The 56097-nt window shown below is 72.8% G+C and carries 52 protein-coding genes, 1 pseudogene and 1 riboswitch (1 of these 54 running past the window's edge); of the genes and pseudogenes, 20 read left to right on the top strand and 33 right to left on the bottom strand.

The genetic code is table 11. The features are described 5' to 3' along the window. The 3 genes from P3T34_RS28840 to P3T34_RS28830 all read right to left on the bottom strand — a co-directional run. Positions 1-239, bottom strand: the 5' end (the start) of a protein-coding gene (locus P3T34_RS28840; protein ID WP_280668947.1) for a histidine phosphatase family protein. 289 nt of this gene lie to the left of the window's left edge; only the first 239 of its 528 coding nucleotides appear in the window; its start codon is at positions 237-239; the stop codon falls past the left edge of the window. 121 nt (positions 240-360) lie between these two features. Then, positions 361-483: an SGM_5486 family transporter-associated protein gene (locus tag P3T34_RS28835; RefSeq protein WP_280668946.1), complete on the bottom strand. Its 123-nt coding sequence runs from the start codon at positions 481-483 to the stop codon at positions 361-363. 72 nt (positions 484-555) lie between these two features. Then, positions 556-1845 carry an MFS transporter gene (locus P3T34_RS28830; RefSeq protein ID WP_280668945.1) on the bottom strand — a complete coding sequence of 430 codons (1290 nt, stop codon included), beginning with the start codon at positions 1843-1845 and terminating at the stop codon, positions 556-558. Between the two features lie 125 nt (positions 1846-1970). On the opposite strand from P3T34_RS28830, the gene P3T34_RS28825 reads away from it, so the two are divergent. Continuing rightward, a complete protein-coding gene (locus P3T34_RS28825; RefSeq protein ID WP_280668944.1) occupies positions 1971-2690 on the top strand; it encodes an FCD domain-containing protein in 720 nt (239 codons plus the stop codon). Positions 2691-2747: 57 nt separating this feature from the next. Here P3T34_RS28825 and fabI read toward each other — a convergent pair whose 3' ends face one another. Both fabI and fabG read right to left on the bottom strand, forming a co-directional pair. Further along, the gene (fabI, locus tag P3T34_RS28820) at positions 2748-3515 is read right to left on the bottom strand and encodes an enoyl-ACP reductase FabI (protein WP_280668943.1); all 768 of its coding nucleotides are present in this window, start codon (positions 3513-3515) and stop codon (positions 2748-2750) included. Position 3516: 1 nt separating this feature from the next. Further along, positions 3517-4236, bottom strand: coding sequence for a 3-oxoacyl-[acyl-carrier-protein] reductase (fabG, locus tag P3T34_RS28815; protein WP_280668942.1), 720 nt, complete (start codon positions 4234-4236; stop codon positions 3517-3519). A 276-nt stretch (positions 4237-4512) separates the two neighbouring features. Between fabG and P3T34_RS28810 the strand changes: the two genes are divergently transcribed. From P3T34_RS28810 to P3T34_RS28785, 6 genes are all read left to right on the top strand, one after another. Next, complete coding sequence (locus P3T34_RS28810; protein WP_280668941.1) at positions 4513-5664, top strand: MBL fold metallo-hydrolase; 1152 nt, start codon at positions 4513-4515, stop codon at positions 5662-5664. Between the two features lie 128 nt (positions 5665-5792). Then, complete coding sequence (locus P3T34_RS28805) at positions 5793-7346, top strand: TldD/PmbA family protein (RefSeq protein WP_280668940.1); 1554 nt, start codon at positions 5793-5795, stop codon at positions 7344-7346. After that, positions 7346-8743, top strand: a complete 1398-nt coding sequence (locus tag P3T34_RS28800; protein WP_280668939.1) for a metallopeptidase TldD-related protein — start codon at positions 7346-7348, stop codon at positions 8741-8743. Before P3T34_RS28805 ends, P3T34_RS28800 begins: the two co-directional genes overlap by 1 nt. Before the next feature lie 2 nt (positions 8744-8745). Beyond that, complete coding sequence (locus tag P3T34_RS28795; RefSeq protein WP_280672472.1) at positions 8746-9297, top strand: RNA 2'-phosphotransferase; 552 nt, start codon at positions 8746-8748, stop codon at positions 9295-9297. 150 nt (positions 9298-9447) lie between these two features. Further along, a complete protein-coding gene (locus tag P3T34_RS28790; RefSeq protein ID WP_280668938.1) occupies positions 9448-9834 on the top strand; it encodes a DUF3099 domain-containing protein in 387 nt (128 codons plus the stop codon). Between the two features lie 277 nt (positions 9835-10111). Continuing rightward, the gene (locus P3T34_RS28785; protein WP_280672470.1) at positions 10112-10345 is read left to right on the top strand and encodes a hypothetical protein; all 234 of its coding nucleotides are present in this window, start codon (positions 10112-10114) and stop codon (positions 10343-10345) included. A gap of 19 nt (positions 10346-10364) precedes the next feature. On the opposite strand, the gene trxA is transcribed toward P3T34_RS28785, so the two are convergent. The 5 genes from trxA to P3T34_RS28760 all read right to left on the bottom strand — a co-directional run bounded on the left by trxA (position 10365) and on the right by P3T34_RS28760 (position 15341). Then, positions 10365-10691, bottom strand: coding sequence for a thioredoxin (trxA, locus tag P3T34_RS28780; protein ID WP_280668937.1), 327 nt, complete (start codon positions 10689-10691; stop codon positions 10365-10367). Between the two features lie 126 nt (positions 10692-10817). Beyond that, complete coding sequence (moaA, locus tag P3T34_RS28775) at positions 10818-11807, bottom strand: GTP 3',8-cyclase MoaA (RefSeq protein WP_280668936.1); 990 nt, start codon at positions 11805-11807, stop codon at positions 10818-10820. Positions 11808-11889: 82 nt separating this feature from the next. Beyond that, complete coding sequence (locus P3T34_RS28770) at positions 11890-13455, bottom strand: cation acetate symporter (RefSeq protein WP_280672468.1); 1566 nt, start codon at positions 13453-13455, stop codon at positions 11890-11892. A gap of 89 nt (positions 13456-13544) precedes the next feature. After that, positions 13545-13934 (bottom strand): DUF485 domain-containing protein, encoded by a 390-nt coding sequence (locus P3T34_RS28765; protein WP_280668935.1) that lies wholly within the window; start codon positions 13932-13934, stop codon positions 13545-13547. Positions 13935-14297: 363 nt separating this feature from the next. Continuing rightward, on the bottom strand, positions 14298-15341 hold the full coding sequence (locus P3T34_RS28760) for a zinc-dependent alcohol dehydrogenase family protein (RefSeq protein ID WP_280668934.1): 1044 nt from the start codon (positions 15339-15341) through the stop codon (positions 14298-14300). A 145-nt stretch (positions 15342-15486) separates the two neighbouring features. Between P3T34_RS28760 and P3T34_RS28755 the strand changes: the two genes are divergently transcribed. Both P3T34_RS28755 and P3T34_RS28750 read left to right on the top strand, forming a co-directional pair. Then, complete coding sequence (locus tag P3T34_RS28755) at positions 15487-16479, top strand: DEDDh family exonuclease (RefSeq protein ID WP_280668933.1); 993 nt, start codon at positions 15487-15489, stop codon at positions 16477-16479. A gap of 33 nt (positions 16480-16512) precedes the next feature. Then, positions 16513-17274 (top strand): SDR family oxidoreductase, encoded by a 762-nt coding sequence (locus tag P3T34_RS28750; protein WP_280668932.1) that lies wholly within the window; start codon positions 16513-16515, stop codon positions 17272-17274. A 16-nt stretch (positions 17275-17290) separates the two neighbouring features. Here P3T34_RS28750 and P3T34_RS28745 read toward each other — a convergent pair whose 3' ends face one another. From P3T34_RS28745 to P3T34_RS28705, 9 genes and pseudogenes are all read right to left on the bottom strand, one after another. Next, on the bottom strand, positions 17291-17938 hold the full coding sequence (locus P3T34_RS28745; RefSeq protein WP_280668931.1) for an alkaline shock response membrane anchor protein AmaP: 648 nt from the start codon (positions 17936-17938) through the stop codon (positions 17291-17293). 40 nt (positions 17939-17978) lie between these two features. Continuing rightward, positions 17979-18581, bottom strand: a complete 603-nt coding sequence (locus P3T34_RS28740) for a DUF6286 domain-containing protein (RefSeq protein WP_280668930.1) — start codon at positions 18579-18581, stop codon at positions 17979-17981. Next, complete coding sequence (locus P3T34_RS28735; RefSeq protein WP_280668929.1) at positions 18578-18976, bottom strand: hypothetical protein; 399 nt, start codon at positions 18974-18976, stop codon at positions 18578-18580. The genes P3T34_RS28740 and P3T34_RS28735 overlap by 4 nt, the downstream gene beginning before the upstream one ends. Beyond that, positions 18973-19167, bottom strand: a complete 195-nt coding sequence (locus tag P3T34_RS28730) for a hypothetical protein (RefSeq protein WP_280668928.1) — start codon at positions 19165-19167, stop codon at positions 18973-18975. Before P3T34_RS28730 ends, P3T34_RS28735 begins: the two co-directional genes overlap by 4 nt. A 32-nt stretch (positions 19168-19199) precedes the next feature. Continuing rightward, positions 19200-19676, bottom strand: a complete 477-nt coding sequence (locus P3T34_RS28725; RefSeq protein ID WP_280668927.1) for an Asp23/Gls24 family envelope stress response protein — start codon at positions 19674-19676, stop codon at positions 19200-19202. A 360-nt stretch (positions 19677-20036) separates the two neighbouring features. Next, positions 20037-20856, bottom strand: a pseudogene (locus P3T34_RS28720) (enoyl-CoA hydratase/isomerase family protein). A gap of 282 nt (positions 20857-21138) precedes the next feature. After that, entirely contained in the window at positions 21139-21372 is a 234-nt protein-coding gene (locus tag P3T34_RS28715; protein WP_035794854.1) for a helix-turn-helix domain-containing protein, read from the bottom strand. A 379-nt stretch (positions 21373-21751) separates the two neighbouring features. Further along, on the bottom strand, positions 21752-23350 hold the full coding sequence (abc-f, locus tag P3T34_RS28710; protein WP_280668926.1) for a ribosomal protection-like ABC-F family protein: 1599 nt from the start codon (positions 23348-23350) through the stop codon (positions 21752-21754). 251 nt (positions 23351-23601) lie between these two features. Next, positions 23602-24531, bottom strand: a complete 930-nt coding sequence (locus P3T34_RS28705) for a hypothetical protein (RefSeq protein WP_280668925.1) — start codon at positions 24529-24531, stop codon at positions 23602-23604. 281 nt (positions 24532-24812) lie between these two features. On the opposite strand from P3T34_RS28705, the gene P3T34_RS28700 reads away from it, so the two are divergent. Continuing rightward, complete coding sequence (locus P3T34_RS28700) at positions 24813-26096, top strand: glycosyl hydrolase (protein ID WP_280668924.1); 1284 nt, start codon at positions 24813-24815, stop codon at positions 26094-26096. On the opposite strand, the gene P3T34_RS28695 is transcribed toward P3T34_RS28700, so the two are convergent. From P3T34_RS28695 to P3T34_RS28655, 9 genes are all read right to left on the bottom strand, one after another. Beyond that, complete coding sequence (locus P3T34_RS28695; RefSeq protein ID WP_280668923.1) at positions 26077-27243, bottom strand: GNAT family N-acetyltransferase; 1167 nt, start codon at positions 27241-27243, stop codon at positions 26077-26079. The genes P3T34_RS28700 and P3T34_RS28695 overlap by 20 nt on opposite strands. Continuing rightward, on the bottom strand, positions 27240-27953 hold the full coding sequence (locus tag P3T34_RS28690) for a lipopolysaccharide biosynthesis protein (RefSeq protein ID WP_280668922.1): 714 nt from the start codon (positions 27951-27953) through the stop codon (positions 27240-27242). The genes P3T34_RS28695 and P3T34_RS28690 overlap by 4 nt, the downstream gene beginning before the upstream one ends. A 2-nt stretch (positions 27954-27955) precedes the next feature. Beyond that, positions 27956-29101 carry a glycosyltransferase gene (locus tag P3T34_RS28685; protein ID WP_280668921.1) on the bottom strand — a complete coding sequence of 382 codons (1146 nt, stop codon included), beginning with the start codon at positions 29099-29101 and terminating at the stop codon, positions 27956-27958. Beyond that, the gene (locus P3T34_RS28680; protein WP_280668920.1) at positions 29098-29892 is read right to left on the bottom strand and encodes a polysaccharide deacetylase family protein; all 795 of its coding nucleotides are present in this window, start codon (positions 29890-29892) and stop codon (positions 29098-29100) included. Before P3T34_RS28680 ends, P3T34_RS28685 begins: the two co-directional genes overlap by 4 nt. Continuing rightward, complete coding sequence (locus P3T34_RS28675) at positions 29882-31630, bottom strand: lipid II flippase MurJ (protein ID WP_280668919.1); 1749 nt, start codon at positions 31628-31630, stop codon at positions 29882-29884. Before P3T34_RS28675 ends, P3T34_RS28680 begins: the two co-directional genes overlap by 11 nt. Continuing rightward, the gene (locus P3T34_RS28670) at positions 31627-32949 is read right to left on the bottom strand and encodes an O-antigen ligase family protein (protein ID WP_280668918.1); all 1323 of its coding nucleotides are present in this window, start codon (positions 32947-32949) and stop codon (positions 31627-31629) included. Before P3T34_RS28670 ends, P3T34_RS28675 begins: the two co-directional genes overlap by 4 nt. Positions 32950-32955: 6 nt before the next feature. After that, the gene (locus P3T34_RS28665; RefSeq protein WP_280668917.1) at positions 32956-34464 is read right to left on the bottom strand and encodes a sugar transferase; all 1509 of its coding nucleotides are present in this window, start codon (positions 34462-34464) and stop codon (positions 32956-32958) included. 430 nt (positions 34465-34894) lie between these two features. Beyond that, positions 34895-36049 (bottom strand): glycosyltransferase family 4 protein, encoded by a 1155-nt coding sequence (locus P3T34_RS28660; RefSeq protein WP_280672466.1) that lies wholly within the window; start codon positions 36047-36049, stop codon positions 34895-34897. Positions 36050-36179: 130 nt separating this feature from the next. Next, complete coding sequence (locus tag P3T34_RS28655) at positions 36180-36620, bottom strand: SRPBCC family protein (RefSeq protein ID WP_280668916.1); 441 nt, start codon at positions 36618-36620, stop codon at positions 36180-36182. Positions 36621-36727: 107 nt separating this feature from the next. Here P3T34_RS28655 and P3T34_RS28650 point away from each other — a divergent pair, with 107 nt between their 5' ends. After that, a complete protein-coding gene (locus P3T34_RS28650) occupies positions 36728-37588 on the top strand; it encodes a HipA family kinase (RefSeq protein WP_280668915.1) in 861 nt (286 codons plus the stop codon). 17 nt (positions 37589-37605) lie between these two features. On the opposite strand, the gene P3T34_RS28645 is transcribed toward P3T34_RS28650, so the two are convergent. Both P3T34_RS28645 and P3T34_RS28640 read right to left on the bottom strand, forming a co-directional pair. Further along, entirely contained in the window at positions 37606-38727 is a 1122-nt protein-coding gene (locus P3T34_RS28645; RefSeq protein ID WP_280668914.1) for an amidohydrolase family protein, read from the bottom strand. A gap of 4 nt (positions 38728-38731) precedes the next feature. Further along, positions 38732-40105, bottom strand: coding sequence for a glutamine synthetase family protein (locus P3T34_RS28640; protein WP_280672464.1), 1374 nt, complete (start codon positions 40103-40105; stop codon positions 38732-38734). Positions 40106-40611: 506 nt separating this feature from the next. Here P3T34_RS28640 and P3T34_RS28635 point away from each other — a divergent pair. The 9 genes from P3T34_RS28635 (at position 40612) to P3T34_RS28595 (ending at position 51855) form a co-directional block, all read left to right on the top strand. Then, on the top strand, positions 40612-42387 hold the full coding sequence (locus P3T34_RS28635) for a 3-hydroxybutyryl-CoA dehydrogenase (RefSeq protein WP_280668913.1): 1776 nt from the start codon (positions 40612-40614) through the stop codon (positions 42385-42387). Between the two features lie 179 nt (positions 42388-42566). After that, the gene (locus P3T34_RS28630) at positions 42567-43448 is read left to right on the top strand and encodes a TetR family transcriptional regulator (protein WP_280668912.1); all 882 of its coding nucleotides are present in this window, start codon (positions 42567-42569) and stop codon (positions 43446-43448) included. 324 nt (positions 43449-43772) lie between these two features. Next, positions 43773-45143, top strand: coding sequence for a crotonyl-CoA carboxylase/reductase (ccrA, locus tag P3T34_RS28625; protein WP_280668911.1), 1371 nt, complete (start codon positions 43773-43775; stop codon positions 45141-45143). Then, complete coding sequence (locus tag P3T34_RS28620) at positions 45140-47161, top strand: protein meaA (RefSeq protein ID WP_280672463.1); 2022 nt, start codon at positions 45140-45142, stop codon at positions 47159-47161. Before ccrA ends, P3T34_RS28620 begins: the two co-directional genes overlap by 4 nt. Continuing rightward, positions 47158-48117, top strand: a complete 960-nt coding sequence (locus P3T34_RS28615) for a CoA ester lyase (RefSeq protein WP_280668910.1) — start codon at positions 47158-47160, stop codon at positions 48115-48117. The genes P3T34_RS28620 and P3T34_RS28615 overlap by 4 nt, the downstream gene beginning before the upstream one ends. A gap of 13 nt (positions 48118-48130) precedes the next feature. Beyond that, positions 48131-48634 (top strand): MaoC family dehydratase, encoded by a 504-nt coding sequence (locus tag P3T34_RS28610; RefSeq protein ID WP_280668909.1) that lies wholly within the window; start codon positions 48131-48133, stop codon positions 48632-48634. A 111-nt stretch (positions 48635-48745) separates the two neighbouring features. Further along, positions 48746-49948: an acyl-CoA dehydrogenase family protein gene (locus P3T34_RS28605; RefSeq protein WP_280668908.1), complete on the top strand. Its 1203-nt coding sequence runs from the start codon at positions 48746-48748 to the stop codon at positions 49946-49948. Positions 49949-50294: 346 nt separating this feature from the next. Then, positions 50295-50987 carry a phosphatidylserine decarboxylase gene (locus P3T34_RS28600; RefSeq protein WP_280668907.1) on the top strand — a complete coding sequence of 231 codons (693 nt, stop codon included), beginning with the start codon at positions 50295-50297 and terminating at the stop codon, positions 50985-50987. Further along, positions 50974-51855, top strand: coding sequence for a CDP-alcohol phosphatidyltransferase family protein (locus P3T34_RS28595; RefSeq protein WP_280668906.1), 882 nt, complete (start codon positions 50974-50976; stop codon positions 51853-51855). The genes P3T34_RS28600 and P3T34_RS28595 overlap by 14 nt, the downstream gene beginning before the upstream one ends. Before the next feature lie 144 nt (positions 51856-51999). On the opposite strand, the gene P3T34_RS28590 is transcribed toward P3T34_RS28595, so the two are convergent. The 3 genes from P3T34_RS28590 to P3T34_RS28580 all read right to left on the bottom strand — a co-directional run bounded on the left by P3T34_RS28590 (position 52000) and on the right by P3T34_RS28580 (position 55667). Continuing rightward, a complete protein-coding gene (locus P3T34_RS28590) occupies positions 52000-53505 on the bottom strand; it encodes a hypothetical protein (protein ID WP_280668905.1) in 1506 nt (501 codons plus the stop codon). 234 nt (positions 53506-53739) lie between these two features. Next, positions 53740-54870 (bottom strand): hypothetical protein, encoded by a 1131-nt coding sequence (locus P3T34_RS28585; RefSeq protein ID WP_280668904.1) that lies wholly within the window; start codon positions 54868-54870, stop codon positions 53740-53742. Between the two features lie 104 nt (positions 54871-54974). Beyond that, the gene (locus P3T34_RS28580; RefSeq protein ID WP_280668903.1) at positions 54975-55667 is read right to left on the bottom strand and encodes a helix-turn-helix transcriptional regulator; all 693 of its coding nucleotides are present in this window, start codon (positions 55665-55667) and stop codon (positions 54975-54977) included. A gap of 181 nt (positions 55668-55848) precedes the next feature. Then, positions 55849-56084, top strand: a riboswitch (cobalamin riboswitch). The last annotated feature ends 13 nt before the right edge of the window (positions 56085-56097 follow it).

Genomic DNA, 56097 nt, shown 5'->3' with positions numbered 1-56097 from the left:
ATCTTGTGCGGGCGCTCCGGCAGCTCGTGCGCGACCAGCTTCCAGGTCTCCCGGGTGCGCAGCGAGGTGGAGCAGAGCACGTAGTCGGGGGCGATCCCCGAGTCGGCCAGCCAGCGGCCGGCGGCCGGCGCCTGATGCCGACCGCGGTCGGCGAGCGGGCGCTCGTGGTCGGCCACCTGGGGCCAGTCGGCCTTCGCGTGCCGGAGCACAATGATCCTGCGGGACGTGTCGACGCTCATTGCGTCAGCTTCGCAGAAAACGCGGACGGTGGCGCGGCGCTCCGGTCGGCCGCCACTCTCAGGAGTGGCGCCCTGACCGGACGTCAGCCGCGTGGCCGTCCACGCGGGCCCGGCTGCGGGCTCAGCCCATCGACTGGGCGATGGTGGCGATGATCGAGACGACGACGACGATACCGAGGATCAGGCCCATCAGCTGGAGCAGCTTCTTCTGGCCGTTCGGGGGATTGGGTTCGAGAACAGGCATAACGGGAGTTTCGCACCTCCACACACTCCCCCGGCTCCCGGGGTCGCCCCTTTGGCCTCTCCTTGACCGGTCCTACGCGACCTCGTCCTCGATGTGCCGGGCGCGGGCCGCGCGCAGGCCGATCAGCAGCTGCGGGACCAGCAGGACGGCCAGGAAGCCGAGCGGCAGGTACCAGCCGCCGGTGCCCTGGTAGAGCATGCCGATCAGGATCGGGCCGGGGATGGAGATCAGGTAGCCGAGACCCTGGGCGAAGGCGGAGAGCTGGGCCACCCCGCCGCTGGTCCGGGCGCGCAGGCCGATCATCGTCAGGGTGAGCGGGAAGGCGCAGTTGGACAGGCCCACCAGGACCGCCCACAGCCAGGCACCCCCGGCGGGCGCGATGGCCAGGCCGAGGTACCCGGCGATGCCGAAGCCGGCCAGCGCCACCACGAACGCCCGCTGGTCGGTGCGCCGGGCCGCCCACTGCGGCAGCACGAAGGAGACCGGCACGCCGATCGCCATGGTGACCGCCAGCAGCAGGCCCGAGGTCGCGGCCGAGAGCCCGGCGTCCTGGTACATCTGCGGCATCCAGCCCATCGTGGCGTAGGCGCTGGTGGCCTGCAGACCGAAGAAGCAGGCCAGCGCCCAGGCGGTCCGGCTGCGCAGGATCGGCAGCTTGGCCGCGGCCGGGGCAGCGGCGCCGGCGGTCCGCCGGCCGTCGCGGCGCAGCACCAGGGTGACCAGCCAGAGCAGCACGGCCAGCGCGCCGGCCACCGCCCAGACGCCCAGGCCGACCCGCCAGCTGCCGCCCAGCGCCTTGGTCAGCGGCACGGTGACGGCAGCCGCCAGCGCGGTACCGGCCGACAGGGACATCGAGTAGAGGCCGATCATCGGGCCGACCCGGTCGGGGAAGTAGCGCTTGATCACCACCGGGATGAGCACGTTGGAGACCGCCACCCCGGCCAGCGCGAGCGCGGTCAGCAGCAGGAAGACCGCGGTACCGCCGGCGAAGGAGCGGGCCAGCAGGCCGGCGGTGATCGCGCCCATGCCGGCCGTGACCACCACCGTGGGGCCGAAGCGGCGGGAGAGCGCGGGGGCGGCGAAGCCGAAGAGCGCGAAGCAGACCGAGGGCACGGCGGTGAGCAGCCCGGCGACGGCGGCGCTCATCCCGAGGTCGGCGCGGACCCGTTCCAGCAGCGGCCCGAGGCTGGTGACCACCGGGCGCAGATTGAAGGCGGCCAGCGCGATGGCGGCCGCCAGCAGCCAGCCCAGCGCTCGGGCGTGCCGTTCGGGGCGGGCCTCGGGGGTGGTTGCGGGTGCGGGAGCGGACGCGGGTGCGGAGGTGGTCACCGGCTCGGTGGGGGTGGTTGCTGCTGTCGCCATGAGCATCATCATAGAATGATGGGATGAATTAGTGAACCAGGGATCACCAGGGATCCCGACCGAACGCCCGCGCAGGGGGAGGAAGATAGTGCCTGGCACCTCCACCCTCACGACCAAGGAGCACCATGACCCTGTCCTCGCCCCGGCGCGCCCCGCTGGCCGATCAGGTGATCGCCCAGCTGCGGGCCCAGATCATCTCGGGCGAGTGGCCGGTCGGCTCACGCATCCCGACCGAGGTGGCGCTGGTCGAGCAGCTGGGGGTGGCCCGCAACACGGTCCGCGAGGCCGTCCGGGCACTGGCGCACAACGGGCTGCTGGACATCCGCCAGGGCTCGGGGACGTATGTGCTGGCCACCAGCGAGCTGGCCGGCGTGATGCACCGCCGCTTCCCGGACGCCGAGCAGTCGCAGGTCGCCGAACTGCGCTCGGCGCTGGAGGCCTCCGCGGCGGCGCTGGCCGCCGCCCGGCGCACCGACCGGGACCTCGAGCTCATGGAGGCGGCGCTCGCGCGGCGCGAGGAGGCCTGGTTCGGCGGGGACCCGGAGGTCTTCGTCCAGGCCGACGCGGCCTTCCACCAGACCGTGGTGGCCGCCGCCCACAACGACGTGCTGGCCGTGCTCTACGCGGACCTCGGCGAGGTGCTGCGCGCGCACCTGCGCCAGGACGTCGGCCCGGTGCTCTCCCCCGACCGCTATATCGGGCACGACCAGATCCTCGCGGCGATCCGGGCCGGCGACGCGGCGACGGCCTCGATGGAGTCGGCGGACGTGATCGGCGCCTGCGGCCGGGCCGACGCGGCCGTACGGTCCGCGCCCGCGCCCGCAGCCACGCCCGCGGAGGACTGACGGCACGCCGCAGCCCCGGCCACCCGTAGGCGGCCGGGGCTGCGAGGAGCGGGCGGGTCAGGCGCCGATCGCGTGCAGACCGCCGTCGACGTGGACGATCTCGCCGGTGGTCTTCGGGAACCAGTCCGAGAGCAGCGCGACGACGCCGCGGCCGGCCGGCTCCGGGTTGGAGATGTCCCACTTCAGCGGGGAGCGCTGGTCCCAGGTGGCGGCCAGGTCCTCGAAGCCCGGGATGGACTTGGCGGCCATCGAGCCGATCGGGCCGGCCGAGACCAGGTTGACGCGGATGTCGCGCTCGCCCAGGTCGCGGGCCAGGTAGCGGGAGGTGGCCTCCAGCGCGGCCTTGGCCGGGCCCATCCAGTCGTACTTCGGCCAGGCGAACTGCGCGTCGAAGGTCAATCCGACCACTGCGCCGCCGTCCTGCATCAGCGGCAGGCAGGCCATCGTCAGTGCCTTCAGCGAGTACGCCGAGACCTGCATGGCCGTGGCCACCGACTCCCACGGCGTGTTCAGGAAGTTGCCGCCGAGGGCGTCCTGCGGCGCGAAGCCGATCGAGTGCACGACACCGTCCAGCGTCGGCAGCACCTCGCGGACCCGGTCCGCCAGCGAGTCGAGGTGCTCGCTGTTGGAGACGTCCAGCTCCAGCACCTGGACCGGCTTCGGCAGGCGCTTGGCGATCCGCTCGACCAGCGAGAGCCGGCCGAAGCCGGTCAGGATGATCTCCGCGCCCTGCTCCTGGGCCAGCTTGGCGGTGTGGAAGGCGATCGAGGACTCCAGCAGGACGCCCGTGATCAGGATCCGCTTGCCCTCAAGAATTCCGCTCATGTCAGTGACCCATGCCCAATCCGCCGTCTACGGGAATGACGGCTCCGGTGATGTACGCCGCCTCGTCCGAGGCGAGGAAGCGCGTGGTGGAGGCGATCTCGGCAGGCGTGGCGTACCGGCCGAGCGGCACTCCCGCGACGATCTCCTTGCGGCGCTCCTCGCTGAGCACCGCGGTCATGTCGGTGTCCACGAAGCCGGGCGCGACCACGTTGACGGTGATGTTGCGCGAGCCGAGCTCGCGGGCCAGCGAACGGGCGAAGCCCACCAGGCCGGCCTTGGAGGCCGCGTAGTTGGCCTGCCCCGGCGAGCCCAGCAGGCCGACCACCGAGGAGATCAGCACGATCCGGCCCTTGCGCGCCCGCAGCATCTTCGACGAGGCGCGCTTGACCACCCGGAAGGTACCGGTGAGGTTGGTGTCGAGCACCGAGGTGAAGTCGTCCTCGGACATCCGCAGCAGCAGGGTGTCCTTGGTGATGCCGGCGTTGGCGATCAGCACCTCGACCGCGCCGTGCTTCTCCTCGATCTCGGTGAACGCCGCGTCCACCTGAGCGGTGTCGTTGACGTCGCAGCGGACCGCGAGCACGTCGTACTTGGCGAGTTCGGCGGGCACCTCGCCGGAACGGCTGGTGATGGCGACCTTGTCACCCGCCTCGGCGAAGGCTTGGGCGATGGCGAGGCCGATGCCCCGGTTTCCTCCGGTGACGAGAACCGAGCGGCTCAACGATCCACCTCTCCCTTAGTCGTGGTCCCAGTAGTGGGAACGTACGCACTGTGACGCTATCGGTCGGGTCCGGACCACGACGAATCCAGCTTCCACAGGTGATCCGGTGCGGTTCTGTGGCCTTCCGACAATTGCGGTCGACCGGCTCCGCCTGCCTAACGGATCGGGGGTACCCTCCGCCGGGGAACAACCGGGCAGACCGTACCCGTTGCCTTCTCGGTGCGCAGACCCCGCGCCCCACCCCACCACGCGACCACTAGCAAGGGCGGATCCCCGATGAGCGAGGCAAACCCCCGGGCCACCAGGAGTCGGAGCCGGCTGCTCACCCTGACCGCGCTGGCCGCCGGAGCAGGCGCGGCGACCTGGGCGCTGCGGGACGTCCCGGCGGCCTTCGGCCGACGGCCCGACGCCGAGCGCGACGCCCGGATCCGGACCTCCCCGCAGTACGCCGACGGCACCTTCCACAACGCCCCCTCCCAGCTGGCCCGCGCCTCGGTCGGCATGCCGAGCGTGGACCGCTCCACCGTGCGCCGGATGCTCTTCGAGCGCGAGGGCCGCACCCCCGTGCGCCCGGTGCCGACCGTGCGCTCCGGCGACGACCCGCGCCGGCCGGCCCCGCAGGGCGTGGAGATCACCTGGTACGGCCACGCCTCGGCGCTGGTGGAGATCGAGGGCGCCCGGGTGCTGCTCGACCCGATGTGGAGCGACCGCTGCTCGCCCTCCGCGCACCTGGGCCCCAAGCGGCTGCACCCGGTGCCGGTGGAGCTGGAGGAGCTGCCGCCGGTGGACGTGGTGCTGATCTCGCACGACCACTACGACCACCTGGACATGGACACCGTCCGGCGCCTGGTGCGCAGCCAGTCCGCGCCGTTCGCCGTGCCACTGGGCATCGGCGGCCACCTGCGCCGCTGGGGCGTGCCGGAGCACCGGATCATCGAGCTGGACTGGAGCGAGACCTGCACGCTGGGCGACCTGACCGTCACGCTCACCTCCGCGCACCACTTCTCCGGCCGCGCGCTGACCCGCAACACCACGCTCTGGGGCTCCTGGGTGATCGCCGGGCCGACCCGCAAGGTCTTCTACACCGGCGACTCCGGCTACTTCGAGGGCTATGCGGCGATCGGCGCCGAGCACGGCCCCTTCGACGCCTCGCTCGTCCAGATCGGCGCCTACGACGAGGCCTGGGCCGACATCCACATGACGCCCGAGGACGCGGTGCTGGCACACCGGGACCTGGGCGGCGGGCTGCTCGTCCCGGTGCACTGGTGCACCTTCAACCTGGGCCTGCACCCGTGGGCCGAGCCCGTCGAGCGGCTGCTCGCGGAGGCCAAGGCGCAGGGCGTGGCGGTGGCCGTGCCACGCCCGGGCGAGCGGGTCGACGTCGCCAACCCGCCCGAGCTGGAAGGCTGGTGGGAGGGGCTGGCCTGACGGGCCGCCACGCGGGGCCGCAATCGGCTGGCCGAAACGGGAACGGCAGGACATGATGCGGTGCGGGCCACCCTCCCCGCAGTGGCCCGAGTGGCCCGTACCGCCGATCCTCACCTCCAGGGAGCCCGATGCCGCCGACATCCCGCAGCGCCTCGCCGGCCCAGCACGCCGTCGACCCGCTCTTCCTCGCGCTGCCGCTGCGGCAGCTGGCCGACGCGGCGCTGAGCCGGGCCAGAGAGCTGGGCGTCACCCATGCCGACTTCCGCTGCGAGCGGGTCCGCAGCGCCGCCTGGCAGCTGCGCGACGCCCGGCCGAGCGGCAGCTCCGACACGGTCCAACTGGGCTTCGCGGTACGGGTCCTGGTGAACGGCGCGTGGGGCTTCGCGGCCGGCGTGGACCTCAATCCGCAGGCCGCCGCGCTGGTGGCCGAGCAGGCCGTCGCGGTCGCCCGGCTCTCCGCCGAGGTGAGCCGGGCGGCCGGAGGAGGAGACCTCGTCGAACTGGCGGACGAGCCGGTGTACGCCGACGTCAGCTGGGTCTCCTCCTACGAGATCAACCCCTTCGACGTCCCCGACGCCGAGAAGACCGCGCTGCTGGCCGACTGGAGCAGCCGGCTGCTGGCCGCCGAGGGTGTCTCCCATGTGGACGCCTCGCTGCTGACGGTGCAGGAGAACAAGTTCTACGCCGACACCGCCGGCACCATCACCACACAGCAACGGGTGCGGCTGCACCCGGAGTTCGACGCCACCTCGGTCGACGAGCGGACCGGCGCCTTCGAGTCGATGCGCACCGTGGCACCGCCGGTCGGCCGCGGCTGGGAGTACCTGCACGGCACCGGCTGGGACTGGCAGGGCGAGTTGGATCGGCTGCCCGAGTACCTGGCCGAGAAGGTCAAGGCGCCCAGCGTCGAGGCCGGCCGCTACGACCTGGTGATCGACCCCACCAACCTCTGGCTCACGATCCACGAATCGATCGGCCACGCCACCGAGTTGGACCGCGCGCTGGGCTACGAGGCCGCCTACGCGGGCACCTCGTTCGCCACCTTCGACCAACTCGGCACCCTCAAGTACGGCTCCGAGCTGATGCATGTCACCGGTGACCGCACCGCCGAGCACGGCCTGTCCACCATCGGCTACGACGACGAGGGGGTGGCCACCCAGTCCTGGGACCTGGTCACCGGCGGCATCCTGACCGGCTACCAACTGGACCGCCGGATGGCGAAGTTGAAGGGCCTGGGCCGCTCCAACGGCTGCGCCTTCGCCGACTCCCCCGAGCACGTCCCGGTGCAGCGGATGGCCAACGTCTCGCTGCAGCCCGCCGCCGACGGCCCGGACACCGAGGGCCTGTTCGCGGGCGTCGAGCGGGGGCTCTACATCGTCGGGGACCGCTCCTGGTCGATCGACATGCAGCGCTACAACTTCCAGTTCACCGGCCAGCGCGCGTACTTGATCCGGGGCGGACGCCTCGCCGGACAGGTGAAGGACTTCGCCTACCAGGCGACCACCACCGACTTCTGGGGCTCGATGACCGCGGTGGGCGGCCCGCAGACCTATCTGCTGGGCGGTGCTTTCAACTGCGGCAAGGCCCAGCCGGGCCAGGTCGCGGCAGCCGGACACGGCTGCCCGTCGGCGCTCTTCCAGGGCGTCTCGGTGCTCAACACGCAGCAGGAGGCGGGTCGCTGATGTCCGGTACGAACTCTCCCCACACCCTGGTGGAGCGCGCGCTGGAGCTCTCCCGGGCAGACGGCTGCGTCGTCCTGGTCGACGAGAGCACCACCGCCAACCTGCGCTGGGCCGACAACGCGCTGACCACCAACGGCGTCACCCGCGGGCGCCGGCTGACCGTGATCGCCACCGTGGACGGCTCCGAGGGCACCGCCTCCGGCGTGGTCGCCCGCGAGGCGGTCACCCTCGACGACGTCGAGGAGCTGGTCCGCGCCGCCGAGGCCGCCGCCCGCGCCGCGGGACCGGCCGAGGACGCCCGGCCGCTGGTGCTGCCTGCCGGGCCGGCCTCCGCGGAGTTCACCGGCGAGGCGGCCGAGACCTCCATCGACGTCTTCCGCTCCTTCGCCCCCGCGCTCGGCTCGGCCTTCGCCCGGGCCCGCTCGGCCGGCCAGGCGCTCTACGGTTTCGCGCAGCACGAGCTGACCTCGACCTACCTGGGCAGCTCCAGCGGCCTGCGACTGCGCCACGACCAGCCCACCGGCACGGTCGAGTTGAACGCGAAGGCCGCAGGATCGTCGGCCTGGGCCGGTACCTCCACCCGGGACTTCCGCGACGTCGACGTCGAGGCGCTGCACGCCGGGCTCGGCGAGCGGCTCAGCTGGGGCAAGCGCCGGATCGACCTGCCGGCCGGACGCTACGAGACGCTGCTGCCGCCCACCGCCGTCGCGGACCTGATGATCAGCCTGCACTGGGCGATGGGCGCCCGGGACGCGGTCGACGGCCGGACGGTCTTCAGCCGGCCCGGCGGTGCCAGCAAGCTCGGCGAGCGCCTGGCCCGACTCCCGCTGACGCTGCGCTCGGACCCGGCCGAACCCGGTCTGGAGAGCGCGCCGTTCCTGCTGGCGCACTCCTCGGACGCCGACACCTCGGTCTTCGACAACGGCCTGCCACTGGGCCCGACCGACTGGATCCGGGACGGCGAACTGGCCAACCTGATGACCAGCCGGTACACCGGCGCGCTGACCGGGCTGCCGGTGCGGCCGGGCGCCGACAACCTGGTGCTGGAGGGCGCCGACCAGGCCGGCGCCCCGACGCTGGCCGAGATGGTGGCCGGCACCGAGCGCGGGCTGCTGCTCACCTGCCTCTGGTACATCCGCGAGGTCGACCCGGCCACGCTGCTGCTCACCGGCCTCACCCGGGACGGCGTCTACCTGGTCGAGGACGGCCAGGTGGTCGGTGAGGTCAACAACTTCCGCTTCAACGAGTCCCCGGTGGACCTGCTGAGCCGGATCACCGAGGTGGGCCGCACCGAGCGCTGCCTGCCGCGCGAGTGGGCGGACTGGTTCACCAGGGCGGCGATGCCGCCGGTCCGGGTGCCCGACTTCAACATGAGCTCGGTGAGCCAGGCCTCGTGACGATGGACGAGAAGCGGACCGTCAAGGCCTCCAAGCGGCTCTCCCGGATACTCCGGCACGACCCGGGCTCGGTGGGCGTCACGCTGGACGAGGCCGGCTGGGTCCGGGTGGACACCCTGCTCGCCGCGCTCTCCAAGCACGGCGGCGGGCTGAGCCGGGAGCAGCTGGACCACGTGGTGGCGACCAACAACAAGCGGCGCTTCAGCTACTCCGAGGACGGGCACAGCATCCGGGCCAGCCAGGGGCACTCGGTGGAGGTGGACCTCGGTCTCACCGCCACCGAGCCCCCGGCGGTGCTCTACCACGGCACCGCGGAGCGCACGCTGGGGGCGATCTGGAGCGAGGGGCTGCGGCCGATGCGCCGTCAGGACGTCCACCTGTCGGCGGAGTCCGCGACGGCCCTCAACGTCGGCGCCCGGCACGGCCGACCGGTGGTGCTGCAGGTCGACGCGGCGGCGATGAGCGCGGCCGGGCACCTCTTCCGGGTCAGCGCCAACGGCGTCTGGCTAACGGACGAGGTACCGCCGCAGTACCTGTCCCAGCTGGGGGCCTAGCGCGCTGACCATGCGGAGCTCGGCGCCCCGGCCCACCCGGCGCCGGGAAACGTCGTGCCCCACTCTCGTTCGCCGGACAACTGCGGCGTACCGTGAGAGAACCGGGCGAAATCGGTGTCGCACGGGTGGGCACGAAGGCGGCGGAGACGGATGAGCAGGAACGGCGACGGCAGGCAGGTCTTCCGGATCACCGGGGCACGGACCAGCCTCACGGAGGACGTCAGAGGGCGGCAGCGCCGCTATGTGATCTCAATGCTGATCCGCACCGTGTGCCTGCTGCTCGCGGTCGCGCTGTGGAGCGTCCAGCGGTACGTCGCCTGGGGCGCGTTGGTGGCGGCGGTCCTGCTGCCGTACTTCGCGGTGATCATCGCCAACGCCGGCCGCGAGCGGACCCCCGGCCTGCCGAGCACCTTCGACGTGCCGGCCACCACGCCGCTGATGCTGGGCCCCGGCGGCACGGGCGGCGGCGGGGTGAGCAACCGGACGAGCGAGGACGACCGCGACCGCGACCGCTCCGAGGGGGCCACCGGAAGCTGACTCTCCGTACACAAGCCGCTCAGATCGAGATCTGATCGTCATCTAAGCCTTGTCCGAGATGCCCCAATTCATCAGCTTATGACGGATGAAAACCTCAGGAGAACCTCAAATAAATCATGAAAGACCTAGCCACACCCCGCCGTTCCCGTGACATACTGCGTACGCGCTCCGCATCCCCCGTCGGAGTGACGGACCGACGCCGGGCGGCTCCCCCCGTGGCTGCCCGGCGTCGCCATGTCCGCAGCTGACAACGGGTGAGAGACTGTCGATCATGAGCATCGACTTCTTCGGCACCGCGGCGGACGGCCCGGCCGGACCCCCCAAGTGCTCGGCCAAGGCCTGCCGGACCGACGCCGAGTGGGTACTCGTCTGGAACAACCCCAAGCTGCACACCCCCGAGCGCCGCAAGACCTGGCTGGCCTGCGACGAACACCGCGAGCAGCTCTCGCAGTTCCTGAGCGTGCGGGGTTTCCTCAAAGAGGTCGTGGCGCTGGCCGACTTCACCGAGTAGTGCCCCCGGCCCTCCCCGGCTATGCCTGGATGAAGGCGGCCAGATCCCGCTCGATGGCCGCCTTCGGCTTGGCCCCCACGATGGTCTTGACGACCTCGCCGCCCTGGTAGACGTTCAGCGTCGGGATGGACATCACGCCGTACTTGGCGGCGGTCACCGGGTTCTGGTCGATGTTGAGCTTGACGATCTCGATCTGGTCGCCGTACTCGGCCGCGATCGCCTCCAGGCTCGGAGCGATCTGCCGGCACGGGCCGCACCACTCCGCCCAGAAGTCCACCAGGACGGGCTTGTCGCTCTTCAGCACGTCCTGGTCGAAACTCGTGTCGGTAACGCTCTTGAGCGCCATGTGTGCCTCCAGTGGTGACGGGTCCTGTTGCGCCACCCTGCCAGAACCGCACCCCGATCCGCCCCCCGCCAAGTGGGTGTGTCGGACGAATTACGCATCCTCGCCATCCACCACCTGACGCGGGCGCTAGCCGCCGATGGCGGACATCGGGCGGTCGGGCTGGTGGAACTCCGGGTCGTCGATGCCCGCGCCGGCCTTCTTGCCCCACATCGCCACGCGCCACAACTCCGCCAGCTCGGCGTCCGAGGCGCCGCTCCGCAGGGCGGTTCGCAGGTCCGTCTCGCCTGTCGCGAACAGGCAGTTGCGGATCTGGCCGTCAGCGGTGAGGCGGGTGCGGTCGCACGCACGGCAGAACGGACGGGTGACCGAGGCGATCACGCCGACGCTGCCGGGGCCGCCGTCCACCAGCCAGCGTTCGGCGGGGGCCGCACCGCGCTGGGCGGACGGCTCGGGAGTGAGGGTGAAGCGGGCGGAGAGCCGCTCCAGGATCTCCCCGGCGGTGATCATCTGCGAGCGGTCCCAGCCGTGTTGGGCGTCCAGCGGCATCTGCTCGATGAATCTCAACTCGTAGCCGCGCTCCAGGCACCAGCCGAGCAGGTCGGCGGCCTCGTGGTCGTTGATGCCGCGCATCAGCACGGAGTTGAGCTTGACCGGCAGCAGCCCGGCCGACTCGGCGGCGGCCAGCCCGTCCAGCACGTCCTGGTGGCGGTGGCGGCGGGTGAGGGTGTGGAAGGTGTCCGGATCGAGGGTGTCCAGCGAGACGTTGATCCGGTCGAGCCCGGCCTGCCGCAGCGCGTTCGCGGTCCGGGCCAGCCCGATGCCGTTGGTGGTCAGGGACAGCTCGGGGCGCGGTTCGAGCTCCGCGCAGGCCGCGACTATGGACACCAGCCCGGGGCGCAGCATCGGCTCGCCACCGGTGAACCGCACCTCACGCACACCCAGGTCGCGGACGGCGAGTGCGACCAGCCGGACGATCTCCTCGTCGGTCAGCAGGTCGGGCTTGGCCAGCCACTGCAGGCCTTCCTCCGGCATGCAGTAAGTGCAGCGCAGGTTGCACCTGTCGGTCAGCGAGACGCGCAGGTCCACGGCCTGGCGACCGAAGGTGTCTATGAGCACGGTGCGCGCCTTCCCGGGTTGGGGCTGGCCCGGTCCGCACAGCGACGGGCCGGGCCAGCTTAGACCAACCGAAACCCGCGACTCAGTGCGCGCCTAGACCGGTCAGCGATCGAACTTCCAGTTCAGCGTACTTCGCTGGATCAGTGCTCTGCTTCGAGAGCAGTGATCCGGCCCAGCCGAACAGGAACCCGACCGGGATGGAGACCAGGCCCGGATTCTCCAGCGGGAACCAGTGGAAGTCGGCGTGCGGGAAGAGCGAGGCGGACGTCCCGGAGACCACCGGCGAGAAGATCACCAGGGTCACCGAGCTGATCAGCCCGGCATAGACGGAGCTCACCGCGCCGGCGGTGGTGAAGCGCTTCCAGAACAGCGAGTACAGCAGCGTCGGCAGGTTCGCCGAGGCCGCCACCGCGAAGGCCAGCGCGACCACCGCCGCCGTGTTCAGCCGGTCCGCGAAGATGCTCAGCACGATCGCCACCGCGCCGATCGCCACCGCCGCGAGCTTCGCCGAGCCGATCTCCTCCCGCTCACTCGCCCGCCCGCGCCGGATCACGCTGGCGTAGAGGTCATGGGCGAAGGAGGCCGAGGAGGCCAGCGTCAGCCCGGCGACCACGGCCAGGATGGTCGCGAAGGCCACCGCCGAGATCACCCCGAGCAGCACCGCCCCGCCCATCGAGCCCGCGCCGCCGCCCAGTTGCTGGGCCAGCAGCGGGGCCGCGGTGTTGCCGGCCGCGTTGGAGGCCTTGATCGTCTTCGGCCCGACCAGCGCGGCCGCGCCGAAGCCGAGCGCCAGCGTCATCAGGTAGAAGACCCCGATGATGCCGATCGCCCAGAACACCGACTTCCGCGCCACCCGAGCGGTCGGCACGGTGTAGAAGCGGACCAGGATGTGCGGCAGCCCGGCGGTCCCCAGCACCAGGGCCAGACCCAGGCTGATGAAGTCCAACTTGCTGGTCCCGGTGGCGCCGTACTTGAGCCCCGGCGCCAGGAACGCGTTGCCCTTGCCGCTGGCGTGCGCGGCGGCGCCCAGCAGGCTGGAGGGGTCGAAGTCGTACTTGGCCAGCACCAGGACGGTCATCAGCGCGGCGCCCGCGATCAGCAGCACCGCCTTGACGATCTGCACCCAGGTGGTGCCCTTCATCCCGCCGATCACCACGTACAGCACCATCAGTGCGCCGACTCCGACGATCGTCCAGCGCTTGGCGGCGTCCCCCTCGATGCCCAGCAGCAGGGCCACCAGCGAGCCCGCGCCGATCATCTGGGCCAGCAGGTAGAAGACCGACACCACGATGGTGGAGATGCCGGCGGCGGTCCGTACCGGACGTTGTCGCATCCGGAAGGCCAGCACGTCGGCCATGGTGTAGCGGCCGGAGTTGCGCAGCGGTTCGGCGATCAGCAGCAGCGCGACCAGCCAGGCCACCAGGAAGCCGATCGAGTAGAGGAAGCCGTCGTAGCCGAAGAGCGCGATGGCGCCGGCGATGCCCAGGAACGAGGCGGCGGACATGTAGTCGCCGGAGATCGCCAGGCCGTTCTGCAGGCCGCTGAAGCCGCGCCCGCCGGCGTAGAAGTCGGCGGCGTCCTTGGTCTGCCGGCCGGCCCAGACGGTGATGCCGAGAGTGGCGAGCACGAAGGCGCCGAACAGCGCCATGGTCAGCGTGCGGTGGTCACCGGCGGCGGTGGCCAGCGTGAGGGTCGAGCCGATGCCGGGGCTCGCTGCTGCGTTGGGGGTCGAACCGGTCATTCGCCTGCCTCCCGGGGGGTCACGACGGTCGGGTAGCCGTAGCGTTCGCGCAGCCGTGCGGCCGGCGGGTCGAGCCGCTGGTCCGCGAAGCGCGCGTACCAGGCGGCGATGGCGAAGGTGCTGGCGAACTGCAGCAGTCCGAGCACCAGCGCGACGTTGATGTGCCCGAACAGCGTGGCGGCCATGAAGCCGTGCGCGTAGCAGGACAGCAGCACGTACAGCAGGTACCAGAGCAGGAAGCCGGCGGTCACCGGGAAGGCGAAGCTCCGGAACGAGGACCGCAGGGCGCGGAACTCCGCGCTGTCCTCCGGCTGTTCGACTTCCGAGGGGTCGGTCGTGGTGATGGTGCCGTCCGGGGAGGATCCGGGCTGCGGGGGATGGTCCACTCCATCTCTCCTGACGTCTTCGTGTGACATGCCGCGCGGGCAGGGGACGTTGGGACGGTCCGCGCGGTGTTGCACGGGCGGAACACCGCGATGTGATGGGTGTCACAGTCGCCATGCGTGTCGCTGCATGCTAAAAGCGAGCAGGCAGTTGCGAGCAGTAACCGCCTGCATTCAGCTCACTGTCACTCCGACGCGTTGCGAAACTGGCCGGAACACGCCGGTCACCGGCGTTCTTTGGACATGCCAAAGGGGGCGCCACCCGGATCTGGTAGCGCCCCCTTCGGGGACTTGACCACGCTCAAGCCGCAGTCAACGCGGGCCTCACGCCCGGTGCGACGGCCTCGGGCGGGATCTCCGGCGGGATCAGAACGCGATGCGAACCTTCAGCGCGGAGCGGTTGTCCATGGCGCGGTAGCCGTCCGGGACGCCGTCCAGGTCGACCGTCCGGTCGAAGACCAGACCGGGCTCGATCTTCCCGGCGAGCACGTCGGCCAGCAGCTCGGGGATGTACGCCCGGGCCGGGGCGACGCCGCCGCCGAGGGACACATTCCGGCCGAACATCTGACCGATGTCGACGCCCGCGCTGCCGCCGTGCGGCACACCCACATAGCCGACCGCGCCGCCGTCGCGGGCGATCGAGATCGCGGTGCGCATCGACTCCTCGGTGCCCACCGCCTCCAGGACGGAGTGCGCGCCCAGGCCGCCGGTCAGCTCGCGGACCGCCTCGACGGCCGCCTCGCCGCGCTCGGCCACCACGTCGGTGGCGCCGAACTTGCGGGCCAGGTCGGTCCGGGCCTCGTGGCGGCCCAGGGCGATGATCCGCCCGGCACCCAGCCGGTGGGCCGCCAGCACGCCGCACAGTCCGACCGCGCCGTCGCCGACCACGGCGACCGTCGAGCCCGGCCGCACCTTGGCGGCGACGGCGGCATGGTGGCCGGTGGCCATCACGTCGGAGAGCGCCAGCAGGTGGGGCAGCAGCGCCTGGTCGGTGGCCGCGTCCTTGGGCAGCTGCACCAGCGTGCCGTCCGCGAACGGCACCCGCACGGCCTCGCCCTGGCCGCCGTCGGAGCCGACGCTGCCCCAGAAGCCGCCGTGCGGGCAGGAGGTCTGCAGGCCCTCGCGGCAGAACTCGCAGACGCCGTCGGACCAGACGAACGGCGCCACCACGAAGTCGCCCGGCTTGCAGCCGGCGACCGCCGAGCCGACCGACTCCACGATGCCGAGGAACTCGTGGCCGATCCGCTGCCCGGCCTCGCGGGCCGCGACGCCGCGGTAGGCCCACAGGTCGCTGCCGCAGATACAGGCGTTCACCACCCGCACCACCGCGTCGGTCGGCTGCTGGATCTCCGGGTCCGGCACGTCCTCGATCCGGATGTCGTTGGGGCCGTGGATGACGGTGGCGCGCATGGGGATGTCCTTCGTGGGGAGCGTGGAACGGATTCGTCCGCTTGTACGACCAATCCGCTTCTCACTCTATTCCGGGGCGTTCCGGGCGGCCCTACGAACCCGAACGGCCCATCCCCGGGGGAAACGCCCCTTAAGCTGGTGCACCATGCACGCGTTCCAGCCTCCGGCTCAACCGATCCCCCCGCAGCGCACCAGTGCGCCCGAGGGGCTCGAAGGCCCCGACGGGTACGCGGTGGTCGACGTCGAGACCACCGGCCTGGGCCGCACCGACCGGGTGATCTCCGCCGGCATCTACCGGCTGGACGCGCACGGCGAGGTGCTCGACCACTGGTACACCCTGGTCAACCCGCAGCGCGACCCCGGACCGGTCTGGATCCACGGCCTGACCAGCGCGATGCTGGCCGACGCACCGACCTTCCCGGAGATCGCCGACGAGCTCGGCGCGCGGCTGAGCGGCCGGGTGATGGTGGCGCACAACGCGCTCTTCGACTGGAACATGATCTCCCGCGAGTACTCCCGGGCCGGCCTGCGCGCCCCGGTGGAGCAGCGGCTCTGCACCATGGTGCTCTCGCGCGACCTCGGCCTGCCGCTGCCCAACGGCAAGCTCTCCTCGCTGGCCGAGTACTTCGGCGTCCAGCAGCGCAACGCGCACAACGCGCTGGACGACGCCCGGGTGCTGGCCGAGGCGTTCCGGCCCAGCCTGCAGCTGGCCCGCAGCGGCGGCGTGCCGCTGCCGCTGACCACCTGCGTCGCGGTCACCGACCTCGGCGAGGAGTCCGTCACGAGCGCCGCCGGGCGGGGCGGTTGGAGCTCCTCCTACCGCCCCGCGCGCAAGCGGCCCGCCTGCCCGTACCCCAACCCGGGCCGCTGGCAGGAGGGCAAGCTGCTGGTGCAGGGCATGCGGGTGGCGATCACCGGCGACACCGCCACCGACCGCGAGGTGCTGGAGGACCGGGCGATCGCGGCCGGGCTGCACATCGCCTCCTCGGTGAGCCGGCTCACCAGCCTGCTGGTCACCAACGAGCCCGGCAGCTGGAGCGGCAAGGCCCGCAAGGCGCGCGAGCTCGGCACCCCGGTGATCGGCGAGGACGCCTTCCTGCAGCTGCTGTCGGACGTCGCCCCGCACCCCGGCGCCTGACACCCCTCGTCCCTGATACGGCAGGATGAGCCCATGGATCTTGGACTGCAGGACAGGGTGTACGTGATCACCGGCGCGACCCGCGGCCTCGGGCTGGCCGCCGCGCGCGAGCTGGCGGCGGACGGCGCCCGACTGGTCGTCACCGGGCGCGGGCAGGACAGCGTGGACGCGGCGGTCGAGGCCCTGGGCGGGCCGGCAACCGTCGCGGGCGTGGTCGCCGACAACGCCGCCCCGGACACCGCCGAGCGCGTGGTCGCCACCGCCGTCGAGCGCTTCGGGCGGCTGGACGGCGTGCTGATCAGCGTCGGCGGCCCGCCCGCCGGGCCGGTCCTCACCGCGACCGACGAGGACTGGCGCAGCGCGTTCGACGGCGTCTTCCTCGGCGCGCTGCGGATCGCCCGGACCGCGGCGGCCGCGCTCGGCGAGGGCGGCGTGATCGGCTTCGTGCTGTCCGCCTCGGTGCGCGAGCCGATCGGCGGCCTCGGGATCTCCAACGGCCTGCGCCCGGGCCTGGCGATGGCCGCCAAGTCACTCGCCAACGAGCTGGGCCCGCGCGGCATCCGGGTGTTCGGGCTGCTGCCCGCCCGGATCGACACCGACCGGGTGCGCGAACTGGACGGCCTCGCCGAGGACCCCGCCGCCGCCCGCGCCCGCGCCAGCGCCGCCATCCCGCTCGGCCGCTACGGGACGCCCGAGGAGTTCGGCAGGGTCGCCGCGTTCACGCTCTCCCCCGCCGCCTCCTACCTGACCGGCCTGATGATCCCGGTCGACGGCGGCGCCCTGCGCGGGCTGTAGTCCCGGCTCCCGCCGCTCAGATCACCCGGGGCCGGTGCGGGTGGCGGGGTTGGCGGACCCGGCCGCTCGCCGGGGACGCCACGCGCAGCCGCAGCTCCAACGGGAGCGGGAGCGGGGCCTGCCCGCCGGTCACCGCACGGGCCTGCGCGACCGGACCCGCCTGCAGCTCGCGGACGGTCGCGGCCACGTCGGCCCCCGGTTCGAGCAGCAGCTGCGCCTGCAACTGGGTGCGGCTCCCCCGACCCGCCAGCCGTACCCGGGCGCGCCGCACCTCGGGCAGCGCCTCCGCCCCCGTGGCGATCACCGCGGCCAGCGCCGAGCAGCGCACCCGCAGGGTCAGCCCGGGCGTGCCCGGGGTGGGCAGCGCCAGCTCGGTGGGCGAGGTGCGCCGCAGCTGCGCGAGCAGCCAGCCGAAGGAGACCGCCGCGACCAGGGTCAGCACGGCGATCACCACCGGCCACCACCACTCCCGGTGCCGCCAGCGGGTGCGCGCGGCGTGACTCAGCACCGGCTGCCCTGGCCTGGTCAGCGGCCACCAGCTTGGCTGCCCCAGGTGCCAGACCCGGTAGAGGTTCAGCCCACCGGCCAGCACCAGCAGTGCCACCACCAGCAACACCAGCCCGACCAGGCCGAGCAGCACCCGGTTGACGGTGACGCGACTCATCGAAGACGGCTCCTCAGCTCTCAGTGCATGTCACTGCATGTCAGTGCATGTGCGGGCGGTGCTTGGCGGGCCGCAGGCGCACCCGCAGCCGCAGCGGGCGGACCAGCCCGATCCGCTCCAGCTCGCCGGCCAGTTCGGCGTCCGCCTGAGCGGCATCGGCGCTGCCGAAGAGCGTCACCGTGGCCTGCCGGTGGCTCACCCGGACCTTCGCGGCCGCCACCATGGTCAGTTCCAGCGCCCGGGCCTCCAGCACCGCGGCCACCCCCGCCCGCTCGATCAGCGCCCCGGGCGCCTGACGCAGGGCCAGCCACCGGCCGTTGCCGGGGGTGACGGCCAGCCAGAGCAGCCAGCAGCCGAGCACGGCCGCCACCGCGGCGGCGGCGAACACCCAGGCCGAGTCCAGGTGCCGGGTGGCCAGCTCGTCGGCGATCCTGACCCGCCAGGCGCCGGCCCGGTGACCGGTGCGGACGGCGGCCACGTCGTAGAGCAGCGCCCCCGAGGCGACCAGGACGACCAGCGCCACCACGGCCGCCGCGGGCCCGCGCGCCGACCTCGGCACCCGGTACTGCTCGGCGGGGTCAACGGCCGGGTCCTCTCCCGGCTCCTCGGGCCGGGCCGGTGGCCCGGTCACCGACCCGCTCACGGCTGCTCCACCTGCGCGCCGGCGGCCGGCGGCAGCAGCCGCTCGACCACCACGACCACCTCGCGCGTGGGCACCCCCGTCAGCTCGCCCACCCGCTCGGCGACCGCCTCCTGTACCGCCGCCGCGAGCACCGTCAGGTCGGACGGGAACGGCAGGTCGACCCCCACCCGCACCCGGGCCGAGCCCCCGGAGACCGACACCGAGACCCGCGGCGCCTCCCCGGGGGCGACCGCCGCCCCGGCCGCCGCCGCGAGGGCCTCGCGCGCCGCCACCCAGGCGATCCGGGTGAGCACCCGGTCGGCGATCCGCAGTCGCCCGCGCTGACCCGGCGGGACGGTCCGCCCGGTGTCCGGGCCCCAACCGCGGTCGGCGCCGTGCATCGCCGGCGCGGTCACCGACGGCGCCGGTCGCGGCTGCGCAGCAGCTCGGTGAGGTCGCTGAGATCCAGGTCACCCTCCAGCACCCGGCCGACCACGAAGCCGACACCGCCGAGCACGGCGACCAGCAGGAAGGCGGCGAACCCGCCGAAGTAGCCGGCGAAGCCCAGGGCCATGCCGGCCACCATGCCGATGAGCGCGAGATTCACTGTTTCTCCGAGCGGTGGATGGGGGGCGGCTGCTACTGGACCCGGGAACGCCTGTCAGAGGAGGACGGGAGCTCCTCCTCGTCCTCGTCCGGCTCATCCGGCAGATGGACGTCGTTGACCGCGATGTTGACCTCGACCACTTCGAGACCGGTCATCCGCTCCACCGCGCCGATGATGTTGCGGCGGACGGCGGCGGCAAGGTCGGGGATCACCACGCCGTACTCGACGATCAGCGCGATGTCGATCGCGGTCTGCTTCTCGCCCACCTCGGCCTTGATCCCGCGCGAGACACTGGAGCGGCCACCGGCCGCCCGGTCGCGCATCGCGCCGAAGGTGCGGGAGAGCCCGGAGCCCAGCGCGTAGATGCCGGGCACTTCGCGAGCGGCCATCCCGGCGATCTTCTCGACCACACCGTCGGCCAGCACCGTGCGCCCACGGTCCTCGGCCGGGTGGGCGCCGTGCGGGGCACCGGCCTTACTGAGATCGGACGGCTTCGGGGTGTCGGGCATGGGGGTGCCTCCTGGGTCGCGTCTCCAGCTATACCGCAATTTGCCCCAACTCTGACATTTCGCCACGAACCGCGCCTCCGGGCGCCGACCGGGGACGCGAAAGGGCCCGGCTCCCCTGGGAAGCCGGGCCCCTCTCGGGTCAGCTTTAGACCGACCGGCAAATGGAGGGTGGGAGAAGAAGGGGGTCCCCCCGGCCGGAGGCTGGGGGAGGGTCGAGGGCCGAGTCCAGGCGGTGCCGACGAAGGAGCCATGGCGGAGCCCTGGCGACTGAGGAGAAGCCGTCAGGGGGGCACCTCCCGGCCGAAGGCTGGGGGAGAGAGCCATCGGCCCGCGACGCCGCCCTCCATTTGCCGGTCGGTCTTAGTCGCCGAGACCGGCCAGATCGCGCAGCCGGCGGGCCTGCGCCGCCCGTTCGGCCGAGCGCTGCTCGTCGTAGGAGCGCTGACCGGCGCCCTGCAGCAGCGCCTTGGTCTCGATCACGGCGCTGCGCGGCGCGGCGAGCAGCGCGGCGGCCAGCTCGCGGGCGGCGGTGTCCAGCTCCTCGTTCGGCACGGTGAGGTTGGCCAGGCCGATCGTGGCCGCCTCGTCACCCGAGACGTCCCGGCCGGTGGCACAGATCTCCAGCGCCCGGCCATAGCCGACCAGGTCGGTCAGCGGCTTGGTGCCGGCCAGGTCGGGGACCAGGCCGAGCGAGGTCTCACGCATCGAGAACTTCGCGTCCTGGGCGCAGATCCGCAGGTCGCAGGCGAGCGCCAGCTGGAAGCCGGCCCCGACCGCGTGGCCCTGGACGGCGGCGATGGTGATCACGTCGGCGCGGCGCCACCAGGTGAAGGCCTCCTGGTAGCCGGCGATGGTGGCGTCCAGCTCCTGGTCCGAGGAGGCGGCCAGCGCGGCGAAGCCCTGCTCGCCGGGGATGCCCTCGGGGCTGAACATCGCGCGGTCCAGGCCGGCCGAGAAGGAGACGCCCTCGGCCCGCAGCAGCACCACGCGGACCGTGCCGGGCAGCGCGCTGCCGACGGCGGCGAGCGCGCGCCCACATCGCGGGGGTCTGCGCATTGCGCCGCTTGGGGTGACAGAGCGTCACGACGGCGAGCTCACCCTCGACCTCGAGCCGAACACCGGCCTGCTCCCAGGCGTCCGCGGAGTCCGCGGAAGAAGGGGTGGAGACGGGCGCGGTCATGGGCACCTCCGGCGACGGGCAGGGCAGGCTCCGGTGCGCCGCCCTCTGCTTCTACCGGAGAGTAACTTATCCCGCGCACCTTGGGTACCGACCAGTACGGACCGGGCGGCGACCACCCGGGTCCGGACATGACGATCGGCGGCCGGACGTATCGTCGCGGTCGCCGATTCGCCTGGACCTCCTGCCGGGTCGGCGGAACCTGTCGAACTCCTGCTGACACGTCACCAGGACAACCGGGGGGTCTGACCGGCGATCCGGTCCTGCGCCAAACCTGACGGTCCCTCAGGATCCCGCTGCCGCAGCAGCCTTGGCCTTGCCGCGCGTAGCGCCGCCGCGACCCCGAAGATTCACTCCGGACTCGCTGAGCATGCGGTGCACGAATCCGTACGAGCGGCCGGTCTCCTCCGCCAGCGCACGGATGCTCGCTCCGGAGTCGTACTTCTTCTTCAACTCGGTCGCGAGCTTCTCACGCGCGACACCAGTTACCCGGCTGCCCTTTTTCAGAGTCTCGGCCACCCGTGCCTCCTCGTAGCTGTGCTCGATCGGATTCCCATGATCACCCATCCCCCGGCTCCTGGCCACCCATTCGACAAGGTCTGTAGCGGGAATCAAGCGCCCGGCGGGTGTACCGCCGACGCATCCGGGTGCTCACCCTGGGTGTGCGCGGCCTCGCCGCAATCGGCGGGCGCGGACGAAAGAGCTGATCAGCCGGGTCGTCCGGGAGCTGTCGCGGAGGTGAACAGGCTAAAACGGAATCCTGGACCACCGCATTCCCGAGAGCGCCCAGGTGATGGGTTCGTCTGGGCCAGATGCAGGAGCGCGTGTCTACTCAACGCAAGCGCCCGTGACCACAGCAGTGGTCACGGGCGGTTTCTCCGGGCTTTTGCGGGGAGGGTCAGGCCAGCGACACGAGGTCGTGGTAGGCCGGGGTCCACAGGTCCTCGACGCCGTCCGGCAGCAGGATGATCCGCTCCGGCTCCAGCGCGTCGACCGCGCCCTCGTCGTGGGTGACCAGGACCACCGCGCCGGAGAAGGAGCGCAGCGCGCCCAGGATCTCCTCGCGGCTGGCCGGGTCGAGGTTGTTGGTGGGCTCGTCGAGCAGCAGCACGTTGGCGCTGGAGACCACCAGCGAGGCCAGCGCGAGGCGGGTCTTCTCGCCACCGGAGAGCACCCCGGCCGGCTTGTCGACGTCGTCGCCGGAGAACAGGAACGAGCCGAGGATCTTGCGGATCTGCACCAGGTCGGTGTCCGGCGCCGAGGAGCGCATGTTCTCCAGCACGGTGCGCTCGGGGTCGAGCGTCTCGTGCTCCTGGGCGTAGTAGCCGATCTTCAGGCCGTGCCCGGGGATCACCTCGCCGGTGTCCGGCTTCTCGACTCCGGCCAGCATCCGCAGCAGGGTGGTCTTGCCGGCGCCGTTGAGGCCGAGCACGACGACCCGCGAGCCGCGGTCGATGGCCAGGTCGACGCCGGTGAAGATCTCCAGCGAGCCGTAGGACTTGGACAGGTCGGCGGCCGTCAGCGGGGTCTTGCCGCAGGGGGCCGGGTCCGGGAAGCGCAGCTTGGCGACCTTGTCGTTGGCGCGCACCTGCTCCAGGCCGGAGAGCAGCTTCTCGGCACGCCGGGCCATGTTCTGCGCGGCGACCGTCTTGGTGGCCTTGGCGCGCATCTTGTCGGCCTGCGCGTTGAGGGTGGCCGCCTTCTTCTCGGCGTTGGCGCGCTCGCGCTTGCGGCGCTTCTCGTCGTCCTCGCGCTGCTGCTGGTAGAGCTTCCAGCCCATGTTGTAGACGTCGATCGCCGAGCGGTTGGCGTCCAGGTAGAAGACCTTGTTGACGACCGTCTCGACCAGGTCGACATCGTGCGAGATCACGATGAAGCCGCCCTTGTAGGACTTCAGGTAGTCGCGCAGCCAGACGATCGAGTCGGCGTCCAGGTGGTTGGTGGGCTCGTCCAGGAGCAGCGTGTCGGCGTCCGAGAAGAGGATCCGGGCCAGCTCGACGCGGCGGCGCTGACCACCGGAGAGGGTATGCAGCTCCTGGCCGAGGATGCGGTCCGGCAGGCCGAGCGCGGCGGCGATGGTGGCTGCCTCGGCCTCGGCCGCGTAGCCGCCCTTGGTGAGGAACTCGGTCTCCAGGCGCGAGTACTTCTTCATCGCGTTGTCCCGGGTGGCGCCCTTGCCGTTCGCCATCCGCTCCTCGTTCTCGCGCATCTTGCGCAGCACCGCGTCCAGGCCGCGGGCGGAGAGGATCCGGTCACGGGCCAGCACGTCGAGGTCGCCGGTGCGCGGGTCCTGCGGGAGGTAGCCGACCTCGCCGGAGCGGGTGACCTGCCCGGCCGCCGGGATGCCCTCGCCGGCCAGCACCTTGGTCAGCGTGGTCTTGCCGGCGCCGTTGCGTCCGACCAGTCCGATCCGGTCGCCGGGCGCGACCCGGAAGCTGGCGGACTCGATGAGGATGCGGGCGCCGGCGCGCAGTTCGAGGGCGTTGACGGAAATCATGGCTGGGAAAGCTCCTGGGGCTGGGACGGCCCCGGTCCGCGTCATGACAGCCGGCGGCGGGGGCACAAGGGTGCGGCGAGGGTCTGGGCGGCGCCGGAACGGCGCGGGACGGTGCGGCGACGGCCGAACGGTGCGCACCGCACCGGCGCACACCGTCTGGCTCGCTGCCTGCCGCCGCTAATGCCCGCGGAGAACAGCCATACGGACCAGTCTACCGGGACGCCCGGAGGTGCTCGAAGGGGTTTCCTGGCCTATTCGGCTACCGCGGTCGCGGGGCAGCCGGTCACCGGCTTGAGCGCCGCGAACGGCTCGGCCGGGCTGTCGCACGGGGTCTCGGGCACGCCCTGGTCGGTGTCGAAGATCCAGCTGCCGGCCAGCGGGCCGTCGTCGACCTGCACCCGGTGGCCGTCCAGCGCGGTCAGCTTGACCTTGGGCCCGGCGTTCAGCTGCCAGCCGTGGCCGTCCAGCTTGAAGCCGGTGATGCCGCCCGGCAGCGGATGGCCGGCTCCGTTGGTCCCGGTGCAGGTGCGCGGGACGAGCACGGCGTCGTCGGTCTGGACGGCGCGCAGCGGGTCGAAGAGGCAGCCGAAGAGCGGGCGGGAGTTGAACCGCAGGTCGCCATCGCGGTCGCGGAAGCCCATGGTCAGGCCCGGTGTGGTGATCTGCACCCAGGCCTCGGGCGCGGTGACGGTCTGCAGGGCGGCCGCCGCGCGCTGCAGCTGGAGCTGCTTGCGCTGGGCGTCGGTGCGCTGGTCGGCGCCGGGCTCGCCGTCGCCGCGCAGCCACTCGGCCAGGCCCGGCACGGCGCGGTGCCAGCGGACCTGGTGGTCGGCGGTCTGCACCGAGGTGACCATGCCGTCGTCCCAGACCACGATGGCGCTGCCGCCGAGCACCGAGAGGTGCAGTGCGGTCGCGCCGTCCCGCTGGTAGCTCCAGAGCAGCTCGCCGCTGGACTTGTCGTACGCCTCCAGGCCGGGGCCCACCCGGAGGTCCAGGGCGGGCGCTCCGGTCGCCAGGGCGCTCACCGGGCTGGCGCCCGCGTTGCCCGGCGCGGACACCTGGTCGCCGAACGGCACGGGGCGGTTCGCATGGGCGGCAGCGCCTACGCCGAGCACCAGGAGCACGGCCATGGCGGGCAGGGCGGATCGGGGCGTGAGGGTACGTAGCGGCTTCCAGGACACCTCGGGAGGGTACCTGGCGAGAGCTTGGACGTCAGCATGGCGGGGCCGGGTACCCACTCTGCGAGCGGATAACCGGACAATCGGATGGCTGTTTGGACGGGGATCGTTTGCCTACCGATCACCCGAACGGTCAGCTTCTGGAACCTTTCACACCGGATTCGGCCATACTCGCCGTACTTGTCCACTTTAGGGTGACATTCGGCTTTTCTGACGGCTCGTAGCCTTACTCTCGGTGCTGCAGGCGTGCCCCGACCGCCTCGCGGACGCCACGAGGAGAGAGCATGCGAATCGGCCGCCTGGCCCTGGCAGCCTCCACCGTGCTGCTGCTCACCACTGCGGGCATCAGCACCGGCAGCGGACCGCAGACCACGGCCGACCGGCTGCCCGCCGTCTCCTCCGACGGCGCCGCCCGCTCGCGCGGTGCAGCCCCCAAGCCGCCCACCCTGCGGCCCGAGCACGAGGTGCCGTTCGGCGCCTTCGTCGGCTCCTGGGACGACTACATTCCGCAGATCGCCAAGCTCGCCGGCTGGCTGAACGGCGCCAACCTCCAGGTCGGCCACACCTACCTGGCCAAAAACAGCTGGACGGACGTCGAGGGCGAGACCAAGGTGCTGGCGCTCTGGGCGCAGTGGCGGCTGGCCGACCCGTCCCGGACGCTGGTGCTCAACGTGCCGATGCTTGAGCCGAACGAGGACAACTCCTCCGACCAGCAGGTGGCCCGGCTGCTGAACCAGGGCGCCCGCGGGGACTTCGACCAGCACTACCTCAAGCTGGCCAGGAAACTGGTCGCGCTCGGCGGCGGCGACACCGTGCTGGTGCCCGGCTGGGAGATGAACGGCACCACCTACACCGGCCGCTGCGGTCCCGACCCGACGGCCTGGAAGGCGTACTGGCGCCGGATCGTCGGCGTGATGCGCTCGGTGCCCGGGCAGCGGTTCCGCTTCGACTTCGACCCCAACCGCGGCACTGACGCGATCGCCTGGACCAAGTGCTACCCGGGCGACGACGTGGTCGACCTGATCGGCATGGACAGCTACGACCAGCCGGCCGGCGCCACCTTCGACGACTACGTGCGCGAGCCGCTCGGGCTGCAGGACCAGGTCGACTTCGCGACCCGGCACGGCAAGCAGGTCTCCTACCCCGAGTGGGGGCTGTTCGACAACGGGGACAACCCCGAGTTCGTCCGGCGGATGGTCGAGTGGATGCGCACCCACGACACCGCCTACCAGACACTGACCGACTACTGCCCGCACGGCTTCTGGGAGTGCCGCAGCAACCCGCGCTCCAGCGCGGTGTTCAAGAGCCTGATGGCCGGCTCCAAGGGCGTGCTGCCGCCCTGCCCCAGCCGGACCACCCCGGACGGGCGGCCGGTGAAGCCGGTGCGGCCCGCCCCGCACTGCGCGCCGGCCACGCCGACCGCACCGCCCACACCCACCCCGGCGGCCTCGGCCTCGCCGACCCCGCTCGTTCCGACCCCCGCCCAGCCGGGCCGGCCCTTCGTGTGGCCGCTCGGCTGGCCCGCGGCCTGGCCGGCCGGCTGGCCGGTCAATGCCGCGCGGCGTTGAGCACCTCCCGCAGCCGCCGGGCCGGGCCGCGCAGGTGCGGGGCGGCGGCCATCCGGGCCCGCACCAGGGTGAGCCGCAGGGTCAGCGCCACCGCGAAGCAGCCCGGCCCGAGCAGCAACCGGTGGTTGCGCTCGCGCTCCGGCCGCCAGCGCTCCTTGTACGGCTCCTCGCCGCGCATCAGGCTGACCTCCGGGATGCCGGCCCGGACGGCCTCCTCCAGCGAGGTGCCGAAGAGCAGCCCGGCGATGTCCAGGCGCTCGCGCAGCCGCGGATGCGCGCCGTAGAGGTAGAGGCCGGCGAACGAGCGGCAGAGCAGCAGCAGGTCCACCGCCATCAGCTCGCCGTCCAGGTAGTAGCGGTAGACCACCGCTTGACCCGCGGCGGCCAGCCCCGCGGTGGACTCCCTGAGGTGGGCGGCGAAGCGCTCGCTGACGTGCTCGGGGGTGACCGTACGGCTCTCCCACTGCAGGGCGTGCAGGCTGAGCAGGTCGTCCATCGCCGCCGGGACCTCGTCCACCGGCACCCGGCGGGCCTCGACGCCCGCGTCGAGGAGCTTGCGCTGCTTGGCGCGGCTGCGCTGGGCGGTACGGCCGGGCAGTCGGGCCAGCAGCTCTTCCATCGGGACGGCCGGCAGGTGCTGGCAGACCGAGTCCAGCAGCTGGTGGCGGCGCCCGCGCCACTGCGCGTAGACCTGGTGGGCGCCCGAGCCCGGGCGGACCTCGCGCAGGTCCAGGGCGTGCCAGGGGCGGTGCAGCGGTAGCGCGGCGGCCAGCTGGGCGGCGGCCTCGGTCGTGCAGGAGTCGTCGAGCAGCAGCTCGGTGAAATCGATCAGGCCGCCGCCGAGCGCGGTGAAGGTCCCGCTCCGGCTGCGCTGCAGGGCGGCCGCGCCGACCAGCAGGCCGTCCCGGCGCACCAGCACGACGTGCAGGCTGCCCGGGCGGCCGTAGGCGCGCCACCAGGACTGCTGCCAGGCGGCCGCCTGGAAGGGCGTGGCGGTGTGGCAGCGCGCGGTGAGGCCGGCCCACTCCTCGGCGACCTGGGCCAGCGCCTGGTCGTCGCGGCGGACCTCGGTGGTCCACCGGGCCCCCGCCGCGGCGGGGGCCCGGGTGCCGGCCGGGGTGGCGGCGGGCTGCTGGGTGGTGGTCACTTGGGGCTCCCGGCGGTCGCGGGCTCCGGCTCCGACTTCTGCTCCGACTTCTGCTCCGACTTCTGCTCCGACTTCTGCTTCGGCTCCGGGCTGGGCGCCGGAACTGCGGTGGCCGCGGCCGGGACCTGCTCGGGGGCCTGGCCGGGGGCCTGGCCGGTGCGGCGGCGGGTCATCATCACCAGCGCCCCGACCAGCACGCCCGCCGCGCCGCCGACCGCCACATCCAGCGTGGCGCTCGGCGTGGTCGGCGTGTCCGGCTCGGCGGCGGCGGCCAGCGGGACCAGCTTGACGCCGGTCTCCTTGCTGCTGGTGTTGCCGAAGGCCACCAGCGACTTGGCCACCGCGTCGGCGGAGCGCACGGCGTCCTGCGGCCGGGCGCCGCTGCCGTCGATCTCGATCACCGGCGCGTCGGGTGAGGTGGTGCCGTGCACCAGGTTCGCCAGCTCGTTGCTGCTGTGCCCGGCGTCAGCCGCCGCCGCGTCCAGCACCTGCGGCTGGCCCGCCAGCCGGCCGTACGCCTGCGCGAAGTTGACCGCCAGCGCGCCGTCGCCACTGGTCTCCGGGACCACCACCACATAGGAGTTGGCGGAGTAGACCGGTGGCGAGAGCACCGCGTAGCCGGCCCCGGCCAGCGCGCCGAGCGGGACGGCGATCGCCACCGGCCACCAGAGTGCGGCCAGGGTGCGGACGGTGAGGCGTGGATCGGGCATCTCTAGTACTCCCTCGCTCCGGTCGGCGCGAGCATCCTGTCGCGTCCCAACCGCTGGTACAGGACGGCCAGTTCGGCGGCCGTACGGGCAATGTCGTAGTGCGCCACCGCGGGCGGCTGCGGCAGCGCGGTGGCGCGCCTGGCGCCGAGGCCGCCGAGCGCGGCGAGGTAGCTGGCCGGGTCCGAGGCCACCTTGAGCGCGCCGGGGGCGGCGTCCGCCGGGAGCTCCTCGAGCGCCGGGCAGGCGCTGTGCAGGACCGGCAGGCCAGCCGCCAGGCCCTCCAGGACGGCCAGCCCGAAGGTCTCCTCGACCGAGGGCGCCGCCAGCACGTCCATCGCGGTCAGCAGGTCGCGGACGTCGTCGCGCTCGCCGACGCAGACCAGCTGCCGGCCGACCCCGAGCGCGGCCGCCTGGCGCTGCAGGCGGCCCCGCTCGGGCCCGTCGCCCACCAGCAGCAGCCGCGCGTCGCGCTCGGGCGGCAGGGCGGCGAGCACCTCCACCAGCACGTCGAAGCGCTTGCCCGCCACCAACCGCCCCACCGCGCCCAGCACCCAGGCCTCGGCCGGCAGGCCGAGCGAGGCGCGTACGGTCTGCCGCAGCGCGGCCCGGGAGGCGGTCGGCAGGGCGTAGCGGGCGGCCTCGATGCCGTTCGGCAGCATATGCACGCGCTGGCGCGGCACCCCCCACTCGGCGAGCGTCGCGGCGACCTGCGCGGAGACCGCGACGGTGCTGCCGCCGAGCCGCTCGGCGGCCAGGTACAGCGACTTGACGCCGAGCCCGACCCGTCGGCCCTCGATGGTCCCGGCGTGCAGCGAGTGCTCGGTGGCGACCACCGCGCGTACGCCGGCCAGCCGGGCCGCCAGCCGGCCGTAGAGCCCGGCGCGGTAGAGATGGGTGTGCACGACGTCGTAGCGCCCGCGCCGGATCAGCCCGGTGAGCCGGGGCAGCACGGTGAGGTCGCGGTTGCCGCGCATCCCGAGGTTGTAGACGGTGAAGCCCTCGGCGCGCAGCGCGGTGGCGACCGTGCCGGGGTTGGTCAGGGTGGCCACCTCGCAGTGGTAGCCGCGCGGCAGATTGCGCAGGGTCAGCAGCAGTTGGCGCTCGGCGCCGCCTGCGGCCAGTCCCGTGATGATGTGCAGTACCTTCAACGTTCCACTCCTCGTCCGGCCCGGCGAAGCTCGGTCACCACGTCCCGCAGGCCGTGCCGGCCGCGTTTGGCGCGCAGCCGCCAGGCGCCGTCCCGGTCCCCCACATAGCAGCGGGGCAGGGCGAAGCGCCCGGCCAGCGGGCTGTGATCGATCGCCACGGCGTAGTCGTAGCCCGCCGCGGCGACGGCGCGGGTGGCGGGCTGGTCCACCGCGCCGTACGGGTAGCAGAAGCCGCCGACGGGTCCGCCGACCAGCTCCTCCAGGGCCTGTCTGCTCTCCCGCACCTCGGCGCGCAGCACCTGGGCGGGCAGACCTGGCAGCGCCTGGTGGGTCATCCCGTGCGATCCGATCTCCCAGTCGGAGCGCGCCAGTTCACGCACCTGGTCGACGGTCAGCAGCTGCTTGCGGGGGCCCTTGACGTCCCAGCCGTTGTCGCCGCCGAGCCGGTCGGCGACCACGTACGCGGTGGCGGTGAACCCGTAGCCGCGGAGCACCGGGACGACGTGCCGGGCGAAGTCCGCGTAGCCGTCGTCGAAGGTCAGGCCGACCAGCCGGCCCGGCACCCCGGCCGCCTGCGCGGCCAGCAGGTCGCGCATGCTGACACCGCGCCAGCCCCGGCCGGCCAGCCAGCGCATCTGCGCGGCGAACCGCTCGGGGCTGACGGTGAGCAGGTACGGATCCTCGTCCTCCTCGGCGACCGAGTGGTACATCAGGACCCACGGCGCCCCGTACCCGCGTCCTGCGGCGGCGCTCTGCCGCGGCAGGTGCGGGTGGCTGAATTCAGCGGCCATCGGGCAGCGTTCCTTCCTCCGGGAGCTCTTGGGAGCCGGCCTGGCGGGTGAGCGGCAGCGCGCCGCGAGTGGTGGCCGGACGCAGGCGGCGCAGCGGGTCCAGCACCTCGCGGGCGCCGAACAGCGCGCCGAGCAGCGCATAGACCACCAACACGGCCAGGCCGCCGGCCGCGATCGAGGGGACCGGCTGGGCGCTGACCCGGGCCGCCAGTGTCCCGGCGGCCGTCGCGCCCACCCCGGCCGCCAGCAGCCTGGCCTGGCCGGCGAGCACCTGGCGCATCCGCAGCGCGATGCCGCGCATCGGCAGTCCGCGCAGCAGCAGCACGGCGGTGCTGGTGATGCCCGCGGCGTTGCCCGCCGCCAGGCCCAGCGCGCCGAAGCGCGGCATCGCCAGCAGGCCCACCACGGTGGTGACCAGCAGGCCGACGACCATCGAGGCGACCGGGTACCAGTCGAGCAGTTGGCGGCCCGCGCCGTCCGGTCGCGGGTCGTCGGCGCGCCGCACGGCCGGGCGCATCGAGAAGAACGGGCGCACCATCACCCCGGTCAGCGCCTGGGCCAGCAGGCCGAGGCTGTAGACCTGGATCACCTGGGCGGTGGCGGCGGTGTCCTTGGCGCTGAAGGCGCCGCGCTGGAAGAGCAGGCCCACCACGGCCGGCGCGCAGGCGATCAGGAAGGCCGTGCCGAGCAGGACCACCGCGGCGGCCTGGCCGAGGTCCTTCTCCACCCGGTCGCGGGCCGCCGCCAGGTCACCGGCTGCCAGCGCCCGGGCCACCAGCGGGAAGGTCACCGTGCAGATCAGGATCGCCGTGGTCATCGCCAGCTGGGAGACCTTGGTGGCGTAGTTGAGGTGCGAGATGGTTCCGGGCGGCAGCGCGGAACCGAGGTAGCGCTCGATGAAGACCTGCGACTGACGGCTGAGCGTGAAGGCCGCCACCGGCAGCAGGGCCAGCGGGCTGAGCAGCAGGCGGCGCGGGCCGCCGACGACGCCCGCGGCGCGCGAGCGGCCGGCCCGCAGCCGGTTGGCGAACGGGACGACCAGCACCCCGGCCATCAGCATGCTGCCGAAGGCCACTCCCAGCGCGGCGGCCCGGATCCCGAGCCGGCCGTGGCCGAAGGTCAGCACGCCCAGGATGCCCAGGTTGTAGGCGACGTAGATCGCGGCGGGCGCGGTGAAGCGGTGGTGCGCGCGGAGCGCGGCGCCCAGGTAGCCGGCCACGCCGAACGGCAGGATCGTGACGGCGGTGATCCGGGTGCAGGTGATCGCGAGCGCCGGATTCGCCAGGCCGGGGGCCAGGGTGTGCACCACGCCGGGCGCCCAGAGCGCGGTGGCCCCCGACAGCGCGCACAGTACGGCGAGCAGCCAGGGCAGTGTGTCGGCCGTCAACTGCCGTACCGGGTCCGGGCCTTCGGGCTGCTCCTCGCGCAGCACCAGGGCCAGGCTGAAGGCCGGGACCATCAGGAACGCCATCGCGTCCTCGATCAGCAGCGGCGCGGCGGTCTCCGGGACGGTCCAGGAGACCAGGAACGCGTCGGTGCCCTCGTCCGCGCCGAAGAAGCGGGCCAGCAGCAGGTCGCGCAGCAGGCCGAGCGCCGATCCGGCCGCGCTGAGCACGGCGGTGACCCCGAAGGCGCGGGCCAGGAAGGCGCCGGCCCGGGGCGCGGTGGGCGGCCGGGCGGCGGCGGCGGGGTCGGCGGGTGGTGTCTTGTGGGCGACGGCGGTGCGGTCGATCGTCACAGGGCGGCGCCGTCCGGGCGGTTCGGCAGCGCCCACCAGGCGGCGACGCCGAGGATCACCGAGGTCAGCACGGTGGTGGTGCCGCCGATGTCCGCGTAGAGGAAGTCGACCAGCACCCAGCAGAGCAGCCCGACGGCGGCCGGTCCGGCCTCTCCCGGCCGCCGCAGGCAGCCGATCAGCAGCGCGAGGAAGAGGCCGCCGTACGCGACCATGCCGACCAGCCCCTGCTCGCTGAGCACCAGGAAGTACATGTTGTGCGGGGAGAGCAGCGGCTCGCGCTCGAAGCCGATGGTGGAGTCGGCCGCGTCGCTGCCCGAGGAGAGCCGCAGCGGCGCGTGCGAGTCCCGCAGCTGCTGGAAGCTCTTGGGCCCGGCCCCCGTCACCGGGTGGTCGGCCCAGATCGCGGCGGCGGTGGCCCACAGGTCGTAGCGGTCGCTGACCGAGTGGTCCTCGTTGCCGGCGGAGACCGAGCCGATGCTGTCGAGGCGCTCGGCCACCCCGCCGCCGCCCAGGCCCAGGCCGCCGACCAGCACGACGGCCGCCGCCAGGCCGATCAGCGCACTGCGCACCGCGAGGCGGGCGTCGGCCCGCAGCAGCAGCACGGCGACGGCGACGGCGGTGGCGATCCAGCTGCCCCGGCTGAAGGAGACTGCCAGCGGGAAGACCAGGAAGGCGGCCGCCGCGAACAGCGCGCGGCGCAGCAGCCGGTTGCGGCGCTCGGCCAGCGCCAGCGCCAGCGCGGCGAGCAGGCCGAAGCTGACCACGCCGGACATCGCCATCACGTCCAGCGCGCCGAAGGTGCCGACCGCGCGGATCGGCTCGCCGGTGTAGGAGGCGCCGGTGCCGGTGAGGTACTGCTCGGCGCCGACGCCGCCCTCGATCAGCGCGGCGAGGACGAAGGCGCCGAGCACCAGCTGCAGATCCCGGCGCTCGCGCAGCGAGCAGACCACGGCGGCCGGGACCAGCACGAAGATCTGCACCAGCCGGACGAATCCGGTCAGGCTGGTGACCGGGTCGATCGAGGTCACCGTCGCGGCCGCGGCGGCGCAGACCACCGCGGAGAAGACCACGCAGGCCGGGCGGCTGATCACGACGGGTCGGCCGCGCAGCAGGTCCAGGGCGGTCAGCGCGACCAGGGCCAGCGAGGCCAGGTCGGCCGGGGTGATGTGGACGGCGGCGGTGACGTCCTTCTCCCCGGTCGGTACGCAGACCAGCAGGACGGTGGCGGCGGCCAGCAGACTGGGCCGGGCGAGCAGCTGCTGCCAGGGCCGGTGTAAGGCCGCGGATCGCCGGCGCGTCGAGGGGAGGGCAAGGGTCACCGGGTGTCAGCTCCCGTCCGGATGCAGCATCAGGGCGGCCGTCCGGAGCAGGATCTTGACGTCCTGCCAGAGGCTCCAGCTCTCGATGTAGCGGTTGTCGAAGCGGATCCGGTCCTCGATCGAGGTGTCCCCGCGCAGGCCGTTGACCTGCGCCAGGCCGGTGATGCCGACCGGCACCCGGTGGCGGTCCGCGTACTCGGGGTGGGCCTGGCCGAACCGCATCACGAAGTACGGCCGCTCGGGGCGCGGGCCGATCAGGCTCATGTCGCCGCGCAGCACGTTCCACAGCTGCGGCAGTTCGTCCAGCGAGCTGCGGCGCAGCAGGCGGCCGACCGGGCCCATCCGGTGGTCCTGCGAGATGTTCCAGCGGGTGGCCGACTCGTGCTCGTTGCTGGGCCGCAGGGTGCGGAACTTGAGGAGGGTGAACACCCGGCCGTCCAGCCCGGTGCGCTGCTGGCGGAAGAGCACGCCGGGGCCGGTGTCCCAGCGGACGGCGGCCGCGCAGAGCGCCAGCAGCGGGGAGACCGCGAGCAGGCCGAGGCAGGCCGCCAGGATGTCCACCCCGCGCTTGACGGCCCAGCTCGGCCGGCGCATCGCCGGGCGGCCCAGCCGCAGGCAGGGGAAGCCCCAGAGGTGGTCGGCGCAGCGGCGGACGGACGGCTCCAGCGAGCCGTACTCGCGCAGCGCCGGGACCAGCCAGACCTGGCAGCCGAGCCGGGTGGCCTCGCGCAGTGCGGCGGTGGTCTCCTCCTCGTCGGCGGCGCCGGCCGTGGCGATCAGATGGCGGATGCCGTGCCGGCGGATCTCGCGCTCCAGCACCTCGCGGCCGCCGAGCACCGGCAGCGGCGAGTCGCCGGGCAGCAGTACCGGATCGGGATCCAGATAGCCGACCGGGCGCATGCCGTACTCGCGCCGCTCGCGCAACACCGCCGCCACCCGCTGGCCCAGCGGGCCGGCGCCGAGCACCAGCACCGGCACCGGGCGGCGCCGGCGGACCTTGCGCGCCGCGCCGTAGAGCACCGCGCGGCCGAGGGCCGCAGTGAGCGACAGGACGGTCAGCAGGAGCAGCAGCCGCAGCGGGGTGAGCGGCCCGCAGGACGGCCAGTGGCCGACCAGCACGCCGGCCAACGTGACGGCGCAGGCCAGTGCGACGGTGGCGCGGGCGGCCAGCGAGGGCAGCTCGTCCAGGGCGGAGGGGGTCATCCGGATGCGGTAGAGGCCGCCCGCGAGGTTGAGCGGCAGCAGGACGGGGAGCACGGCGGCGGCGCACGCCAGCGGGTGGGCCGGGTCCACCGCGCAGGCCGCGGCAGCGGCGCAGCCTGCCACCGCGTCGACCACGAGCAGCCCGGCCGGGAGCACCGACCGGGAGCGGATGCCCCGGCGGTGGCGTCCCAGCGGCGGCGCGGACCGGGACTGCGCCGGGCGGGCGGGCCGGTCGAGGAGCTCGGTCGCGGCCCGCCGATCGCCGTCCGCGGACCGCCCGGGTCGCGGCACACCCTCGTGGTCAATGGTCATCAGCGCACGAACTCCCCTGCTGTGTGCCCCTGGCGGCGGGTTCTCGGCTCCGGTGGCCCGGCACCGCGGTACCGGTGCGTGGGTGCGGTCCGGGTAGCACCTGCTACCGCGCGGGCGGCTCTCGATCGCATTCGCGCAAGGACTTGGTCGAGGATCTCGCACAATACGAATGAAGCAGGCAATATCAGACATTACCGAACGCTGGCTAAAATTCCGGAAGTTGACTTGCCATTTCATTCCACCCGCCCATTAATAGGAATTTCCGATTTGGTCGATGCCAGCCCACGCACGATCGCGGCCCGGTGGGGGGCGATCGGAGTAAGCCGATGCAGTCGATGCGAATGGCCATTCGACACAGGTGGAACATTCCCGTGACAGGGATTGTCGCTACAGGGATTCCCCTGGCAGGCATTCACTGCCTGAGAAACGATCAGATCCCCGCGGGGACACGGGGAGTCCTGCGCCCGTCGATGATCAACTCGTGGTACAGATCCCGATACAGTTCGGACACCCGCGCGACCACCGAGCGCACATCGTGGTGCTCCACCACCCAGGCGCGCGCCTCCGCGCCGCGGCGCTCGCATTCCAGCGGGTCCGCCAGCGCCTCGGCCAGCGCGTTCGTCAGCGCCGCCGGGTCCTCGGGCGGGATCAGGCCGTCGGCGCGGTGCGCCCGGGGCAGCTGCTCGCGCGCGCCGGGCACATCGGTCAGCAGCACCGGCCGGGCCATCGCCATCGCCTCCAGCGGCGCCAGCGCCATCCCCTCCCAGCGCGAGGGCAGCACCACCAGATCCGCCGCCGCCATCCACGGGCGCGGATCGGCCACGTCACCGGTCAGCCGCACCCGGTAGGGCTCGGGCAACGCCCGGGCCTGGGCGGCCAGTTCCTGCGCGTCCGGGCCGCCGCCGACCAGCGCGAGGCGGGCGGTGGGCACCCGGCGCAGCACCGCGGGCCAGGCGGCGAGCAGCACGTCCTGGCCCTTCTGGCGGCAGAGCCGGCCGACGCAGACCGCCAGCGGCTCGGAGAGGTCCAGGCCGAGCGAGAGCCGGGCGGCCCGGCGCTCGGCGGGCGTGTAGTGGCGCAGGTCCACACCGTTGGGGACGACCCTCCAGGGGGCGTCGAGCCCGGCCGCCTCGCCGTCCAGCCGCTCCTGCTCGCTCACGCAGAGCATCGCCGCCGTCCAGCGGGTCGCGTACCGCTCCCAGCGGCAACTGGCCGTGGCCAGCGCGCCGGTGGCGGCGGCGAAGGACCAGGCGTGCGGCTGGAAGACGGTGGGCAGCCGCCCGCGCACCGCCAGCCGGCCGGCCAGACCGGCCTTGGCGCTGTGCAGGTGCACGAGGTCCGGGTCGGCCGACCGCACCAGCCGGCGCAGTCGGTGGACCTCGGCGGGGACGGAACGGCCCGGCGAGCGGCCGGCCGGCCAGTCCAGCAGCTCGGCGCCGGCCGCGGCTGCCTCGGGGCCGAGCCGGCCACCGGGCGGGCAGGCCACCAGCACCCGGTGTCCGGCGCCGCGTTGGCCCCGGACGAGGTCGGTGACCACCCGGGCGACGCCGCCGTCGACGGGCTGGGAGATATGAAGGATCGTCAGATGCACGGCCGCGAGCCTAGGGCGGGCCACGCCGGCCGCTCACGCTCCGTCACTCGCCCGGGGACGGGGTCCACCCGTACGGCTGGCGGATCGTACGGGTGTCCGGGTCCGTGTGTCCGTGTGCGTGGTGTCAGCCGAGGTTGTCGGCCAGCCGGGCGAGGATCTCGTCGTGGATGCGGTTGAGGCCCTTGGGGGCGAAGGTGCGCTCGAAGAAGCCGCCGATGCCGCCGGCGCCCTGCCAGGTGGTCTCGATCTGCACCTTGGTCTGCCCGGCACCGGCCTGACTGACCGTCCAGGTGATCACCATCGAGGAGTTGGCGTCGGTCTCCACCAGCTTGCCGGCGCTCGGCGCGCTGACGGTGAACAGGCAGTCGCGGACCCGCTTCTCGGTGGCCTGCAGCTTCCAGTGCACCTGGGTCCCGGCGCCCATGCCGCCGACGCGGACCTCGTACTCGCTGTACTGCGCGGGCAGCAGCTTCGGGCGGACCGTGCGGTAGTCGGCGAGGGCGTCGTACACCTGCTCGGGGGCTGCGGGGTAGGTCCGCTCGGTGCTGGCGTAGACCTGGGCCATGGCTGCTCGTCTCCTGGAAATAGGGGGTGTGTATGCGGTGTGTGGTCACTGACCGCGGGCGGGAGCAAGCCAACCACACCATCAGTGGCAGGTTTAGGCTGGCCGGTGTGCTGAAACAGGTGAAGGCTCTGCACTATCTGGACCCGCTGCGGGCGGGCGGCTCGGTGCCCGGGATCGTCGAGACCGACGACCTGGGCACCTATGTGGTCAAGTTCACCGGCGCGGCGCAGGGGCGCAAGGCGCTGGTCGCCGAGGTGATCGTGGGCGAACTGGCGCGGCGGCTGGGGCTGCGGGTGCCCGAGCTGGTGCTGGTCGACTTCGATCCGGCGGTGGCCGCGCACGAGGAGGACGCCGAGATCCAGGACCTGCTGCGGGCCAGCGCCGGGGTGAACCTGGGCATGGACTACCTGCCCGGGGCACGGGACTTCCGGCCGGCGCTGGTCGAGGTGGACCCGCTGGAGGCCGGCCGGGTGGTCTGGCTCGACGCGCTGACGGCCAACGTGGACCGCACCCGGCACAACCCCAACCTGATGGTCTGGCACCACCGCCTGTGGCTGATCGACAACGGTGCCGCGCTGGTCTTCCACCACCGCTGGTCCGGCGCAGCGGAGGCGGTGGCCAAGGCGTACGACCTCAGCGGCCACGCGCTCGGCGGCTACCACCCCGACGTCAGCGCGGCGGACGCCGCGTTGGCGCCGCTGGTGACCGAGGAGCTGCTGCGCGAGGTGCTGGCGCTGGTCCCCGACGAGTGGCTCGCCGACGAGCCCGGCTTCGCCGGGGTGGACGAGCTGCGCGAGGCGTACGTGCGCCACCTGGCGGCGCGGGCCGCGCTCTCGCCGCAGTGGCTGCCGCAGGGCTTCGCGACGGAGGAGCAGCTGCATGCGGCCGAGGCTGCCCGGGCCGCCAAGGCCCAGGCGGGCCGGCCGGCCTGGCTGCAGCACGTCCCGGATCTGCACGGGCCGCACTGAGCGGCGCCGCGCGGCTGCTAAAGCCCGTACAGGCGACGGGTGTTGGTGGAGGAGATCAGCTGGGTGAGGTGGGCCGCGTCGCTGCGGGTGCAGGCGTCGTCGGCCTGCCAGCCGGCCAGGAGGGCGGCCAGGCTGTGGCGGAACTGGGCGGCGCCGACCAGGTAGAGCTCGGGCAGGCCGTAGGCGTCGGTGGAGAACAGGACCTTGCTGAAGGGGGCGAGTTCCAGCAGCTCGCCGAGGACGGTCGCGGCCTGCGCGCCGGTGTAGCCGACGGTGAGGCCGACATCGGCGTAGACATGCGGGAACGCCTGCGCCAGCCAGCCGACTTGGCGGTGGTAGGGATAGCCGTGCAGCAACACCAGGGGGACGCCGGTCGGCTCCACCGCGCGGATGAACGGGGTGAGCAGCGAGGGGTCGGCCCGGTGCAGGGTGAGGTCGGGGTCGCCGAAGCCAGTGTGGAGTTGCAGCGGCAGCGGCGGAGTGCGTCGGGCGCAGAGGTCGACGGCCGTCCACAGCAGCTGCCGCAGCAGGACGGGGTCCGTCAACGGACCTGTGGGGTGGGCAAGTTGGACGGCCGCTGCCTGGACGGCTTCGGCCTCGCCCACCCGCTCGGCGGGGATGTCCAGGCCGTGGCGGTAGGCCAGCACCGACTTCACCGCGACGGCGTCCACCAGGGCCGCCGAGAGCGCGTCCCGCAGCGCGGCCGGCCAGTCGCGGGCGGCGGGTGCCCGGGCGGCCAGCGCCTGCGCGATGCTCTCCAGCCGCACCACCTCGCGCACCCGGGCCCCGCTGACGGCCGCCAACTCCGGGAGCGAGAGCAGCGGTTGACCCGCCGCATGGGTCAGCCCGGTGTCCACAAGGAGGGTGTCGAGACCGGCCGCGGCCAGCAGTCGGCGGGTCGCCTGCTGCGGGCCGAGCGCGCGCCGCCGGGCCAGGTAGTCGGCGCCGTCGGCGTGCGCGGGCAGGCCCAGGGCGGGCGGGCACCAGCGCCGGACGGCCAGCCCGAGCGTGCTGTCGAACGGGTCGTCGCCCGGCCTCGGCGGCCGGTCGGACTCGGTGAGCAGCGCGCCGAAGGCGTCCTCGTCGAGGTCGGCGACGACCAGGCTGTGGCAGTGCTGGTCGAGCAGGGGCGGGGGCATGAGGTCAGTAGCGCCAGCGGGTGGCGGCGGCCACCTCCTCGGCGGAGCGGCCGGCGAAGAGCTCGCTCTCGCCTCGGCGGACCGCGAGCACGGCCTCGAAGAGCGGCGCGCCGAGCGCCTCGCGCAGCACGGTGGAGGCCTCGAAGGCGGCAGCCGTCTCCTCCAGGCTGCTGGGCAGCCGCGGCACCCCGCCGGCCACGCCGACCGCAGTGGCCGCGCCGACCGCATCGGCCGGATCACCGGGCACCTCGGGCGGCAGCGCCAGGCCGGCCGCCAGGCCCGCGAGGCCGGCGGCGATCACCGCGCCGACGACCAGATAGGGATTGGCGGCGGCGTCGAAGCACTTGAGCTCGGCATTGGCGGCGCCCGGCCCCTCGTCCGGCGGGCCGGGGATCAGCCGCAGGGCGGCCTCCCGGTTCTCTAGCCCCCAGCACTGGTACGCACCCGCCCAGCGCTGCGGCTGCAGGCGCAGGTAGCTGGCGACGGAGGGTGCGCCGAGGGCGAGCAGCGCGGGCAGCTCGGCCAGCGCGCCGGCCAGGAAGGCCTCGCCCTCGGCCGTCAGCCCGTAGCGGCCGGGGCCGCCCTGGGCGAGGTTCCGCTCGCCGCGCCAGAGCGAGAGGTGCAGATGGCCGCCGTTGCCGACCGTGCCCGGCTCGACCACGGGGGCGAAGGAGGCCCGCAGGCCGTACCGGTTGGACACCGCCCGGATGGTCTGGCGGACCAGCACCGTGGTGTCGGCGGCCCCGACCGGGCCCTCGGCGGCGACCGAGACCTCGAACTGGCCGGGCGCGTACTCAGGGTGCAGCTGCAGGACGGTCAGGCCCTGCTCGGCGAGGGCGCGCAGCAGGTCGCGCAGGTAGTCGGAGAGGTCGGTGAGGCGGTGCATCCCGTAGGCCGGGCCATCGGTGGGGAAGACCGGCGGGTCACTCGGGGCGCCGGCCAGTGCCACCACCCACTCGATCTCGATGCCGGCCCGCAGGGTCAGGCCCCGCCGCAGCGCCTCGCCGGTCATCCGGCGGGCGAAGGAGCGCTGGCAGCCGGGGTGCACCGTGCCGTCCTGGGCGTAGCGGTCGGCGGGGGCCCAGGCCCAACCGGGCTGCGCGGCGAGCCGCACCAGCCGATCCAGATCCGGGATCAGCCGCAGGTCGCCGGCCGGGCCGCCGATCCAGCGGCTGGTGGTGATCGAGTCGTCCACCAGGAAGACGTCGAAGCAGGGCGCCGCGCCGACGCCCCAGGCGGCGGCGTGCTCCAGGCCCCGGACCGGGACGGTCTTGACCCGACTGAGGCCGGCGTTGTCGACCCAGCTCAGCGCGACCCCGTCGATCCCCTCGGCGCTGAGCCGGGCGGCGACGGCTCGCGCCCGGACCGCCCGCTCCATCCGGGCCTCGGCGGGGGTCGGGCCGGGATCGACGGGATGCTGCTGCTCAGCCACGGTGGTACTCACACGATCCATGCTGCCGGGCGCACGCCCCGCGCGGAACTCCCCGCAGGAGTGGTCGCGGTGGCGCCGTGCTGACGCCGACCGGCGCCGCCGACCGCGCCGCCGCAACAGGGGCCGCGCGACCCCTTCCCTACTCCCCGGTAGCTTCGCTACAGTGACCGCACGCACCACCGCTGGGCTTCGGGAGCCGCACCAGCGGGGGCCATCCTCCATGAGGGTGTGCGGTGCGCACTTTCCCGGTTCCGGGCCGACCAAGGCCGCAGGACCGTCTCCTTTTCAGCAGAGCCCGAGCAGGGCACGCCGCGGTACGGCCGGAGCGGACCGGCCTCGCGGACGCCTGCCACCCCCGTCACCCCTCCCGCCCGTGGGCGCGAACCCCTCCTCCCGGCGCGTCGCCGCGCCGGGAGCGCGTCCGCGGTGACATCTGACTAGGAGTCAGGAATATGGAGCGTCCCTTTCCCACCGTCGCCGTGGTCGGCCTCGGCACCATGGGCGCCGGCATCGCCGTCGCCATCGCCCGCAGCGGCCGCCGAGTGCTCGGCATCGAGGCGGACGCCGCCGCCGCCGACCGGGCGCTGGCCCGGATCCGGGAGACCACCGCGCACGCCGTCGACCGCGAGCGGCTCACCCCGCAGGAGCGCACGGACCTGCTCACCCTGATCACCGTCGGCGACCGGCTGGAGGCCGCGGCCGCCGCCGACCTGGTGATCGAGGAGATCCCCGAGCAGCTGGAGCTCAAGCGCGAGATCTTCGCCGAGCTGGACCGGATCTGCCCGCCGGAGACCGTGCTGGCCACCGGCACCACCTCGCTCTCGGTGACCCGGATCGCCGCCGCGACCGCCCGGCCCGAGCGGGTGCTCGGCCTGCACTTCTTCAACCCGGTGCACGCGATGAAGCTGGTCGAGGTGGTCCGCACCGTCCTGACGACGGCCCAGGTCGCCGAGGAGGCGGCCGCCTTCGCCCGCGAGCTGGGCAAGGAGCCGGTGGTCGCCGGCGACCGGGCCGGCTTCATCGTGAACGGGCTGCTCTTCGCCTACCTCAACCAGGCCGCCGCGATGTACGAGTCGCGCTACGCCACCCGCGAGGACATCGACGCGGCGATGCGGCTCGGCTGCGGCCTGCCGATGGGCCCGCTGGCCCTGCTCGACCTGATCGGGATCGACACCGCGCGCACCGTCCTGGAGGCGATGTACGAGCAGTCCAGGGACCGGCTGCACGCCCCCGCCCCGATCCTCGGCCAGCTGGTCGCGGCCGGGCTGCTGGGCCGCAAGACCGGCCGCGGCTTCTACTCCTACGAGGCACCGGGCTCTTCCCGGACGGTCGCCGAGGCCGACGCCGCGAAGGCGGTCCGGGTGGCCGGCCGCGAGGTCGGCTCGGTCGGGGTCTGCGGCTCGGGGACGATGGCCACCGGGATCGCCGAGGTCTTCGCCAAGGCGGGGTTCCCGGTGACCCTGGTCGCCCGCAGCCAGGAGAAGGCCGACCGGGCCAAGGCCCAGCTGACCCGCTCGCTGGAGCGCTCGGTGGACAAGGGCCGGCTGACCGCCGAGCAGCGGGACGCCGCGCTGGCCCTGGTCACGCCGTCCGGGCAGCTGGCCGACCTGGCCGGGGTGGACCTGGCGCTGGAGGCGGTGGCCGAGGATCTGGCGGTCAAGCGGGAGCTGTTCGCGAGCCTGGACAAGATCTGCAAGCCGGGTGCGGTGCTCGCCACCACCACCTCCAGCCTGCCGGTGATCAGTTGCGCGACCGCCACCTCGCGGCCGCAGGACGTGATCGGCATGCACTTCTTCAACCCGGCGCCGGCGATGAAGCTGGTCGAGGTGGTCTCCACCGTGCTGACCGCGCCCGATGTCACCGCGACCGTGCTGGGGCTGTGCGCCACCGTGCGCAAGCACCCGGTGGAGTGCGGGGACCGGGCGGGCTTCATCGTGAACGCGCTGCTCTTCCCCTATCTGAACGACGCGGTGCGGATGCTGGAGGAGCACTACGCCACGGTGGACGACATCGACACCGCGATGAAGCTCGGCTGCGGCTACCCGATGGGCCCCTTCGAGCTGCTGGACGTGGTGGGCCTGGACGTCTCGCTGACCATCGAGCGGGTGCTGCACCAGGAGTTCCGCGAGCCGGGCCTGTCGGCCGCGCCACTGCTCGAACACCTCGTCGCGGCCGGCTGCCTGGGCCGCAAGACCGGCCGCGGCTTCCGCGACCACGCGCGCCGATGATCGGGGGCGAGCCCAGAGTGCCGCAGTCGCCCGAGCCGACCGCCCGGCCCGCCTGGGGGGCCGGGGCAGTCTCCTCCCGCTGGCCGCGTCCCGCGGTGAGCACACAGGGGACGCCGGTGCGGCGGACGATGCCGACAAGCGCGGCAACCGGGGCCACCCAGGCGTGTAGCGTTCCGGGCATGGATCGGGATCAGTCTTCCGCCGGGCCGGACGCCGCACGACCCGCCGCAGAACCGGGCCCCGGCAGCCGCCGGGCCGCGGCGCAGCGCCAGCAGATGCGCCAGGACCTGGCGACCGCGGCGATGGAGCTGTTCGCCACCCAGGGGTACGAGGAGACGACGGTCGATCAGATCGCCGCCGCCGCCGGGGTGGCCCGGCGGACCTTCTTCCGCTACTTCCGGTCCAAGGAGGAGGCGATCTTCCCGGACCACGACGACACCCTGGTGCGGGTGGCCGACCTGCTGGCCAGCTCGGCACCCGACGAGCACCCGCTGGACGTGGTCTGCCGCGGCATCAAGGAGGTGCTGCGGATGTACGCCTCCACTCCGGCCGTCTCGGTGGCGCGCTACCAGCTGATCCGTCAGGTGCCCACCCTGCGCGAGCGCGAGATCGCCGTGGTGGCCCGCTACGAGCGGCTCTTCACCCGCTATCTGCTCGGCCGTTTCGACGCGGCCGAGGACATCCCGCCGAGCTGGCAGCGCGGCGGGGACGACGACTCGATGCTCGCCGAGGTCTCGGCGGCGGCGGTCGTCGCGGCCCACAACCACGTGCTGCGGCGCTGGCTGCGGGCCGGCGGGCGCGGGGACGTGGAGGCCCAGCTGGACCACTCCTTCGACGTCATCCGGGGCACCTTCTGGGCCACCACGCCGAGGGGTGTGCGACGGCGTGGCACGACCGTGGCACCCGGTGCCAGCGGGGAGGTCGTGTCGCCTCTGGAGCTGTCAGCGGCGAGCGCACTGAGTGCCACCCCGGGCGGTGAGGTGCTCATCACAGTGGCCCGCACCGACGCGCCGCTCGATCTGGTCCTCGACAGCATCAAGGCCGCACTCGCCAGGTCATAACTGCAGGTCAGCATGCCCGCTCCGGTATTTCCGGGGCGGGCATCGGCATGTCCACAGGGGTCTTGAGGGGCTCTTGAGGGGTGCTGGAAAGCGTCGGAAATTGGTGGCACCCAGTGTCTTTACGAGTGGCACAGGGTGCCAGTAGCTTGTTACTCACCAGTCGCGGCGCCGCGGCTCCCCACCTCGGCGCGCCGCAGTCCGGCGTCCCCACACCCCGGGGGCGAGCCAGTCACCCACCCGACCCTCAGCGAAGCCGGTGTCCGCTCCCGGCTCCCCCAGACGCCCTGTGCGCCCTCAAACACAGGTACGCCTTCGGAGGCAGCCATGCAGGAAATCCTCGACGCGATCCTCAGCTCCGACAGCACCGCGGCGGACTTCGCGGCGCTCAAACTGCCGGATTCCTACCGGGCAGTGACGCTGCACAAGGACGAGGAGCAGATGTTCGCCGGCCTCGACAGCCGCGACAAGGACCCGCGCAAGTCCCTTCACCTCGACGACGTCGCGCTCCCCGAGCTCGGCCCGGGCGAGGCACTGGTCGCCGTGATGGCGAGCGCGGTGAACTACAACACGGTGTGGAGCTCGATCTTCGAGCCGGTCTCCACCTTCGGCTTCCTGGAGCGCTACGGCCGCCTCTCGCCGCTCACCAAGCGCCACGACCTGCCGTACCACGTGCTCGGCTCGGACCTGGCGGGCGTGGTGCTGCGCACCGGCGCCGGCGTCAACGCCTGGAAGCCCGGTGACGAGGTCGTCGCGCACTGCCTGTCCGTCGAGCTGGAGAGCTCGGACGGCCACAACGACACGATGATGGACCCGGAGCAGCGGATCTGGGGCTTCGAGACCAACTTCGGCGGCCTGGCCCAGCTGGCGCTGGTCAAGACCAACCAGCTGATGCCCAAGCCCGCGCACCTGACCTGGGAGGAGGCCGCCTCCCCGGGCCTGGTCAACTCCACCGCCTACCGCCAGCTGGTCTCGCGCAACGGCGCCGGCATGAAGCAGGGCGACAATGTGCTGATCTGGGGCGCCAGCGGCGGCCTGGGCTCGTACGCCACCCAGTACGCGCTGGCCGGCGGCGCGACCCCGATCTGCGTGGTCTCCAGTGAGCAGAAGGCCGACATCTGCCGCGCGATGGGCGCCGAGGCGATCATCGACCGCAGCGCCGAGGGCTACAAGTTCTGGAAGGACGAGAACAACCAGGACCCGCGCGAGTGGAAGCGCCTGGGCGGTCGTATCCGCGAGCTGACCGGCGGCGAGGACGTGGACATCGTCTTCGAGCACCCGGGCCGGGAGACCTTCGGCGCCTCGGTCTACGTGACCCGCAAGGGCGGCACGATCGTCACCTGCGCCTCGACCTCGGGCTACATGCACCAGTACGACAACCGATACCTGTGGATGTCGCTGAAGAAGATCGTCGGCTCGCACTTCGCCAACTACCGCGAGGCCTGGGAGGCCAACCGGCTGGTCGCCAAGGGCAAGATCCACCCGACCCTCTCCAAGGTGTACTCGCTGGAGCAGACCGGCCAGGCCTCGCTCGACGTGCACCAGAACAGGCACCAGGGCAAGGTCGGCGTGCTCTGCCTCGCCCCCACCGAGGGCCTGGGCGTGCGCAACGCGGAGTTCCGCGAGCAGCACCTGCCGGCGATCAACCTCTTCCGCGAGCTTGACGAGCGGAACATCAAGCACAGCAGGGACATCTGATGGAGCGTAAGAAGGACCGCCCCTGGCTGATGCGGACCTACGCCGGGCACTCCACGGCGAGCGACTCCAACGCGCTCTACCGCAAGAACCTCGCCAAGGGCCAGACCGGCCTCTCGGTCGCCTTCGACCTGCCCACCCAGACCGGCTACGACTCGGACCACGTGCTGGCCCGCGGCGAGGTCGGCCGGGTCGGGGTCCCGGTCGGGCACGTCGGCGACATGCGGGCGCTGTTCGACGGCATCCCGCTCGAGCAGACCAACACCTCGATGACCATCAACGCCACCGCGATGTGGCTGCTGGCGATGTACCAGGTGGTGGCCGAGGAGCAGGGCTCGGACGTCTCCAAGCTCACCGGCACCACCCAGAACGACATCGTCAAGGAGTACCTGTCGCGCGGGACGCACGTCTTCCCGCCCGGCCCGTCGGTGCGCCTGATCACCGACATGATCGCCTACACGGTCGGCACCCTCCCCAAGTGGAACCCGATCAACATCTGCAGCTACCACCTGCAGGAGGCCGGGGCGACCCCGGTGCAGGAGATCGCCTTCGCGATGTGCACCGCGATCACCGTGCTGGACGCCGTCCGCGACTCCGGCCAGGTGCCGGCCGAGCGGATGGGCGAGGTGGTCGGGCGGATCTCGTTCTTCGTGAACGCGGGAGTCCGGTTCATCGAGGAGATGTGCAAGATGCGCGCCTTCGCCCAGCTCTGGGAGAAGGTCACGACGGAGCGCTACGGGATCCAGGACGCCAAGCAGCGCCGGTTCCGCTACGGCGTGCAGGTCAACTCGCTGGGCCTGACCGAGGCCCAGCCGGAGAACAACGTCCAGCGGATCGTGCTGGAGATGCTGGCCGTCACGCTCTCCAAGGACGCCCGGGCGCGGGCCGTCCAGCTGCCCGCCTGGAACGAGGCGCTCGGCCTGCCGCGCCCGTGGGACCAGCAGTGGTCGCTGCGGATCCAGCAGGTGCTGGCCTACGAGTCGGACCTGCTGGAGTACGGCGACATCTTCAACGGCTCCACCGTGATCGAGAGCAAGACCGCCGAGCTGCTGGCCGGCGCGGAGGCCGAGATCGCCAAGGTGCTGGAGATGGGCGGCGTGATCCCGGCCGTCGAGAGCGGCTACCTGAAGTCCGCCCTGGTCACCTCGCATGCCGAGCGGCGGGCCCGGATCGAGGCCGGCGAGGACAGGATCGTCGGGGTCAACTGCTTCGACACCACCGAGGAGAGCCCGCTCACGGCCGACCTGGACGGCGCCATCATGGTCGTCGACCCGGCCTCCGAGCAGGCCGTGCTGCGGGGCCTCGAGGCCTGGAAGGCCGGACGGGACGAGGCCGGCGTGCTGGCCGCCCTCGACCACCTCAAGACGGTCGCCAGGACCAGCGAGAACCTGATGGGCGCCACGCTGGCCTGCGCGCGGGTCGGGGTGACCACCGGCGAGTGGTCCTTCGCGCTGCGCGAGGTCTTCGGCGAGTACCGCGCCCCCACCGGGGTCGGCGGCGCGCCGGTCGCGGTGGCGGCCGAGCCGGGCGGCGAACTCGCGGCCGTCCGCGAGGCGGTGGCCGCCACGGCCGCCGAACTGGGCGTCGGCAAGCTGCGGTTGCTGGTCGGCAAGCCCGGCCTGGACGGCCACTCCAACGGCGCCGAGCAGATCGCCGTACGGGCCCGCGACGCCGGGTTCGAGGTGGTCTACCAGGGCATCCGGCTGACGCCCGAGCAGATCGTCTCGGCGGCGGTCGCCGAGGACGTGCACTGCGTCGGCCTGTCGATCCTCTCGGGCGCGCATCCGGAACTCGTTCCGGACGTTCTGCAGCGGCTGCGCCGGGCCGGGGTGGAGGATGTCCCGGTGATCGTGGGTGGCATCATCCCAGCGGCGGACGGCGAGGCCCTCAAGGCCGCCGGCGTCGCCGCCGTGTTCACCCCGAAGGACTTCGGCATCACCACCATCATCGGCCGGATCGTGGACGAGATCCGGCTCGCCAACAGGCTCAGCCCCTTCAAGAAAGAGACCCTCACATCATGACGGTGAATCGTCTCCGCCCCCGCCGCTCGTGCCTCGCGGTCCCCGGGAGCAACCCGCGCTTCCTGGAGAAGGCCCAGGGCCTGCCCGCCGACCAGGTCTTCCTGGACCTCGAGGACGCCTGCGCCCCGCTGGTCAAGGAGAGCGCCCGGCACAACATCGTCGACGCGCTGAACAACGGCGACTGGGGCAAGAAGACCAAGGTCGTCCGGGTCAACGACTGGACCACCCACTGGACGTACCGCGACGTGGTCACCGTCGTCGAGGGCGCCGGCCCGAACCTGGACTGCATCATGCTGCCCAAGGTGCAGGACGCCACCCAGGTCAAGGCGCTGGACCTGCTGCTGACCCAGATCGAGAAGACCATGGGCTTCGAGGTCGGCAAGATCGGCATCGAGGCGCAGATCGAGAACGCCAAGGGCCTGGTGAACGTCGACGAGATCGCCGGAGCCTCGCCGCGCCTGGAGACCATCATCTTCGGCCCGGCCGACTTCATGGCCTCGATCAACATGAAGACCCTGGTGGTCGGCCAGCAGCCGCCCGGCTACCCGGCGGACGCGTACCACTACATCCTGATGCGCATCCTGATGGCGGCCCGGATGCACGACCTGCAGGCCATCGACGGCCCGTACCTGCAGATCCGCAACACCGACGGCTACCGCGAGGTGGCCGGCCGCGCGGCCGCGCTGGGCTTCGACGGCAAGTGGGTGCTGCACCCGGACCAGGTCGGCGCCGCGAACGAGATCTTCTCGCCCTCGCAGGAGGACTACGACCACGCCGAGCTGATCCTGGACGCCTACGACTGGTGCACCTCGGAGGCCGGCGGCGCCAAGGGCTCCGCGATGCTCGGTGACGAGATGATCGACGAGGCCTCCCGCAAGATGGCCCTGGTCATCGCGGGCAAGGGCCGGGCGGCCGGCTTCGAGCGCACCAGCAAGTTCGAAGCCCCGCAGGCCTGAGGAGGTCACTGAGATGCAGTTCGGACGCACCTACGAAGAGTTCGAGGTCGGCGCGGTCTACAAGCACTGGCCCGGGAAGACCGTCACTGAGTACGACGATCACCTCTTCTGCCTGCTGACCATGAACCACCACCCGCTCCACCTGGACACCAACTACGCCGAGAAGACGACCGACTTCGGCAAGAACGTCGTCGTCGGCAACTACATCTACTCGCTGCTGCTGGGCATGTCGGTGCCGGACGTCTCCGGCAAGGCGATCGCCAACCTGGAGATCGAGTCGCTGCGCCACATCGCACCGACCTTCCACGGCGACACCCTGTACGGCGAGACGCTGGTGCTCGACAAGTGGCCGTCCAAGTCCAAGGACGACCGCGGCATCGTCTATGTCGAGACCAAGGGCTACAAGCAGGACGGCACGGTCGTCTGCATCTTCCGCCGCAAGGTGATGGTGCCGACCGCGACGTACACCAAGGCCCGCGGCGGCGAGCAGCCCGGCCGCCCTGAGCCCCTCTCCTAGACCACCGTCCTGGGGCCGCCGTCATCGGCCCCGCGACGGTCGGGGCTCCGCGGAAGTCACGCTTCGCGGAGCCCCCCATCCTCTTACCTCCTATGAATTCGGAGCCGCACGATGGGACGCCTCGCACAGACCGACGGCCTCACCGAGATCCAGCGGGACATCCTCGCCACCGTGCGGGACTTTGTCGACAAGGAGATCATCCCGGTCGCCACCGAGCTGGAGCACAAGGACGAGTACCCGACCGCGATCGTCGAGGGGATGAAGCAGCTGGGCCTCTTCGGCCTGACCATCCCCGAGGAGTTCGGCGGCCTGGGCGAGTCGCTGCTCACCTACGCCCTGGTGGTCGAGGAGATCGCCCGTGGCTGGATGTCGGTCTCCGGCATCGTCAACACGCACTTCATCGTGGCCCACATGATCAACGCGCACGGCACCCAGGAGCAGAAGGAGTACTTCCTGCCCCGGATGGCGGCCGGCGAGATCCGCGGCGCCTTCTCGATGTCCGAGCCGGGCCTGGGCTCCGACGTCGCGGCGATCTCCACCAAGGGTGTCAAGGACGGCGACGAGTACGTCCTGAACGGGCAGAAGATGTGGCTGACCAACGGTGGCACCTCCACCCTGGTCGCGGTGCTCTGCAAGACCGACGAGGGCGGCAGCACCCCGTACCGCAACATGACCACCTTCCTGATCGAGAAGACGGCCGGCTTCGGTCCGAACCCGACGGTCCCCGGGCTGACCGTGCCCGGCAAGATCGAGAAGATGGGCTACAAGGGCGTCGACACCACCGAGCTGGTGCTCCAGGATGTGCGAATTCCAGCCAATCGCGTGCTGGGCGGCGTCCCGGGCAAGGGCTTCTACCAGATGATGGACGGCGTCGAGGTCGGCCGGGTCAACGTGGCCGCCCGCGGCTGCGGTGTCGCCCGGCGCGCCTTCGAACTCGGCATCTCCTACGCCCAGCAGCGCTCCACCTTCGGAAAGAAGATCTGCGAGCACCAGGCGATCCAGTTCAAGCTGGCCGAGATGGCCACCAAGGTCGAGGCCGCGCACCAGATGATGGTGATGGCCGCCCGCAAGAAGGACAGCGGCGAGCGCAACGACCTCGAGGCCGGAATGGCCAAATATCTCGCCTCCGAGTACTGCAAGGAGGTCGTCGAGGACGCCTTCCGGATCCACGGCGGCTACGGCTTCTCCAAGGAGTACGAGATCGAGCGGCTCTACCGGGAGGCCCCGATGCTGCTGATCGGCGAGGGCACCGCGGAGATCCAGAAGATGATCGTCGGCCGCCGCCTGCTGGAGGAGTACAAGCTCGCCGAGTAGCCGGCCCTAGCGGTCCGCGCAGGTCACGGGGCTCGTGCCGGAGTGCATGCGCCCTGTGACTGCTTCCGCACGCCCCCCGGTGTCACCCGTGGGGCTGAGAGATCGCTCACGGATCTTGTCAGACCTCTTGGGGTCGGGACTCCGGGCCGCTACGGTCGTATACATAGCGCGCGCACAGCGGCCCGGCTGCGGACAGTTGAACGAGCAGGCGGGTTGCCCACCCACCACCTGCTCCCGATAGCATCCTCCGGGACAGCAGCTGTCCCTTTCTCACCCGATCCCCGCGGTGGCCCCCGTGCAGCGGCCGTACTGTGCCAAAACTCAGGGCCCGCGACAAAGGTCTTCGATGCCCATCAGCCCGTCCCCTCACACCTCCGTCACGGATCGCGATGTCCTCGCCACCGAGACGGCCGGCCGGCGACCCCGCGTGACCATCGCGCGCGGAGCCACCCCCTGGTTCGTCCCGACCCTGGCCACCGCAGCCCTCACCACCGCTCTCACCAAGCGGAACGGCAAGTGGGCGGTGGCCGCGGTCCCCGCCTGCGCGCTGAGCGCGGGCATGCTGTGGTTCTTCCGCGACCCCGAGCGTGAGATCGGCACGGGCAGAGTGATCTCGCCGGCCGACGGAGTGGTGCAGAGCATCGACGCCTGGCCGGACGGCCGGACCCGCGTCGCGATCTTCATGAGCCCGCTCAACGTTCACGTCAACCGGGCCCCGCTGCCCGGCACGGTGACCTCCGTCGAGCACATCGCCGGTGGTTTCGTGCCCGCGTTCAACAAGGACAGCGACCGCAACGAGCGGGTGGTCTGGCACTTCGACACCGAGCTCGGCGACATCGAGATGGTGCAGATCGCGGGCGCCGTGGCGCGCCGGATCGTGCCGTACACGGGCGCCGGGACCAAGGTCGAGCAGGGCGAGCGGATCGGTCTGATCCGCTTCGGCTCCCGCGTCGACACCTACCTACCGGCCGGCGTCGAGGTCGGCGTCACGGTCGGCCAGAAGACCACCGCGGGGGTGACACGCCTTGACCGTGACTGATCCCGAAACACTCGTCGGACTCAGCGAGTCGGACGAGACCGACTTGCGTCGGCGCCGCTGGGCGCGCGATCGCGAGCTGCGCGCGCCGCGCTCGCCGCAGACCCTGTCCACGGCCGACTTCCTGACCCTGGGCAACGCCGTCTGCGGCTTCCTGGCGATCTACTCGATCACCACGAAGATGCTCATCCCGCACATCACCGGCACCGGCACCGGCAACGCCCGGCACGGTGCGGCGACTGCGGTCACCCTGCTGCTGCTCGGCGCGATGTGCGACCTCTTCGACGGCCTGGTGGCGCGCAAGCTGCGCGCCTCCGCGCTCGGCGCCGAGCTCGACAACCTGGCCGACCTGATCAGTTTCGGCATCGCGCCGGCCTACTTCGTCGCGGTCTGGGGCATCGTCGCGCCCGGCGGTAAGCAGGGGCTCTCCGCCTTCATCGCGCTGACGGTGCTGCTGGCGGTCGTGCTGCGGCTGGCCCGCTTCTCGACGGTCAAGCTGCGTCCGGGCGTCTTCCAGGGCATGCCCTGCCCGATGGGCGCCATGACGGTGATCGCCATCGTGCTGCTCGACCCGCCGTTCCTGGTCGGGCTGCTGGCGATCTTCGGCGTGGCGTACCTGATGGTCAGCCAGGTCGAGTACCCCAAGCCGCAGGGCCTGCTGGCCACCGCCACGCTGGCCTGGATCGTCGTCTCGATCGGCTGCTTGGCCGCCTGGGCGACCGGCCTGCCGGGCGGCGATGTGCTGATGCACGTCGGTGCCGTCGCGCAGATCGCGCTGGCCGCGATGGCCCCACTGCTGGTGATCCGCCGCAAGGTCGGCCAGAAGGTCGGCGACGTGCGCGCCCGCCGCGCCGAGTCGCGCGGCTGCTAGCTCCCTGCGGAGTACCACGAGTACCCCGAGTGCCCCGCTGGATCCTGGATCCGGCGGGGCACTTCGCTGTCCGGCCATGGTTCACGGTGGCGCACGGCGATCGGGGCGCGCTGGAGCAGCGGTCGCTCTCAGGTCGGTCTCAGGTCAGGCCCCGCCGCGGTGGACGCTGAAGGCGGAGCGGCGGGCGGCGCGGGCCACCGCGGCGTCCGGGTGCACCCCCGCGACCGCCGTCAGCACCGAGGCGGCCCGGGCGTGGCCGGACTGCCGGGCGCGGGCGAACAGCCGCACCGGGTCACCGGCACTGGCCCCCTCGACATGGCCGACCAGCAGCTCGGTCTCGCCGTGGTCGAGCACCGCCGCGGCGGTGTCCACCCAGAGCCAGGCGGCGTCCTCGGCGCTCAGTACGTCGGAGGGCACCACACCGCCCTCGTCCAGCTGCTCGGCCAGCCAGAGCAGCGCGTAGGGGCGCAGCACGGCCTCGTCCACGGCCGCCCGGACGCCCTGCTCGGCCGTTCCGCCGGCCACCCGCAGGGCCTCGAAGGCGAGCCCGCGCAGCAGCGCGTCGTCGCCCCGGGCGGCCTCCAGGAGCTCGGCCACGGCGCGGTCCACCGGGCGGGCGGCGACCCAGGCGCGGTACTCGGCGCGGGCCGGGCCCGGCGAGTAGTTGGCGCAGGCGTCCAGCAGCTCCAGCGCGCTCTGCTCGATGTGGCCCGCGGCGGTCTGCGCGACCGTGCAGATCTCCTCCAGCTTGGCGCGTACCGCCCAGTGGCCCAGCGGCGAGAGCTCGGCGGCCTCCGCCGAACGGACCACCGCGCCGACGGCGGCCAGGCCGTCGAGCATCCAGTCCAGTACGGCGGCGATGTCCGAGGGCGCCGGCGGGGTGTCGATCTGCGGCTCGCGGCAGGTGCCGCGGACGGCCGAGACGGCGGAGGCCGCGTGCGGGACAGGCGACAGGGTCGCGAAGCCCGTACCGGCGCCGTGCCGGCGCTCGTCCAGACCGCGGCGCAGCAGCTCCATCAGCTCGCTCTCGGCGACCGGTCCGTCGACCAGGTGCAGGAAGGAGAGCAGTTGCGGTGCCTGGTCGACGGCCTGGCCGGCCAGCACGGCGAACACGCCGCGCAGCGCGGCGGGCGGCACGGGGGCGAGCAGCGTCCAGGCGTCGAAGAGCGCGGACCAGCCGCGCAGCACGGCCTCGTCGTCGCGCTCCCAGGCGTGCAGCCGCCAGCCGGGGGCCGCGCCGCCGTCCCGGGGCTCGACCAGGCCGACCAGCAGGGCCTGCCCCCAGGCCTTGGCCGCGGCGCCGACCGTCATGGCCAGCGCCCGCCCGGCGGCCCGGGCGTCGTCGGGCAGCAGTTCGCCGCGCTTGTCGACCTCGGCGAGCTCGCCGGCCCAGTGCGCGATGCGCACCGCGTCGGTGAGCATGCGGCGTGCCAGCGGCGCGAGGACGGCGGGTACGGGGAAGCCCTCGGGCACCGGGACCCGGCCTCGACCGGGGGCGGGCCTGGGGGTTCGGCGTCGGGGTACGCCGGGACCGGCCGGCAGCGCGGTATCCGCGCGGGAGGCCGTACCGGGTAGACGGGTCACCGTCGCGCCGGTACCCATGGTCGGCGGGAGCGGGGCATCACGGTCGCGCGGGTTCCGAGACGTCACGCCGTGCAGTCTTCCCCGTGCACGGGGCTTCTGTCACATCGAGTTCGGCGCGTCTTTGACAGCCGTCGACAACCGGTGGGCGGAGATGGGGCAAGAGTGCTCAAACCGGGCGACCGGATCCGCGTGACCTGTGCACGACATTAACATGAAGGCACCGTCCGTGGTCAAGAGGTGACTGACCGCGTGCAGGTTCGAAGCGATCACAGAACGGTTCATAGGACATTCAGAGGACATTCAGAGGATAGGCGTCAGGAAGCGCCGCAGGGCCTCCTCGTAGCCGGCCGGATCGGCGTTCCACAGCGCCGCGTGCTCGGCCCCGGGGACGGCGTGCAGGCTCACCAGATCCGAGCGGCGGTGGGCCAGCCGGGCCGCGGCGCCCCACGGCGCGACGGAGTCCTGCGGGCTGTGCAGCAGCAGCGTCGGCCCGGGCAGCTCGGCGCCGTCCGCCAGCCGGGCGTAGCCGGCCAGATCGACCCCCGTACGCCCCTCGGCCGCCCAGGCGCCCAGCGTGGCCGCCCCCGCCGGAACGCCCGCCCGGGCCGCCCGCCCGCGCACCGCGGCGGCCAGGTCGAGCACCGGGGAGTCCAGCACCAGGCCGACCAGTTCGTCGCGGTACTGCGAGTGGGCGGCGGTCTGCAGCACCGTCGCGGCCCCCAGCGACCAGCCGTAGAGCACGATCCGCCCGGCGCCGGCCTCCTTGGCGAACCGGATGGCCGCCTCGACGTCGTGCCACTCGGTCTCACCGAAGTGCGCAAGACCGTCCGGCGAGACCGGCGCGCCCTGGTCGCCGCGGCAGCTGACCACCAGCGCGGGCAGGCCCATCCGCCGCAGCACCGGCAGCACCGGCAGCGCCTGCCGGCGGTCGGCATCGGGGGCGTGCACCGCGATCACCCAGGTGCCGCGCAGCGCGGGCACGTACCAGCCGGGCAGGCCGCCGAGCTCGCCGTCGACCAGCACGTCCATGTAGTCGAGACCGCACGCCGAGGCGGGGTCGCCGCGCAGCACCCGGGGCGTCAGGTCGACCTGCGTGCCGACGTCCGGCGGGGTGCCCGCGCTGAGCTCCAGGCGGCGGGTGACGCTCTGCGGGCCGGTCCGCAGCACGTCGCCGACCACCGCGTGCCCGCCGGGCCACTCCAGTGCGTAGCGGCCGCGGCGCTCACTGGCGCTGGTGCGGGTGAGGGTGACCTCGCTCGGGCCGAAGGCCTGCACGCGCAGCCTCGGGTCGGCCGCGAGGGCGGAGGGCACGCCGCCGCCCGCGCCCGGGTGCACGGCGGAGCCGGAGACCCGGCGCCCGACGATCACGACGACGGCCCCCGCCGCTGCGGCGACGGCGGTACCGGCGGCGACGACGATTCCCCAACGCATGGCTCTCCCGGGGGTGATGGCGACTTTGGACCGGACCTCCCCAGTTCATCGCGGCCACCGGCTCGCGGCCACCGCAGCGCCGCCGTCCGGTGCCCGTCTGGGTCCTAGACGGGGATGTCGGTGCCGGCGGCGGCGAGCAGGGTCCAGAAGCGCTGCTCCAGCGGTTCGGCCGGCGGCTGCTGGTCGTCCGGGGTGCTGGAGCCCCAGTAGGAGTTGACCTGGTACTCGCCCTGCAGCGCGGCCAGCACCCCGGCGAGCGTGTCGCGCGGGGCCGGGACCAGGCGTCCCACCGCCTTCAGCTGGGCCTGCCAGCGGCCGTCCACGCACTGGCGCAGCCGCTGGTCCAGTTCCTCGGCGACCCCCGTCACCCGGATCACGTCGCGCAGCGTCAGCCCCAGCACCTGGGCCAGCGCCAGGGTCTGCGCCTCGTCCCCCTTCCAGCGGCCGCTGAGCTCGGCCGCCTGGTACGACGTCAGCCCGAGGCCGAGCTGGCGGGCCGTCTGCTCCTGGCTGAGCTCGCGGGCCACCCGGAAGTCGCGCAGGCTGTCCGGGCGCACCCCCATCAGCTGGACCGCCGGGCACCAGAGCGCGCGGGCCAGCGCGATGAACTCCTCCTCGGTCGGCCGGATCACGCCGCCCTCCCAGCCCAGCACATGGGTCGGCAGCAGGCGGACGCCGTGCGCGGCCATCCCCGCCGCGACCTGGTCGGGGGTGAGGCCGAGCCCGGCGCGGTGGGCTCGGGCTGCCTGGGGGGAGAAGGGGACCGGGGTGGGGGCCGGCGTTCTGCTGCGTCGCATGGCTCGACGCTAGGGGCGGGGCGCGCGCGGTCGCACCCGCTGAACGCACGAAGCCGCAAGGCGGGCCCGGAGCGGGTATTGGACGATTCGCCAACGCCCTGACCGGGAGGGCGGGGGCTACTCGGAGGTAATGACGGTTCCGTCCGGTGTGATCAACCACTCCGGGGGCCTGGTTGACTGCCGGTTGCGGCACGTGATGGGATCCTGGGGCCAATCGGAGGCAAACAGAGGAAGCCGGTGCGAATCCGGCGCGGTCCCGCCACTGTCACCGGGGAGCACGCTCGAACTCCCTCCTTGCCCGCCATCGGGCAGGAGGGGCCCATGTCACGGCGGTCCGCCACAGGGCCGTTGGAAGACCCGAGCGTGTGTCAGCACCCGGAAGCCAGGAGACTCTCGCCCCGTTTACGTCGATCCAGGGCGCGGACCCTGA

The sequence above is a fragment of the Kitasatospora sp. MAP12-44 genome, assembly GCF_029892095.1.
GTDB lineage: Bacteria > Actinomycetota > Actinomycetes > Streptomycetales > Streptomycetaceae > Kitasatospora.
Note: the sequence above shows the minus strand (reverse complement) of the source record. Positions and strands in the feature narration are given on the sequence as shown.

What these genes read in the sequence shown, in the direction of transcription:
- P3T34_RS28835 (WP_280668946.1), bottom strand. Translation starts at nt 483, where the DNA reads ATGCCTGTTCTCGAACCCAATCCCCCGAACGGCCAGAAGAAGCTGCTC.
- P3T34_RS28830 (WP_280668945.1), bottom strand. Translation starts at nt 1,845, where the DNA reads ATGGCGACAGCAGCAACCACCCCCACCGAGCCGGTGACCACCTCCGCA.
- P3T34_RS28825 (WP_280668944.1), top strand. Translation starts at nt 1,971, where the DNA reads ATGACCCTGTCCTCGCCCCGGCGCGCCCCGCTGGCCGATCAGGTGATC.
- fabI (WP_280668943.1), bottom strand. Translation starts at nt 3,515, where the DNA reads ATGAGCGGAATTCTTGAGGGCAAGCGGATCCTGATCACGGGCGTCCTG.
- P3T34_RS28810 (WP_280668941.1), top strand. Translation starts at nt 4,513, where the DNA reads ATGAGCGAGGCAAACCCCCGGGCCACCAGGAGTCGGAGCCGGCTGCTC.
- P3T34_RS28805 (WP_280668940.1), top strand. Translation starts at nt 5,793, where the DNA reads ATGCCGCCGACATCCCGCAGCGCCTCGCCGGCCCAGCACGCCGTCGAC.
- P3T34_RS28800 (WP_280668939.1), top strand. Translation starts at nt 7,346, where the DNA reads ATGTCCGGTACGAACTCTCCCCACACCCTGGTGGAGCGCGCGCTGGAG.
- P3T34_RS28795 (WP_280672472.1), top strand. Translation starts at nt 8,746, where the DNA reads ATGGACGAGAAGCGGACCGTCAAGGCCTCCAAGCGGCTCTCCCGGATA.
- P3T34_RS28790 (WP_280668938.1), top strand. Translation starts at nt 9,448, where the DNA reads ATGAGCAGGAACGGCGACGGCAGGCAGGTCTTCCGGATCACCGGGGCA.
- trxA (WP_280668937.1), bottom strand. Translation starts at nt 10,691, where the DNA reads ATGGCGCTCAAGAGCGTTACCGACACGAGTTTCGACCAGGACGTGCTG.
- P3T34_RS28770 (WP_280672468.1), bottom strand. Translation starts at nt 13,455, where the DNA reads ATGGCGCTGTTCGGCGCCTTCGTGCTCGCCACTCTCGGCATCACCGTC.
- P3T34_RS28760 (WP_280668934.1), bottom strand. Translation starts at nt 15,341, where the DNA reads ATGCGCGCCACCGTCATCCACGGCCCCAACGACATCCGGATCGAGGAC.
- P3T34_RS28755 (WP_280668933.1), top strand. Translation starts at nt 15,487, where the DNA reads ATGCACGCGTTCCAGCCTCCGGCTCAACCGATCCCCCCGCAGCGCACC.
- P3T34_RS28750 (WP_280668932.1), top strand. Translation starts at nt 16,513, where the DNA reads ATGGATCTTGGACTGCAGGACAGGGTGTACGTGATCACCGGCGCGACC.
- P3T34_RS28745 (WP_280668931.1), bottom strand. Translation starts at nt 17,938, where the DNA reads ATGAGTCGCGTCACCGTCAACCGGGTGCTGCTCGGCCTGGTCGGGCTG.
- P3T34_RS28725 (WP_280668927.1), bottom strand. Translation starts at nt 19,676, where the DNA reads ATGCCCGACACCCCGAAGCCGTCCGATCTCAGTAAGGCCGGTGCCCCG.
- abc-f (WP_280668926.1), bottom strand. Translation starts at nt 23,350, where the DNA reads ATGATTTCCGTCAACGCCCTCGAACTGCGCGCCGGCGCCCGCATCCTC.
- P3T34_RS28700 (WP_280668924.1), top strand. Translation starts at nt 24,813, where the DNA reads ATGCGAATCGGCCGCCTGGCCCTGGCAGCCTCCACCGTGCTGCTGCTC.
- P3T34_RS28690 (WP_280668922.1), bottom strand. Translation starts at nt 27,953, where the DNA reads ATGCCCGATCCACGCCTCACCGTCCGCACCCTGGCCGCACTCTGGTGG.
- P3T34_RS28680 (WP_280668920.1), bottom strand. Translation starts at nt 29,892, where the DNA reads ATGGCCGCTGAATTCAGCCACCCGCACCTGCCGCGGCAGAGCGCCGCC.
- P3T34_RS28665 (WP_280668917.1), bottom strand. Translation starts at nt 34,464, where the DNA reads ATGACCATTGACCACGAGGGTGTGCCGCGACCCGGGCGGTCCGCGGAC.
- P3T34_RS28655 (WP_280668916.1), bottom strand. Translation starts at nt 36,620, where the DNA reads ATGGCCCAGGTCTACGCCAGCACCGAGCGGACCTACCCCGCAGCCCCC.
- P3T34_RS28645 (WP_280668914.1), bottom strand. Translation starts at nt 38,727, where the DNA reads ATGCCCCCGCCCCTGCTCGACCAGCACTGCCACAGCCTGGTCGTCGCC.
- P3T34_RS28640 (WP_280672464.1), bottom strand. Translation starts at nt 40,105, where the DNA reads ATGGAGCGGGCGGTCCGGGCGCGAGCCGTCGCCGCCCGGCTCAGCGCC.
- P3T34_RS28635 (WP_280668913.1), top strand. Translation starts at nt 40,612, where the DNA reads ATGGAGCGTCCCTTTCCCACCGTCGCCGTGGTCGGCCTCGGCACCATG.
- P3T34_RS28630 (WP_280668912.1), top strand. Translation starts at nt 42,567, where the DNA reads ATGGATCGGGATCAGTCTTCCGCCGGGCCGGACGCCGCACGACCCGCC.
- ccrA (WP_280668911.1), top strand. Translation starts at nt 43,773, where the DNA reads ATGCAGGAAATCCTCGACGCGATCCTCAGCTCCGACAGCACCGCGGCG.
- P3T34_RS28615 (WP_280668910.1), top strand. Translation starts at nt 47,158, where the DNA reads ATGACGGTGAATCGTCTCCGCCCCCGCCGCTCGTGCCTCGCGGTCCCC.
- P3T34_RS28610 (WP_280668909.1), top strand. Translation starts at nt 48,131, where the DNA reads ATGCAGTTCGGACGCACCTACGAAGAGTTCGAGGTCGGCGCGGTCTAC.
- P3T34_RS28605 (WP_280668908.1), top strand. Translation starts at nt 48,746, where the DNA reads ATGGGACGCCTCGCACAGACCGACGGCCTCACCGAGATCCAGCGGGAC.
- P3T34_RS28600 (WP_280668907.1), top strand. Translation starts at nt 50,295, where the DNA reads ATGCCCATCAGCCCGTCCCCTCACACCTCCGTCACGGATCGCGATGTC.
- P3T34_RS28585 (WP_280668904.1), bottom strand. Translation starts at nt 54,870, where the DNA reads ATGCGTTGGGGAATCGTCGTCGCCGCCGGTACCGCCGTCGCCGCAGCG.
- P3T34_RS28580 (WP_280668903.1), bottom strand. Translation starts at nt 55,667, where the DNA reads ATGCGACGCAGCAGAACGCCGGCCCCCACCCCGGTCCCCTTCTCCCCC.